The sequence below is a fragment of the Pantoea sp. Ft-CA_14 genome, from assembly GCF_024520875.1.
GTDB classification, from domain to species: Bacteria; Pseudomonadota; Gammaproteobacteria; order Enterobacterales; family Enterobacteriaceae; genus Pantoea; species Pantoea agglomerans.
Map to the genome: position 1 here is coordinate 230,687 of NZ_JALNPM010000003.1, position 57,671 is coordinate 288,357.

48 protein-coding genes and 1 tRNA gene (2 of these 49 running past the window's edge) are annotated in these 57,671 nt (G+C 56.2%); 7 read left to right on the forward strand and 42 right to left on the reverse strand.

Features of this window, described 5'->3' with window-relative positions; genetic code table 11:
• The 4 genes from NR195_RS06945 to NR195_RS06960 form a co-directional block, all read right to left on the reverse strand.
• Window positions 1-660: the start of a glycoside hydrolase family 32 protein gene (locus NR195_RS06945; protein ID WP_187491509.1), read on the reverse strand. Its footprint begins 834 nt before the window's first position; the window shows 660 of its 1,494 coding nt (coding positions 1-660); its start codon is at window positions 658-660; the stop codon falls past the left edge of the window.
• A gap of 14 nt (window positions 661-674) precedes the next feature.
• The gene (locus NR195_RS06950) at window positions 675-1,958 is read right to left on the reverse strand and encodes an OmpG porin family protein (protein ID WP_256844329.1); all 1,284 of its coding nucleotides are present in this window, start codon (window positions 1,956-1,958) and stop codon (window positions 675-677) included.
• A gap of 91 nt (window positions 1,959-2,049) precedes the next feature.
• Window positions 2,050-3,486 carry a glycoside hydrolase family 32 protein gene (locus tag NR195_RS06955; RefSeq protein ID WP_256844330.1) on the reverse strand — a complete coding sequence of 479 codons (1,437 nt, stop codon included), beginning with the start codon at window positions 3,484-3,486 and terminating at the stop codon, window positions 2,050-2,052.
• A 19-nt stretch (window positions 3,487-3,505) separates the two neighbouring features.
• Window positions 3,506-4,744 (reverse strand): MFS transporter, encoded by a 1,239-nt coding sequence (locus NR195_RS06960; RefSeq protein WP_372340752.1) that lies wholly within the window; start codon window positions 4,742-4,744, stop codon window positions 3,506-3,508.
• A gap of 240 nt (window positions 4,745-4,984) precedes the next feature.
• Between NR195_RS06960 and NR195_RS06965 the strand changes: the two genes are divergently transcribed.
• Window positions 4,985-5,980, forward strand: a complete 996-nt coding sequence (locus NR195_RS06965; protein ID WP_256844332.1) for a LacI family DNA-binding transcriptional regulator — start codon at window positions 4,985-4,987, stop codon at window positions 5,978-5,980.
• A gap of 548 nt (window positions 5,981-6,528) precedes the next feature.
• Window positions 6,529-8,169 (forward strand): methyl-accepting chemotaxis protein, encoded by a 1,641-nt coding sequence (locus tag NR195_RS06970; RefSeq protein WP_062757913.1) that lies wholly within the window; start codon window positions 6,529-6,531, stop codon window positions 8,167-8,169.
• Between the two features lie 184 nt (window positions 8,170-8,353).
• Here NR195_RS06970 and NR195_RS06975 read toward each other — a convergent pair whose 3' ends face one another.
• The gene (locus tag NR195_RS06975; protein WP_033758264.1) at window positions 8,354-9,445 is read right to left on the reverse strand and encodes a mechanosensitive ion channel family protein; all 1,092 of its coding nucleotides are present in this window, start codon (window positions 9,443-9,445) and stop codon (window positions 8,354-8,356) included.
• Window positions 9,446-9,861: 416 nt separating this feature from the next.
• Here NR195_RS06975 and NR195_RS06980 point away from each other — a divergent pair, with 416 nt between their 5' ends.
• Window positions 9,862-12,048, forward strand: a complete 2,187-nt coding sequence (locus tag NR195_RS06980) for a bifunctional diguanylate cyclase/phosphodiesterase (protein WP_256844333.1) — start codon at window positions 9,862-9,864, stop codon at window positions 12,046-12,048.
• Window positions 12,049-12,155: 107 nt separating this feature from the next.
• Here the strand turns inward: NR195_RS06980 and NR195_RS06985 are convergent, their stop codons facing one another.
• From NR195_RS06985 to NR195_RS06995, 3 genes are read right to left on the reverse strand one after another with little or no spacing between them, the layout of a single operon-like run.
• The gene (locus tag NR195_RS06985; protein ID WP_256844334.1) at window positions 12,156-12,842 is read right to left on the reverse strand and encodes a cysteine hydrolase family protein; all 687 of its coding nucleotides are present in this window, start codon (window positions 12,840-12,842) and stop codon (window positions 12,156-12,158) included.
• Window positions 12,823-14,139 carry a cytosine permease gene (locus NR195_RS06990; protein WP_256844335.1) on the reverse strand — a complete coding sequence of 439 codons (1,317 nt, stop codon included), beginning with the start codon at window positions 14,137-14,139 and terminating at the stop codon, window positions 12,823-12,825. The genes NR195_RS06985 and NR195_RS06990 overlap by 20 nt, the downstream gene beginning before the upstream one ends.
• Entirely contained in the window at window positions 14,136-15,572 is a 1,437-nt protein-coding gene (locus NR195_RS06995; protein ID WP_256844336.1) for an amidase, read from the reverse strand. The genes NR195_RS06990 and NR195_RS06995 overlap by 4 nt, the downstream gene beginning before the upstream one ends.
• Window positions 15,573-15,939: 367 nt before the next feature.
• On the opposite strand from NR195_RS06995, the gene NR195_RS07000 reads away from it, so the two are divergent.
• Window positions 15,940-16,509 (forward strand): hypothetical protein, encoded by a 570-nt coding sequence (locus tag NR195_RS07000; protein WP_256844337.1) that lies wholly within the window; start codon window positions 15,940-15,942, stop codon window positions 16,507-16,509.
• The gene (locus NR195_RS07005; protein ID WP_029519618.1) at window positions 16,493-16,720 is read left to right on the forward strand and encodes a hypothetical protein; all 228 of its coding nucleotides are present in this window, start codon (window positions 16,493-16,495) and stop codon (window positions 16,718-16,720) included. The genes NR195_RS07000 and NR195_RS07005 overlap by 17 nt, the downstream gene beginning before the upstream one ends.
• Window positions 16,721-16,807: 87 nt before the next feature.
• On the opposite strand, the gene NR195_RS07010 is transcribed toward NR195_RS07005, so the two are convergent.
• From NR195_RS07010 to NR195_RS07140, 27 genes are all read right to left on the reverse strand, one after another.
• Window positions 16,808-17,650 (reverse strand): oxidoreductase, encoded by an 843-nt coding sequence (locus NR195_RS07010; protein ID WP_256844338.1) that lies wholly within the window; start codon window positions 17,648-17,650, stop codon window positions 16,808-16,810.
• 98 nt (window positions 17,651-17,748) lie between these two features.
• Window positions 17,749-19,530: a thiamine pyrophosphate-requiring protein gene (locus NR195_RS07015; protein ID WP_033767679.1), complete on the reverse strand. Its 1,782-nt coding sequence runs from the start codon at window positions 19,528-19,530 to the stop codon at window positions 17,749-17,751.
• Between the two features lie 62 nt (window positions 19,531-19,592).
• On the reverse strand, window positions 19,593-21,551 hold the full coding sequence (locus NR195_RS07020; protein WP_163640110.1) for a hydantoinase B/oxoprolinase family protein: 1,959 nt from the start codon (window positions 21,549-21,551) through the stop codon (window positions 19,593-19,595).
• A gap of 1 nt (window position 21,552) precedes the next feature.
• Entirely contained in the window at window positions 21,553-23,598 is a 2,046-nt protein-coding gene (locus tag NR195_RS07025; protein ID WP_022624956.1) for a hydantoinase/oxoprolinase family protein, read from the reverse strand.
• Between the two features lie 18 nt (window positions 23,599-23,616).
• Window positions 23,617-24,063, reverse strand: coding sequence for a GNAT family N-acetyltransferase (locus NR195_RS07030; RefSeq protein WP_060680517.1), 447 nt, complete (start codon window positions 24,061-24,063; stop codon window positions 23,617-23,619).
• A 271-nt stretch (window positions 24,064-24,334) separates the two neighbouring features.
• Window positions 24,335-24,847, reverse strand: coding sequence for an Lrp/AsnC family transcriptional regulator (locus NR195_RS07035; RefSeq protein ID WP_010247853.1), 513 nt, complete (start codon window positions 24,845-24,847; stop codon window positions 24,335-24,337).
• 290 nt (window positions 24,848-25,137) lie between these two features.
• Entirely contained in the window at window positions 25,138-26,454 is a 1,317-nt protein-coding gene (gene gabT, locus NR195_RS07040; RefSeq protein ID WP_010670905.1) for a 4-aminobutyrate--2-oxoglutarate transaminase, read from the reverse strand.
• A 113-nt stretch (window positions 26,455-26,567) separates the two neighbouring features.
• The gene (locus NR195_RS07045) at window positions 26,568-27,701 is read right to left on the reverse strand and encodes a M20 aminoacylase family protein (protein WP_256844339.1); all 1,134 of its coding nucleotides are present in this window, start codon (window positions 27,699-27,701) and stop codon (window positions 26,568-26,570) included.
• A 1-nt stretch (window position 27,702) separates the two neighbouring features.
• Window positions 27,703-28,629: a glyoxylate/hydroxypyruvate reductase A gene (locus tag NR195_RS07050; protein ID WP_256844340.1), complete on the reverse strand. Its 927-nt coding sequence runs from the start codon at window positions 28,627-28,629 to the stop codon at window positions 27,703-27,705.
• A complete protein-coding gene (locus NR195_RS07055; RefSeq protein ID WP_256844341.1) occupies window positions 28,629-29,471 on the reverse strand; it encodes a GNAT family N-acetyltransferase in 843 nt (280 codons plus the stop codon). The genes NR195_RS07050 and NR195_RS07055 overlap by 1 nt, the downstream gene beginning before the upstream one ends.
• Before the next feature lie 11 nt (window positions 29,472-29,482).
• A complete protein-coding gene (locus NR195_RS07060; RefSeq protein WP_022624962.1) occupies window positions 29,483-30,814 on the reverse strand; it encodes an FAD-binding oxidoreductase in 1,332 nt (443 codons plus the stop codon).
• A 135-nt stretch (window positions 30,815-30,949) separates the two neighbouring features.
• Window positions 30,950-32,614 (reverse strand): ABC transporter ATP-binding protein, encoded by a 1,665-nt coding sequence (locus NR195_RS07065; protein WP_033788375.1) that lies wholly within the window; start codon window positions 32,612-32,614, stop codon window positions 30,950-30,952.
• The gene (locus tag NR195_RS07070; protein ID WP_010247873.1) at window positions 32,611-33,462 is read right to left on the reverse strand and encodes an ABC transporter permease; all 852 of its coding nucleotides are present in this window, start codon (window positions 33,460-33,462) and stop codon (window positions 32,611-32,613) included. The genes NR195_RS07065 and NR195_RS07070 overlap by 4 nt, the downstream gene beginning before the upstream one ends.
• Window positions 33,459-34,415, reverse strand: a complete 957-nt coding sequence (locus NR195_RS07075; RefSeq protein WP_010247875.1) for an ABC transporter permease — start codon at window positions 34,413-34,415, stop codon at window positions 33,459-33,461. The genes NR195_RS07070 and NR195_RS07075 overlap by 4 nt, the downstream gene beginning before the upstream one ends.
• A 27-nt stretch (window positions 34,416-34,442) precedes the next feature.
• Window positions 34,443-36,050 (reverse strand): ABC transporter substrate-binding protein, encoded by a 1,608-nt coding sequence (locus tag NR195_RS07080; protein ID WP_010247876.1) that lies wholly within the window; start codon window positions 36,048-36,050, stop codon window positions 34,443-34,445.
• Window positions 36,051-36,132: 82 nt separating this feature from the next.
• Window positions 36,133-37,410 (reverse strand): FAD-binding oxidoreductase, encoded by a 1,278-nt coding sequence (locus NR195_RS07085; protein WP_256844342.1) that lies wholly within the window; start codon window positions 37,408-37,410, stop codon window positions 36,133-36,135.
• A gap of 10 nt (window positions 37,411-37,420) precedes the next feature.
• The gene (locus tag NR195_RS07090) at window positions 37,421-38,089 is read right to left on the reverse strand and encodes a haloacid dehalogenase type II (RefSeq protein ID WP_031591248.1); all 669 of its coding nucleotides are present in this window, start codon (window positions 38,087-38,089) and stop codon (window positions 37,421-37,423) included.
• A 28-nt stretch (window positions 38,090-38,117) separates the two neighbouring features.
• On the reverse strand, window positions 38,118-39,587 hold the full coding sequence (locus NR195_RS07095; protein ID WP_256844343.1) for an aldehyde dehydrogenase: 1,470 nt from the start codon (window positions 39,585-39,587) through the stop codon (window positions 38,118-38,120).
• 444 nt (window positions 39,588-40,031) lie between these two features.
• Window positions 40,032-41,489 (reverse strand): NAD-dependent succinate-semialdehyde dehydrogenase, encoded by a 1,458-nt coding sequence (locus tag NR195_RS07100; protein WP_256844344.1) that lies wholly within the window; start codon window positions 41,487-41,489, stop codon window positions 40,032-40,034.
• 160 nt (window positions 41,490-41,649) lie between these two features.
• A complete protein-coding gene (cbl, locus tag NR195_RS07105) occupies window positions 41,650-42,609 on the reverse strand; it encodes an HTH-type transcriptional regulator Cbl (RefSeq protein WP_010247887.1) in 960 nt (319 codons plus the stop codon).
• A 185-nt stretch (window positions 42,610-42,794) separates the two neighbouring features.
• A complete protein-coding gene (locus NR195_RS07110; RefSeq protein WP_010670915.1) occupies window positions 42,795-43,247 on the reverse strand; it encodes a hypothetical protein in 453 nt (150 codons plus the stop codon).
• Window positions 43,244-43,600, reverse strand: a complete 357-nt coding sequence (locus NR195_RS07115; RefSeq protein WP_010247892.1) for a tlde1 domain-containing protein — start codon at window positions 43,598-43,600, stop codon at window positions 43,244-43,246. The genes NR195_RS07110 and NR195_RS07115 overlap by 4 nt, the downstream gene beginning before the upstream one ends.
• A 12-nt stretch (window positions 43,601-43,612) precedes the next feature.
• Window positions 43,613-44,104, reverse strand: coding sequence for a type VI secretion system tube protein TssD (gene tssD / locus NR195_RS07120; protein WP_010670916.1), 492 nt, complete (start codon window positions 44,102-44,104; stop codon window positions 43,613-43,615).
• Window positions 44,105-44,796: 692 nt separating this feature from the next.
• Window positions 44,797-45,714, reverse strand: a complete 918-nt coding sequence (gene nac / locus NR195_RS07125; protein ID WP_010247899.1) for a nitrogen assimilation transcriptional regulator NAC — start codon at window positions 45,712-45,714, stop codon at window positions 44,797-44,799.
• Between the two features lie 454 nt (window positions 45,715-46,168).
• Window positions 46,169-47,194, reverse strand: coding sequence for an ABC transporter permease (locus NR195_RS07130; protein ID WP_170933484.1), 1,026 nt, complete (start codon window positions 47,192-47,194; stop codon window positions 46,169-46,171).
• Between the two features lie 23 nt (window positions 47,195-47,217).
• Window positions 47,218-48,702 (reverse strand): sugar ABC transporter ATP-binding protein, encoded by a 1,485-nt coding sequence (locus NR195_RS07135; protein ID WP_187511790.1) that lies wholly within the window; start codon window positions 48,700-48,702, stop codon window positions 47,218-47,220.
• Window positions 48,703-48,734: 32 nt separating this feature from the next.
• Entirely contained in the window at window positions 48,735-49,658 is a 924-nt protein-coding gene (locus NR195_RS07140; RefSeq protein ID WP_010247907.1) for a sugar ABC transporter substrate-binding protein, read from the reverse strand.
• A gap of 505 nt (window positions 49,659-50,163) precedes the next feature.
• Between NR195_RS07140 and NR195_RS07145 the strand changes: the two genes are divergently transcribed.
• A tRNA-Asn gene (locus tag NR195_RS07145) sits at window positions 50,164-50,239 on the forward strand.
• 90 nt (window positions 50,240-50,329) lie between these two features.
• On the opposite strand, the gene NR195_RS07150 is transcribed toward NR195_RS07145, so the two are convergent.
• The 3 genes from NR195_RS07150 to NR195_RS07160 form a co-directional block, all read right to left on the reverse strand.
• A complete protein-coding gene (locus tag NR195_RS07150; protein ID WP_010247918.1) occupies window positions 50,330-50,632 on the reverse strand; it encodes a helix-turn-helix domain-containing protein in 303 nt (100 codons plus the stop codon).
• Window positions 50,633-50,636: 4 nt separating this feature from the next.
• The gene (locus tag NR195_RS07155; protein ID WP_010670918.1) at window positions 50,637-50,990 is read right to left on the reverse strand and encodes a type II toxin-antitoxin system RelE/ParE family toxin; all 354 of its coding nucleotides are present in this window, start codon (window positions 50,988-50,990) and stop codon (window positions 50,637-50,639) included.
• 298 nt (window positions 50,991-51,288) lie between these two features.
• Window positions 51,289-52,377 (reverse strand): YncE family protein, encoded by a 1,089-nt coding sequence (locus NR195_RS07160; protein WP_029519393.1) that lies wholly within the window; start codon window positions 52,375-52,377, stop codon window positions 51,289-51,291.
• Between the two features lie 395 nt (window positions 52,378-52,772).
• Here NR195_RS07160 and fhuE point away from each other — a divergent pair, with 395 nt between their 5' ends.
• Entirely contained in the window at window positions 52,773-54,935 is a 2,163-nt protein-coding gene (gene fhuE, locus NR195_RS07165; RefSeq protein ID WP_187511789.1) for a ferric-rhodotorulic acid/ferric-coprogen receptor FhuE, read from the forward strand.
• A gap of 76 nt (window positions 54,936-55,011) precedes the next feature.
• On the opposite strand, the gene NR195_RS07170 is transcribed toward fhuE, so the two are convergent.
• The 4 genes from NR195_RS07170 to NR195_RS07185 form a co-directional block, all read right to left on the reverse strand.
• Window positions 55,012-55,413 carry a cell envelope integrity TolA C-terminal domain-containing protein gene (locus tag NR195_RS07170; RefSeq protein WP_010247930.1) on the reverse strand — a complete coding sequence of 134 codons (402 nt, stop codon included), beginning with the start codon at window positions 55,411-55,413 and terminating at the stop codon, window positions 55,012-55,014.
• Window positions 55,414-55,511: 98 nt separating this feature from the next.
• Window positions 55,512-55,793 (reverse strand): hypothetical protein, encoded by a 282-nt coding sequence (locus NR195_RS07175; protein WP_163640088.1) that lies wholly within the window; start codon window positions 55,791-55,793, stop codon window positions 55,512-55,514.
• A gap of 185 nt (window positions 55,794-55,978) precedes the next feature.
• A complete protein-coding gene (locus NR195_RS07180; protein ID WP_033772154.1) occupies window positions 55,979-57,292 on the reverse strand; it encodes an LLM class flavin-dependent oxidoreductase in 1,314 nt (437 codons plus the stop codon).
• Between the two features lie 47 nt (window positions 57,293-57,339).
• On the reverse strand, window positions 57,340-57,671 hold the 3' portion of the coding sequence (locus NR195_RS07185) for an iron-containing alcohol dehydrogenase family protein (RefSeq protein ID WP_256844345.1). Its footprint extends 739 nt past the window's final position; only the last 332 of its 1,071 coding nucleotides appear in the window; its start codon lies off the right edge, out of view — the gene reads right to left on this strand; the stop codon is at window positions 57,340-57,342.

A 57,671-nucleotide genomic window follows, 5' to 3' on the forward strand; every position in this document is an offset into this window, starting at 1 on the left:
GTTATCAAAAAATACGCCGCGATCTTCCCAGTGCTTTAAATCCGTTGAACTGTACCGGGCAATAACCCCACGACCTTTACTGCGTGTGGTAATTAACATCCAGTATTCTTTCTTTTCCTCGACCCAAACGGCATGCGGATCCCGGAAGTCATTACCCCGATAGTTGCCGCCAGGTAAAATGGTGTCCTGCGGGTGTTTCACCCAGTGAAGGCGATCCTTACTGGTCGCATGCATAATCGACTCAACAGGGAAGACATTTTCATTGTGTGCGGTGTACCAGGCATGCCAGGTATCGCCGACTTTAATAATCGAACCGGTTCCTAATAGCAGTTCAGGATTGTCAACGTCGTTAATGTAGGGGATCACTTCCGAATGGTTCTGATAATCATACAAGTTCGCACTCGACAAGAGATGAATGGCATGTACCCCCAGATCGCTGCCGCCGCGGACATCATTAAGATAATAGATATCAAATTTGCCATCGTTAAAAACGGGCATGGGGTCGCCCACGAAAGACCCTTCAACCCGCGGAAAAAAGCCATTAATATGGGTGATACTTTTATTCTGTAATGTCTCTTTCGAAGGCTGCGACCAGGCAGGGTTATTGCCGAGCGAAAGCGCAAGCAGAGCGACAGATGCCGCTAATATTAATTTTTTCATGCTACACCTGAATGTCAGAAGTTATAATTCACGCCAATCACAATAAATGGATTCCATGAGTGACCGGTCGATGTCCAGAGTCCGGTTTCTTTCGTAAATTGTGCTTTAAACTCACCGTATAATCGCACTTCACCAAATACCGGGTAACTCAGCGTGCCGCCGATAAATTTATATCGGCCGTCATAGAAAACTTCACTGGCATTGCTGGCGTTATCTATTTTGTCCTGTCCAAATCCAACATAGAGGGAGGTTAATAACGGATACCAGTTTCGCCAGAGCCCGGCCGTCACTTTCCATTCTTGTTCAACAATGTCGCCCCAGCTTTGACGCTCCTGGCGGTTATGGTAATAATAGGGCCGTAAATAGAGTCCAAGATCCGGATTCACGCGGTATTGAATGGCTGGCTCAATTTCGAAAATGTACTGCTCAAGATCGCCATTCCCCGGTTCGTTACCCTGAGGCTGATATTCGCCATAAGCGTACCCGGCCAGGCTCCATTTGTTGGTCAGTCGAAGGTCCTGCCAGACTTTGAATCGGTTTTTCCAGCGCTTTGTTGCCGTTTCAGAGCCGACCATGGCCTCCGTACCGATATTACCTCTCCAGGTTTCGAAAATATGCCCCACAAAGAATTCATTGATGGTATTGGTGCCTTTGTAGTCCTGATTACTGAATTGTCCTTGATAACTGTCTTCTCTGGCATTCCAGAAACCGAAATACCAGTTAGGTAATTCATCGTGCCTTAAAAAAGCCTGAATGGTGGCAAGCTTAAATTTGCCGCTGTTTTTCTTATTATTGCTCCAGCGAACATCGTCAATTTCTATCTGAGATCCGATATTTCCATGCAGGCCACCTACTTCCATATTACGGCCGATACTGTTCCAGTGAACCGGCGGATCCTCCTTTCTTAAACGCAACAGACTGACATCTTCCGGGTTAGCCACATGAACTTTTTTGACATCACCTGGTTTATTCTCCGGTGACGTGGATAAAGGTGCTGGCATTGACGATGTCGCAATTTCAGCTTCTTTATCTTTCTCCACTGAAGATGAAGGTGCCTTAAGGGGCAATTGATCACGGCTTTTATTGGCAGGTGATATATGCGTTCCTTGCGATTCAGATTCATCCTCAAAATAGCTTTGATAGTTTCCTGTATAGTTTACGGGCTGTTCTGTAGACTCTTCAGCAATGGCAGGAAATGCCACCAGTGCCACCGTTAACACCAGCGTCTGTTTCCCTGGAGCGAATATGCTTTTATCTCTCGTTTTAATGCAGTATTGCGGCGTTAATAAATCATCCATTTTGCAATCTCATTATTCCAGACAAGAACATGCCAGCCAGAGACTGGCACAAATAAAAACTGACAACGTTAGAAATTATCGAAACTGAGAATTATTTATCCAGAGACCAATACCCGGCATCGAGTAATGAAGCCACACCCTGATTCGCAAACAGTGAAATATCGCGCTGGCCCGGCTGCGGATAAATTCGGCTGCTTAAGCAAGCGTCACCATCGTTAACAAAAACTTCCACTGATGAGCGGTCAATAAAAATTCGCAGTGACAGAACGCTTTCTATTGGCAGCGGAACGCTGCGAGTCCCTTCCAGTGAATATTCCGGATAGCGACGCTCCAATACCAGACGCCTGGCCTGGTCATCGACGTAAATTCTCAGTCCGTCGCCCAGTGCAATACCAAATTGTTCAGCTGTCGATGCGCTCAGATCCCATCCCAGCTGTACTTCGACTGCTTCGGCATCTGCCGCGACAAGGACTTTCTGATTATTCAGACAGCGGACGGGCGTGGGATAATAGCTGCCACGCAGCGCAGTAACTTCGTCAGCAGGTTTCATCCTCACACGCTCATCGTCGGCAAGGCTTAACTCGCGCGGAAGCGAGAGCATTCCGGCCCAGCCATCCTGCTGTTCGGGCATGGGTGATTCCCACATATCCAGCCATCCGATGACAATGCGTCGGCCATCCGGGGTCAAGAAACTTTGCGGTGCATAAAAGTCGTGACCGTGGTCCAGCTCAGTAAATTGTGCGTTGTGGGTGAACGGTTGACCTGGCTGCCAATCCCCAAGTAAATAGCCACTCTGGAACAGGTTGCGGTTGTGATACCCTTCCGCCGCCATGCCCTGTGGCGAGAGCATCAGAACACGCTTCCCTCCCAGGGTGAAGAAATCCGGGCATTCCCACATAAAGCCCATCCCTTCATCAGCCTCGGCGAAAATTCCTTCGTCATGCCATTCGTGGAGATCGGTGGAACGGTACAGACGCACCTGGCCGGTATTCTCCACGCGGGAACCGACAACCATGTACCAGAACTCTCCTTCTCGCCACACCTTCGGATCGCGAAAATGATGCAGTCCGGGCGGTGTATCAATCACCATGCCATGCCGTTCGAAACGGATGCCGTCACGACTGGTCGCCAGGCACTGCACCTGGTAGAGGTTATCGTCGGTGTCCGCCTGGCCGTGAAATTTATGTCCGGTATAAATCAGCGTCAGCGTATCGCCGTCCACCACGGCAGAGCCGGAGAAACAGCCGTCTTTGTCCGCCGGGCCCTCCGGCGCTAACGCGACGGGCAGATGTTCCCAATGCACCAGATCTTTGCTTCGGGCGTGCCCCCAGTGCATCGGACCCCATTTCGTGGAATAGGGATGGTGTTGATAAAAGGCGTGATACCAGCCGTCAAACCATACCAGGCCATTAGGATCATTCATCCAGCCTGCGCGAGGGGCGAGGTGATAGCGCGGATACCAGCGCGGATTAATCCCGGATTGTGCTTTTTCAAGCACCTGTTCAGCCTGCTCTAATAAGGATGTCATCGTCTTAACTCTCAGTACATTACACAGCGTTTTGCTGCAGAAAAGATGGCTCAGATGAGGATTTAGTTGAGCGCAAAAGGAAAATGGAAATAAACGTGGTGCTGAACACCATGATGCCCATGATCAGATAGGATTGTGCGAAGCCAAATCTCTCATAGCTAAAACCTGCCAGCGGGGACAATACGGTGCCAATGACGGAGCTGGTGCAGGCAAATCCCACCAGATAAATGGTGGAGGAGAGACGTTTGTCGAAATTCAGACTGTTGTATTTAAATATGGCGACTAACAATATTGGCAGTTCGACCGCGTGAAGCAGTTTAGTAATGGAGATAAGCAAGGGGCCTTCCACCAGCCCGGAAGCGATCATGCGCAGCGCCATCACCATTCCTGCGAATACCAGACCATTCTTAGCGCCAATGCGATTAACCAGCCACGGCGCACAAAACATACCCGCGGCTTCAAGAAAGACCTGGAAAGAGTTTAAATAGCCAAACATCTCGTTCCCTTCTCGTAATGTCGGGAACTGCGACGAGAAATAGACCGGGAATTGCTGATCGTATACCCCGTAAATGCAGGTTCCGACCACGAACAATATCAGTGCCCAGAAGCGCGGCAGAGTAAGCAGACGCAGGGCGTCTTCCAGAGAAACTTTTTTAGCGCCAATTTCGAGTTTCTCCATGCTTGCCGGCGCGGCCACCTTTAAGCGGGCCAGCAGACAGAAGAAGATTAACCCTGAGCAAGAGGCCACCAGGAAGTTAAGGTCAGGGTTGATATTGAACAGTAGCCCGGCAAAGAATGTGGCGACCGCCCAGCCCAGAGACCCCCACATGCGTGCTCGCCCAAACTCAAAGGTACTCTGACGCGACACTCGCTCGGTGTAAGACTCCAGAATGCCAATACCGCCATTAAACGTCAGCCCGATAAATAAGCCACCGAATACGCTACCCAGCAGAATATTAATGCTAAGCAAATAGCTAAAAAGCAGATAAGCAGGACCGGAGAGGATCAGTAATGAGGTGATAAACCATAACAAATGTTTACGCAGACCCAGTCGGTCCTGAATAAAGCCATAACACACCTGCGCAAAGAGCGCGGATACGGATAAAACGGAAAAGATAATGCCGGTTTCCGATGCTTTTAGCCCCACTTCCTGATGCAGCCAGATCGAGAGAAGTGAACTTGATGAGGACCAGGTCACAAAGAAAAAGAACAGCAGAGCGCTAAGCAACATGTAACTTCGGGTAGGCCTTTTTTTCATCAACGTAATCTCGCAAAAAGAATATACCAAGATGGTAACGTTAACATTTTTGACCTACACTTGATTTTGATGTGATATAAGATGTTAATCACAAAAGTTAACGTTAACATTCATGCGATGAGATCACGCTCAAATATTTTAGTGTGGCTTGCAAAACTCTGGGTTCGGTGCCTGGAATCAGACATTCGCATTTATTCACAACACTTTACCGGGTCGAATGCAGTCAGATAATGGAAAACTATGGCGTCTTTAAAAGATGTGGCCAAACTGGCCAATGTTTCGCTCATGACGGTTTCACGAGCGCTGAATGAGCCTAAACGCGTGAAGCCTGAAACTCTGTCCCGGGTGCAGGAGGCAATCTTACAGTTAAATTATGTGCCGGATCTCTCCGCCCGACAGGTTCGTCGTGTCGGCTCCCGGAACAATACGATTGGCGTGCTGGCGCTGGATACCGTCACCACCCCTTTTTCAGTAGAAATTACGCTGTCTATCGAAGAAACCGCACGCGCGTATGGCTGGAACAGCTTCGTGGTGAATATGTTTACCGATGATAATACTGACGATATTGTCGATCTGCTACTCGCCCACCGACCTGGGGGGATCATTTTTACTACCATGGGGCTGCGTGAAGTGGATATCCCTCCCCGATTACTGGAGCATCCTTGTGTACTGGCCAACTGCGAGAACAAGGGAGAACCGGTTGCCAGCTATATACCTGACGATGAAAAAGGACAGTATACGGCTGTACAGGCGCTGTTAGCAGCGGGGTACCGCCGCCCTCTCTGCCTGCATTTACCTGTCAACCATCTGGCGACACTTCGCCGCAGTCGGGGGCTTGACCGCGCCTGCCGTGAAGCCGGTATTAATCCTGATACGCTTGAGCACTGTTATATGCAATATGGCGATGAGCACTACCGTGATGTTCCTGAGATGCTGCTGGCGCATATTGATCAGGGGAAACCGCGATTTGATTCAGTCATCTGTGGTAACGACCGTATTGCATTTATGGTATATCAGACCCTGTTGACGCAGGGAATTCGAATCCCACAGGATATTGCCGTTCTTGGCTACGATAATCTTGTAGGGATCGGAAATTTATTTTTACCCCCGCTCTCCACGGTCCAGCTACCACATTATGAGTTGGGTCGCTTAAGCACACTGCACATTATCAATGGTGACAATCACCGGGATAAAGTGCTGGTTGAGAGTCCATGGCTCATGCGCGAATCATTTTGAGAAAGTAATTCCGCAATTTTTAACACTATTACTCACCATACTTGCATTTTAATGGGAGCCTAACAGTCTCACTCTGCTTCCTGTTATCACTTAGTTATGTTGACAGGTCCGCTCCTGGCATGCAGTGGACATGTTTGCCAGGAAAGGTCTGCTCTGAGCGAAAAACGGACGTAATCCCTGAACAGTTGATCATGTCCCGAAGGCTTTTTCAAAAACTGAAAAAGAGTAGAAGTCGCAGATAATTGAATCAAAAAGCATCCCGGCTGGCAAAATTCTGATGCCCTTTTGATGGTATTCCATCATTCCCTCTCAAATTAACATTGTAATTTTCCACTATTTTTTAAGTTAATCTGAATATTCAAAACCTTAAAAAATAAATAAACCATCTGATTCAACATCATAATTTAAATTGTCATTTTATTTTTACTGAAGCCTGCCTTCTTAAATTTATGCGCGATTTTTGCACTGCCGTTGGTTAATAACCGTGAGTAATCTCTGGCTGCTCCAGGCCGATAATCGTAAGACATCTTACCTGGAGCTTTACTGCCATGCTGAAAAATACACGTCTCACCACGATCCTGACGTTATCCGGACTGTTCCTGTTTTTTGTCTTTCTTGCTTCTTCATTGCTGAGTGTGATCTATCTGAATCGCAGCGCGGAGTCTCTCAAAAATCTCAACCATGAAGTCTCTGCCACCCTTGGCGTCGCTGACACGACTAACTGGATACGTGCCGCTCGCACCACACTGCTGGCCGCTGTCCCTTATGCTGACGGCAGCAATCCAGAAGCGTTTAATGCCGCGCTGGCCCAGGCCAGATTTTACTATGATGGCGGCTTGCGCTTTATGCAGGCCTATCAGGCTGCACCAAAAATGGCCGGTGAAGCGGAACTGTCACGGGAGCTGGCCGCACGCTACAACGATTACACTCAGCAAGGCGTTGGTGCCCTTTTCACCGCGCTGCAGAAAAGGGATGTACCCGCTTTTCTGATGCTTGCTGGTACAAAAGTCGTGGCACTTGATGAGGCTTACCGCGTTCCGCTGGACAAGGTTATTGCCATACATAAACAGTCAGCCGTAAACATCACCCAGCAGGCCGATACCGATACGCACATTGCTTATGTTGCTGCGGGTGTGTCGATCATACTCTTTATCCTGGCCTCAGTCATTGTGGCGGCGGTGCTGAAAAATGTGCTGATCAAGCCCCTGCGTCGTGCTGGCGAAGTAACGGCAGCCATTGGTGCCGGCGATCTGACATCGGAGTTCCACAATCTCCGCAACGATGAAATGGGCAAGCTACTGCAGGGGCTTGAAAATATGCAGCTTGGCCTGAAAACGATGGTCAGTGAAATCGTCAATGGCGTAAGCGAAGTGGCTCGCGTTACCACGCAGATAAGCGACGGCAACCACAGTCTTTCCAGCCGCACGGAGCAACAGGCGGCAGCGCTCGAAGAGACCGCGGCGAGCATGGAGGAGCTCTCGTCTACTGTTTCACTCAACGCCGGTAATGCCTCAGTCGCCAGCGACGCGGCCTCTGCGGCTTCCGGAACCGCTTCGGAATGCGGCGCGGCAATGCGGGAAGTGGTGCGCACGATGGCAGACATCAAAACCAGCGCAATGGCCATCAGTGAAATTACCTCCGTAATAAACAGCATTGCCTTTCAGACAAACATTCTGGCACTGAACGCAGCGGTAGAAGCAGCACGTGCAGGCGACCAGGGTCGCGGTTTTGCTGTGGTTGCTAACGAAGTTCGCACGCTTGCACAACGCAGCACACAGTCTGCGCGGGAAATTGAAAAGCTGATTGCTGAATCCAATCTGAACGTCGGTCTGGGTGAGCAGAAAGTGGCTCAGGTTTCGCTGACAACAGAAAAAATTATCAGCGATGTGACCGGCGTGACCTCGCTGCTGGGAGAGATTGCGGCGGCGTCTTCTGAACAGAGTAAGGGAATAAATCAGATCGGCACGGCTGTAACCGAAATGGACAGTGTGACTCAACAGAACGCCACGCTGGTTCAGGCTTCTGCTGCTGCTACGGGTGTACTGGAGGAACAGGTTAAATCGTTAAGTGCGATTACCAGCCGGTTCAGGTTGCAGACTGGTGCGGTCGTGACAGACATACGCTCCCCGGCCATACCGTCTGTTCAGGTGAAAGAAAAAGTTTCAAGCGATCCGTGGGTGAGCTTTTAACTGAGTCAGGCTGATGTCTGCAGCTTCTTCTGCAGACATCGGGCCTACCAGAAGATGGCCAAAACAATTATGTCCGCTTCAGACACCAGGCGGACAAACACACCATCGCCTGCCCTGAAAGAACAACGGAGCAACAGCCATCAGGATGCACCCACCCACGCAGACTGCCGCTCCCAGCTTGCCCCTATTCTGCCGTCCCTATTCCCACCTTCTCACGCCCGGTATCCGTCAGTGATGCTCTCACCTGCGGCAGGCTTTCCGGGTAATTCTGCTGAATAAACTCAATCATCTTCTCACGCACGTAACAGCGTAAATCAAAGGCGATCGGCGAGTTCTGCGCGGTCATCAGCATCCTGATGGTCATGGTTTTCTCGGTGGTGTCGGTCACCTGCAGCACAGAGGTTTCCTGATCCCAAAGCTTGGTTTCGCTCAGCACTTTTTCAAAATGCTTGCGCAGCGGCTCCAGCGGCATGGAGTAATCCACGTAAAGAAACACCGAGCCTAAGATCTGGGCGTTATTACGCGTCCAGTTCTGGAACGGATTTTCGGTAAAGTAGGTGATCGGCAACACCAGCCGACGCAAATCCCAGATGCGCACCACCACATAGGTCAGGTTGATCTCTTCAATCCAGCCCCACTCTTTTTCCACCACTACCGCATCATCAATTTTAATAGGCTGGGTAAAGGCGATCTGAATACCGGCGAACAGATTGACCAGCGACTTTTGCAGCGCAAAACCAATAATGATACCGGCGACACCGGCACCCGCCAGGATGGTGGTGCCGAATTTCCGGACGCCAGGGAAGCTGAGCAGAATCAGCGAAACACAGAACAGAACCAGGATAACAATAACTACTTTTTTGACATAGATAATCTGCGTGCGAATTTTGCGCGCACGAAGGTTATTGGAAATATTAATGTCATAGCGGATATAAAGCATATCCTGCGCCACATTGGTCAGCCGGATTAAGACCGAGCAAAATGACATAATAATAAAGACATTGATGATATTGGTGATTAAAGAGAGAGATTCCGGTTGGAAATCGATGTAATTAACGCCGACATTAATCATTAATAACGGAATAAAAAAGAACATCGAGCCGCTAAGATGCTTCTCAAGGGATTTAAACAGTTTTCTGTCACGAATCTGCCAGTAGCGGATGAACCGGAGCAGGATAAGGCGGGCCAGAAATCCCAGCACAAAAGAGAGCGAGACGAGTAATACAACAGGCACCCATGACGGGAAACCAGATAACTCACCGAATAACAATGGCATTATTTTCCCTTATAGTAAGCTGACAACCTCAGGCTGTCAGATAAGTGACAAACTCAGTAACCGTTGTCTTCACGGCTATCCGTTCGTAACACAATCAGCGCACATGAGTATGAACCATAGCGGCGAAGTTAACAGGAAATGCACGGTGATGCGTCCAGAGAGGCTGTCGCGCGCCAGCCTTATGGCTACTGATACAGAGGCCGAATGTTGGCCCTCATGTCACCGTCCAGCCAGCTAACCCCATTAAAATATCTGATACAACACGGCCACTTTTTCACTCCCCATTATTTAGGCTGCCCTGGCCATCCGGCAACAAAAACGTTGCCAGAATCACTAAGCGTAACGCTTTGCGTGGACGTTTTTGTGCCATCTGCTAATTTTTAAGCTGTTCCCCTGCTGCTGAGAAAAACAACAATATGATTAACACCCTTAAACTTTCCTCTGATTTTCGTCGCAGTTTCCTGCGTGAAGTCCTGGTGCCGCTGGTCGCTATCTTACTGCTGACGTTTGTAGGTGCAGGCGCTGCGCTCTTTGTTGGTACCTCACTCACCAATACGGAGGCCCGCCATCAGCAGCAACGGATGATTGAAGCCTCTTTTTCACAGAGTCTGAATGAGCATCTGCGCCAGCTGCACAGCCTGTCGCGCTGGGGACCCTTTGAGCAGCATCTGGCAGAGGGCAACAGCAGCAGGTGGCTGGATGAGAACATTGGGCTGTGGCTGTATGAGATGTTCGGCCATCAGCTGATTCTGGTGCTGGACCAGCAAAATCAGATCGTCAGAGTCTGGCGCGAAGGCCAGCCGGTCTCTGCCCCTGAAGATGACCCGCTGATTGGTGAGGTGCTGCAAAGCCCGCTGGTCAACGATCCGGCACGCCACGATAACGCCGATTATGCCCGTGTGACAAACCGTGCCGCCGCGCTGGCTGTAGGTAACATCCAGCGGGAGAGCAATGCCCTGCCGCGTTTCCGGCTGGTGAGCCTGAAATTTCTTGATGACGGCTATCTGACGGGCCTGGCGGAACGCAATCAGCTGCAGGGGCTGCACTTCTCCGACGGCACGCCACAGCCGGGAATCGGTGCGCGCTATCTGCTGATCGCGCAGGCGGGTGAGGCGGTTGGCTATCTGAACTGGATCCCCTCCCGTCCCGGTGCGCAGATGCTGCGCACCATCGGGCCATCTACCGGGCTGGCGGTACTGGCGATATCCCTGCTGTGCCTTTATATGGTGCGGCGACTCTGGAACTCGTCGGTGAACCTCTCGCAATCCATGCTCAGGCTCGGCGCGTCGGAGGCTCAGGCACAGCACCTGGCGTTTCATGATGTGCTGACCGGCCTGCCGAACCGCGCACTGGTCGAAGACCGCTTAACCCAGGCGCTGGCTCTGGCAACGCGCCACGATCAGCGGGTGGCGCTGCTGCTCATCGACCTCGACCGCTTTAAAACCATCAACGACACTCACGGTCATCATGCCGGAGATGAACTGATCATCGCGGTCGCACAGCGCCTGAGCCGTATCGTGCGGGCCAGCGATACGGTAGGACGCATCGGCGGTGATGAATTTATCGTGGTGATGCCAGATGTCGATAATATCGGCCAGGTGCATAGCCTGGCGCAGCGCATTATCGATGAACTGAGTGAGCCTTTTACGCTGTTTGGCAGCGATGTCTGGAGTGGCGCCAGTATCGGACTGGCGCTGGCACCCAAAGATGGGGTTGATCGGCTGGAACTGATGCGCAAAGCGGATATTGCGCTGTATGAGGCCAAAAGCGGCGGGCGCGGCACGTATCGTCAGTTTGAACGGGCGATGGATGAGTCGGTGCGGACCCGACAGACCATCGCTGCCGACCTGCGTACGGCGCTGCATACCCATCAGGGGCTGGAGGTGTGGTATCAGCCGCTGATGGATATTGGCGGTCAGCAGATGGTGGGCATCGAAGCGCTGCTGCGCTGGCACCATCCAGCCCGCGGCCTGATTGCGCCCGGTGAATTTATCGCGATTGCCGAAGAGACCGGCCTGATTATTCCGCTGGGCGAATGGGTGCTGGCTGAAGCCTGCGTCACTCAGCAACGTTTTCCCGAGCTGCTGGTGGCGGTCAACGTCTCGCCGGTGCAGTTCCGCTCTACCGGCTTTGTTGAGCGGGTGATGGCGATTGTCAGCCAGAACGGCGGCGATCCGAAGCGCCTGGAACTGGAGATCACCGAAGGGGTGTTAATCGAAGATGAACGCGAAGCACGCGCCATTATTGTGGAACTGCGTGACGCGGGCTTCCGGATTGCGCTGGATGACTTTGGCACCGGTTACTCCAGCCTGAACTATCTCAGCAACTTTCCGGTGGATAAAATCAAAATCGATCGCTCATTCACCCAGTCGCTGGGCGTGGCGGAAAATTCAGTGGCGATTGTTGAATCGGTGGTGAAGCTGGGTCATGCCATGGGTCTGATGGTGACAGCAGAAGGCGTCGAGACGCCAGGACAGATGTCTGCGCTGGCAGATGCAGGCTGTAATCAGTTGCAGGGCTATCTGTTCAGTCAGGCGGTGCCCGCCGATCAGCTCGCGGCGCTGATGAAAACGATTGCGCCAGACAATGCGCAGCATGAGTGATACTGATGTGGAAAGCCTGAGCGCAGCTCTGTGCTCAGGCTTTCCGGCTGCGTGATGCATCTGAGATCAGAAGATCAACATCACCCTTCACACGTTGTTGCGGGAAATTAAACCCCCAGGCTATCCAGCAGCGCGGCAGAATGGGCGACCGCGCCAAAGATGCCGCCCTGAATATGGATCATACTCAGCGCCGCCTCATGATGACGCAGCTCGGTCGCAGCACAGCAATCGGACAGCACCAGGCACTCAAAACCGCGATCGTTGGCTTCGCGCAGCGTGGTGTGGACGCAGACGTCGGTGGTAATACCGGTGAGGATCAGATTACGGATGCCGCGACTGCGCAATATCAGCTCCAGATCGGTGGCATAAAACGATCCCTTACCCGGCTTATCGATCACCACTTCACCCGGCAGCGGCGTCAGCTCCGGGATTATTTCCCAGCCCGGTTCACCGCGCACCAGAATACGGCCGCACGGTCCCTCATCCCCGATCCCGGCGTTCATTCGCCGCGAGCGCCAGCGTTTGTTGGCGGGCAAATCGCTGAGATCGGGCCGGTGCCCTTCGCGGGTATGAATAACCGGAAACTGCCGGGCGCGCATCGCCGCCAGCACCTGCTGCAACGGTGCGATGGGCGCGCGGGTCAGACTCACGTCATAGCCCATGCTGTCGACATAGCCGCCGACGCCGCAGAAGTCGGTCTGCATATCAATCACGATCAGCGCGGTGTCAGCCGGCGTAAAAGTGCCGTCAAACGGCCAGGCATAAGGGGTTGAATTAACGCTGTAGTCGGGCATTGCTGTTCTCCATTACCGGGCGCGGCATGCGCATTCTGCTGATCAGGCTGTAGCTGATGGCGGCGGTCACCAGACCAATAACCGCTTCACCAAATTGAGGGAAAGCGACGTGGGCGATCACCGCACACAAGCTGCCAATCGCCCAGGCGGCAAACGCATTACCACGAAAACGCTGCGCCGGACGCTGCTCGCTGATGCGCGCCATAAAAATTAAATCCACGATCATCACCGCACCAAACGGCGGCACCACAATGCCGAGCAGGCTGAGCCACTCCAGGAAGTAAGACCAGACGCCCGCCAGCGCCAGTACGCCGCCAATGGCACCCAGGATCAGCGTCCAGAGCCGCATTTTGCTGCTGAACAGATGACTGAAGCCCACCGCCCCGTTATAGAGGCAGTGTGTGCAGACCGATCCGAGATTGATAAAGACAAACAGGCAGGCCACTACCGACAAAAAGGCGCTGTGCCCCATCAGCATCGGCAGGAAGTTGCCGCCATTGGTCAGCGGATCAACTGCTGCGCCCACGGCCACAATCACCACACCGAACAGGTAAGAGATGACGTTAGCGACCGGGAAGGCAGAGAACGCGGCGATCACCGCCGAACGGCCATTCTTTGACCAGCGGGTAAAGTCAGCGGTCATGGTGCCGGAGTCAGCAAAACCGGCCACCACCATGGTGACGGCGGTGCCCATACTCATTGCACCGGCTGCGCTGGCGCTGCCCTTCCACTGCGTCACCACGGAGAAGTCGTGCTGTTTACTAATCAGCCACAGCGCCACCATTCCCAGCACCACAAACAGCGGCGCGGCGATCATCCCCAGCACCGACAGCGCCCGCACGCCCAGGAAGGTAATGCTGGTATAGAGGATCATGGCAAATGCCGTCACCGCCAGCGCATTCCAGCCAAAGGTCTGATTAATGACCGTGCCGGTAAGACCGGTCTGGAAGGCGTACCAGCCGATCACCACTGTCGAGAGAAAACCCGAGACCAGGATGTAGCCTTTGCTGCCAAAGGTGCGTCTGGCCTGCAGGGCGAAATTCATTCCGCTGTTACCGGCGTACCAGCTCAGCGCGCCGACATAGGCGAACAGCACCAGGTTTCCCAGCAGAATAGCGATCAGCGCAGGCCAGAACCCCAGATGCCAGGTGATGATGCCGCCAAACAGCGCATTGGTGAGGATCATCGGAAATCCAAACCAGACGGCCGAGACAGAGCGGGTAGAATGACGGTGCGACAGCGGTACCGGCTCATGTTCAAACTCCTGCTCCAGCGCAGGCGTGGTAGACGTTTTCATTGGGCGATTCCGGGTTGAAGGTGATTCCACGGCTGAATGCGCTCGAAAGCGGCACTGGCAGCCAGCACTAAGGCATCATCAAGATGACGTCCGACAATCTGCAGACCGACGGGCAAGCCGCTGGCAGTAAAACCGGCGGGCACGGACGCGGCGGGCTGACCGGTGAAGTTGAACGGGTAGCAGAACGAGAGCCAGTGATCGCTGCGGACCATGCGGCCATCAATGATCTCCGGTCCCTGCATCCCCAGCGGAAACGGCGGCACCGCCAGCGTCGGGGTAATCAGCAGGTCAAAGCGCTGCATAAAGCGCCACAGGCTGTTGCTGACCGCTTTGCGGGTTGTGACGGCATCGGTGAAGTTTTCCGCCCGCCAGTCGCGCTGTAGCATAGCGACCAGATGTGGCGACATCTCGCTGCCCTGCTCCGCCATCATCCGGCGCATGCCGGTGAGATCGCTCTCCATCGCCACCAGCGCGCCAAAGGCCGCCGACGGATCAGGGAAGCCGGGATCGGCCAGTTCCAGTTCAGCACCGATTTCAGCGGCAAAACGCTGCACCGCCGCGCTGACCACTGCCCGCACTTCCGGATCAACGGCCACATAGCCAAAATCTGCGCTGAAGGCGATGCGCAGTTTGCCTGGCAGATGGTGTGGTGCGCCCAGCCAGTCGACATCGCTGCAGGGAATCGAGTGGCGATCGCGCATATCCGGTCCTGCCATCAGCGACATCATCAGCGCGGCATCGCGCACGCTGCGCGTCATCGGACCGATGTGCTCCAGTGACTCCCAGCTCGACACGCCGGGGTAGCGCTCATCACGACAGCCGGGCCAGAGCGGCACCCGGCCCATCGACGCCTTGAAGCCGAAAATACCGCAGTGCGCCGCCGGAATGCGTACCGACCCGCCGCCGTCGCTGCCCAGTGCAATCGGGCAAAGCTGCGCCGCCACCGCCGCACCCGAACCGGCGCTGGACCCTCCTGGCGTCATGCTCAAATCCCAGGGATTCCGTGGCGACGGAAACAGCGGATTGTGCCCGACCCCGCTGTAGCCAAACTCCGGTGCGGTGGTTTTGCCAAGCAGAATGGCGTCGGCGGCCAGCAACCGTTCCACCGTGATGTCGTCATCTTCCGGCACGAAATCTTTGTACGCCGCCGAACCGGAGGTGGTTCTGACGTTTGCGGTGCAGATTAAATCCTTCACCGCCAGCGGTACGCCCGCCAGCGCGCCCAGTGTTTCTCCGCGTGCCCGTCGGGCATCCACGGCTCTGGCCTGTGCCATTGCCAGTTCAGGCGTCGGGGTACAAAAAGCCTGTATCGCCGGTTCCCGCTGTTCCATCCGTGCCAGCGCCGCCCCGGTCAGCTCATAAGCCGACACGTCCCCGCTGCGAATCAGAGCGGCCATCGTGGTGGCATCTTCGTCTAATAAGGAGTCAAACATGGGTTACCTCGCCAAAAGTGTACCTGTCAGCTAGTGCATGAAGCGTGCCAGTTAGCTGTGATTCATCAGGTCTGAAACGGGGATGCCAGATGGAATACGGGCTGGGATACAAGATCGAATTCTTATGATGCCAGGTGCAGGCGGCTGTTTATTTTTCCAGCACGATGATGGCGCAGGGCTGCGCGATAAGGGGGCGTAATAGCTGAATGGTTTGCGGGCTGCTTTACAAAACGATGTCGGTAATCAGCAACAGTGGCCGATATGCTGGAATGAATAACCACATTTTTACCAGGGATGTTTGACCGGTCTGAGCAGGCACTAAAAAATCACGGCTTAAAGATTCACATGCAGCCTGCAGAGATGATAAGTGCGCATTGAAGAAGATATTTATCTCGAAAACGACGAAATCAGACGAAAAAGATTCATTTATGATCGTCAGGTTTATCACAGCTACGTGTTTGTTGTCGGTAATGAGACTTACACCGTCATCGTTGGCGACCGGATAGATGAACAGACCTTTAACCGTATCGGATACCGGATGCCACCTGGTATCGCCTTTCCGGTTAACGGGCTGGCTGAAGTCTGTTTTGACGTGTTCGATGGTCTGGAGTGCCTGGGCGATTTCCGCCATATCAGCTTTGCAGGATTAGGCAGTGCTGTCGTTTTCAAAAGCGTACTCCTGGCGTTAATGGCACACCATGAAAGCTTCTTTATAGGCGGTTTTGTTTTCCAGGCTGCATCAGGAGAGATCGTTGACCGCAATCGCCCGACACCCCTTGAGGAGATCTACGATGCTTTGCTTGGGTTAAAAAATGAACTACGCTACAATCGCCGGACAGGGTTGCCAAAGAAAGCGCCGCAACCTTTAATCCCGGACTGTTTCCGGGCTTATAAAGTAGTGACTACAGGGAGAGCTTGCTATGTCGTTTTACAATAAACACGATGAAACAACCCCTTTGGCTCCGGTCGAAACCAGGTATAAGGAGTTAAGGGCACTATTGATTGCTGAATGGCTGGCCAGACCCGATCTGCCCGCCATTAAAGCCCAGTTAGCTCAGAGGAAAAAACGCTCGTCGTCTGCCCTGTTACGCCGCAAGTTGAAAGAGCTGAATGCGCGCGAAATGCAGAAAGCTAAGATCAGCGCTTAACGCTTAAAGGCCCGATAACGGGCCTTTCGTATTTTTATCAGCTTCTGGCTCACTCGCAGACGGCTTTTCGCCACCCGCAACTCACCTCTACTCCGGAAAATCTGTCTCCACTGACGTCTGTTTCCACGCTTCGATCTCAGCCAGCCGCTCTTTAAGCTTACTGGTCACGGCATCATGGCCCCAGGCGCCCATCACCAGATGGCGTGGCGGGTTGTCATGCTCAGTGATGGCGATCATTGCCGTGGCGGCTCGCGCCGGATCGCCCTTCTGAGTGCCGCTGTATTCGGCGGTGGCTTTCATCCGTGCGGCTGCAGTCTCTGCATAGTCTGGCAGCGTGCTCGGTGTCTGATGCAGTGAGCGTCCGGCCCAGTCGGTGCGGAACGGACCTGGCTCGACACAGGTGACGCGAATGCCCAGCGGCCCCGCTTCCAGCGCCAGCGAATCTGACCAGCCTTCCACCGCATGTTTGCTGGCAGAGTAGTAGCCTGAGCTGGCAAAACCAATTAAGCCTGCCACCGAGGTAATGTTGATGACGTGGCCGCTGCGCGCCTTTCTCATCGCGGGCAGCACGGCGCGGGTCAGGGCAAACAGGCCAAAGACATTGGCATCAAACTGCGCGCGGATTTCGCTTTCCACACCCTCTTCCACCGAGCTCTGATAGCCGTAACCGGCGTTGTTTACCAGCACATCAATGGTGCCGAACGTGTCGAGTGCCGCTTTGACGGCCTGGTCGATGCTCGCTTGCTGGGTCACATCCAGCGCTACTGCCAGCGCGTTGTCGTGTCCCTCAACCAGATCGGCAATGGAAGATGTATCACGTGCCGTCACGACGACCTTAAAACCACGCGCGATGGTCTGCTGCGCCAGTTCACGACCAAATCCGGTCGAACATCCCGATATTAACCAGACAGGGCTGGAGTGAGCAGTCATGGTAAGACTCCCGTTGATGATGATGAAGTGACTGGAGACCCGGACGCGAGTGCATCCGGGATTTAAGGTTAGCGAGGCGCGACCGCCCCACTTAGCCCTTAATGCTTTTTATTGAACAGCTGGCTGGCGGTGTCGCTGATGATCTGTGCCGCACCGCGATCGCCTTTCACCATTGACGCCATAAAGGCTTTCGCCTGTTTAAAGGTGATGTGCGGCGGTAACGGGGCAACTTCCGGATCGGTTTTCACCTCCAGCAATACCGGGCGATCGGCGCTGAGCGCACGCTGCCAGGCCGCCGCCAGATCGTCAGGATTATCGACAAAAATACCGACCATCCCCAGCGACTGCGCAAACTCGGCATACTTCACGTCCGGCAGTTGCTGCGAGGCGTCAAAGCGGGGATTGCCCTCCATGACCCGCTGCTCCCAGGTAACCTGATTGAGATCCTGGTTGTTGAACACGCAGACGATCAGGCGCGGATCGGCCCACTGCTGCCAGTATTTCTGGATGGTGATCAGCTCCGCCATATTGTTCATCTGCATGGCGCCGTCACCCACCAGCGCCACCACCGGTTTATCGGGATGGGCAAATTTTGCGGCAATCGCATAAGGCACCGCCGCGCCCATACAGGCCAGGCCGCCGGAGAGCGAGGCGCGTTGACCCTGCTTAACCCGATAGTCGCGGGCGAACCAGTTGGCACAGGAACCGGAGTCCGAGGTGACAATGGCGTTATCCGGCAGTTGTGGCGACATCTCCCACACCACCCGCTGCGGGTTGACCGGATTAGCGGGTGCCATGGCGCGCTCTTCCATCAGCGTCCACCAGTCGCGCACCTGAAGCGCGATATCTTCCTGCCAGCTGCGATCCTCTTTATGCTCCAGCAGCGGCAGCAGGGCGCGCAGGGTTTCAGCCGCATCGCCATGCAGATTCACTTCGCTGGGATAGCGCAGGCCGAGCATGGCGGGATCGATGTCGATCTGCACCGCACGCGCCTTGCCCTCTTCCGGCAGGAACTCCGTCCACGGGAAGCCGCTGCCGATCATCAGCAGGGTATCGCAGTTCTGCATTAAATCGGATGAGGGCTTCGTGCCCAGCAGGCCAATCGAACCGGTCACAAACGGCGCATCGTCCGGCAGCACATCTTTGCCCAGCAGCGCTTTTGCCACGCCCGCACCCAGCACATTGGCGACCTGTACCACCTCGACGGCGGCGTTACGTGCGCCTGCGCCAATCAGAATCGCCACTTTTTTGCCGGCGTTAAGCACCTCAGCGGCGCGTTGCAGATCCGCTTCATAAGGGATCACTTTAGGACGCTGATAGCCGCTGCCAGAATGGGTAAAACCGTGCAGATGCTGCGGCGGCTGCCACTCTTCATCCTGAATATCTTTAGGGATGATGATCACCGCCACGCCGTTTTGCGCTTTGGCGATGCGCACGCCCCGGTCGAGCAGATGGCGCACCTGGGTCGAAGTCGAGGCTTCCTGAACGAAGTTGGCAACGTCCGAGAAAATGCGATCCAGGTTCATCTCCTGCTGATAACTGGAGCCGCGCGCGGTCGCTTCCGCCTGTCCGGCAATCGCCAGCACCGGGGCATGATCCATTTTGGCGTCATAGAGTCCCGTCAGCAGATGGGTCGCGCCGGGCCCGCCGGTAGAGAGGCAGACGCCCAGCTCACCGGTGAATTTGGCGTGTCCGGCCGCCATAAAGGCCGCCATCTCTTCGTGGCGTACCTGAATAAATTCTATGCCGTCGCCTTTGGCGTTAGCACGCTGAATGGCGCCCAGCACCCCATTGATACCATCTCCCGGATAGCCATAGATGCGTGTGACGCCCCACTCTTTCAGGCGCTGGACAAAAAAATCACTGGTTTTCATGCTCATCGTCGCGTTTCCCCTTGTAGTCCATGCAGACTTAAAGCGTAGTAGACGATGGGCAATCGCCGTTAATTGTTCGCCATTGCCGGGTATCGCTGACGCAAATCACTGAATATTTGTGCCATATCCGCCGTTTCGCCTATCTCTGCCACCGCCCGGAATACCTGGGTTTTCAGGAAGTGACGCCAGCTCACCGGCGCGCTTGCCAGAAAGGCGGTCAGTAACTGATAACGCTGTGGCGTCCAGAGCGTTTCGAAGCGACTCCGTGCTTCGCCGTGCTCAAAATGGTGCGCAGCCTGCTGCGGCATCATGGTGTGCAGGTGCTCCGTTGCTGCCCGATCCACGTGGTGATCAACCACCACCACGCCATACTGCGTCCTGGCTGCCGCGACGCTGAGATAACCGCAGCGCACATCCTGCATCACCGCATCGGCATCGCGCTGTGCCGGCAGGCCATAACCGCCCGCGCCGGGTCCGCGCACTTCAACCACATCACCCGGCAGGCATTGGATCACATCAGTGTTGCCGTGATTGATGACCTCACCGTCGCGCCGGGTACGGAAGTAAGAGAGCGCCCCACTCTGGCCGCCGACGGCGCCCGCCGAGGCAAACACCGATCGGTTACGGTTGCGCGCGGTAATGGTGGTATTGGGCGAGAAAATCTCAAATGCCATTTCGGTGGCTAAACCGCCGCGATAGCGACCGGCTCCGGCGCTGTCCTGAGCCAGTCCGTAGCGATGAAAGCGGATCGGCACTTCTGCTTCGTTGATCTCAATCGGGGTGTTTTTCAGAAAGGCTGAAAGACCGCCGGAGCCGTCAGGCCCGTCGTGACGCGGCGTGCCACCCGCGCCGCCGCCCACCGGACCCAGCGAGGCGACCACGCTGCGATTCTGCGTCTGGGTACGGATGTTCATGATTGAGTTGCCGCCCGGTGAATTCGCGGGCAAACGCTCCGGCATCGCCAGCGAGAAGACGCCGATAGTGGCAATCTGCGACAGTGCACAGGTCAGGGAGCGCATCCCTACCGCTGCGGGCGCTTCACAGTTCATGACCGTGCCAGGCGGCAGGATTGCCCTAGTGGGTCGCAGCGTACCGGCGTTAAGCAGCAGTGAACGGTCCAGCGTAGAGAGCACATAGGTAACACCCACCAGCGCCAGCGGATGCCGCTCACGTCCGCCAGTCGGCATATTCAGCGACGAGGCCAGCTGCGGATCGCTGCCGGTGTAGTCCAGCTCCAGCTGATCGCCCTGCACCCGCAGAGTAATGGCGATACGGCAGGGATAACCGCCCTCGCCATCTTCATCGGCGTAGTCGGCATAGAAGTATTCCCCGTCGGGAATGGTTTTGATAATGCTGCGCGCCTGCGCTTCGGCGTAATCGAGAATGCCCTCAATGCCCTGCAAAAAATCGGCGATGCCAAAGCGGGCAATAATGTCGTGGATTTTACGCTCGCCGACGTTCACCGACGCCAGCTGGGCTTTGAAATCGCCCCAGTTCTGATCCGGCACCCGCACATTGAGCCGCATGATGCTGGCGACCTCTTCGTTGAGCTGACCCTGCCGCATGATCTTCAGCGGCGGGATGCGAATCCCCTCCTGCACGATATCGGTCAGCGAGCGCGACAGCGAGGCAGGCACCGCGCCGCCGACGTCGGTGTTATGAATGTGGCCCACCACGAAGCAGACAATTTCACCGTGGTGGAACACCGGTTTCCAGATATGGATATCGGGCGAGTGGGTCGCCACGTTGCCGGCGTAAGCGTCGTTGGTAATGCAGATGTCGCCGTCAGCGTACTCTTCAATCAGTGCCAGCACCGGCGCATAGTCGATGCCGCTGTACCAGGGCGCGCCGAAGCTGCGCGGCGAGGCAAACGCCAGGCCGCTGCGGCTGACAATCTGACAGGAGAAATCTTCCGTCTCTTTCACAAAGGTGGAGTGCGCCGTGCGCATCAGGGTAAAGGCCATCGCATCGGCAGCGGCGGCGCAGTAGTTCGCCAGGATCTGTAAGTTACGTCCATCAATCGCCATGTTATGCCTCGTTCGCCGTGATCAGCAGATTACCGAATGAATCGACCGTGACGCCCATGCCGGGCGGCACGCAGGTGGTGCAGTCATCCTGGGCGATGATGACCGGGCCACTGAGCTGATGTCCGGCACGCAGCACTGAACGCAGCACTAAATCAACCTGATGCCAGCCGCCGTCGATCCACGCCCTGGTCTGTTTCAGTACCGGCACCGGTTCCGTGGCCGGAGCCAGTGGGTTAATCACCGGTTTCGGCGTCGGTGATGCAATCACCAGCCGCAGGTTGATCAACTGCACCGGCGCCTGCGGGTCACAGTGACCAAACAGCTGCTGGTGCTGGCGATCAAAGGCGTCATGCAGCGCAGTGAAATCCGCCTGCGCCAGCCAGTTCGCCTCCAGCGGTACGTCGATCTCAAACGACTGACCGCGATAGCGCATATCCGCGCTGAACTGCAGGCTGTAAGGCATATCGCTGCCGTGCTCCTGGGCCAGCCAGCCACAGGCGCGCTGCTGTAATGCTTCGGCTTCACTGGCCAGGGTGTCGGCCAGGGCGGGTGTCAGATCGCCGTAGAGCGTGCGGATAAAGTCGTTACGAATGTCCGCCACCAGCCCGCCCAGCGCGGACAGCACGCCCGGCGTCGGCGGCACAATCACCCCTTTCATATTCAGTTCGCGGGCCAGAAAGCAGCCCATCATCGGACCCGCTCCGCCAAAGGCGAGGAACCAGAATTCACGCGGATCGAGACCAAAGCGCGACAGCAGCCCGCTGGTGTCGCTGTACATGCTGGAGATCGCCAGCTGGATGGCGGTTTCTGCCGTTTCCTGCACCGTGACGCCAAGCGCATCCGCCAGCGGCTGCCAGGCCGCACAGGCGGCGTCCACATCAACAGTGACGGCGTTATAACCCAGCGCGCCATGGCCCATCATGCCGCAGGCGGCGAACGCATCGGTGGCAGTGGGTTGCGTGCCGCCGCGCTGGAAGCAGACCGGGCCAGGCAGCGATCCGGCACTGTCCGGGCCCATCTGCAGCACGCCCTGACCATCGATCCACGCCAGCGAGCCGCCGCCCTGACCCACCGAAGTGACGGCGACAGAAGGAATAAAGATCGGGAAATCCCCGATGATTTCGCCGTTGCCCTGTGCCACTTTGCCGTCGATGATCACCGCCACGTCGGCGCTGGTGCCACCGATATCCAGGCTGAGGATTTTGTCAAAACCACAGGCGCTGGCGAGATAGCTGGCACCAATCACCCCGGATGCGGTGCCGGAGAGCACCATCTGCACGCATTCGCGTTTCGCCTGATCGACGCCCATCACCCCGCCGTTGGATTTGGTGATGCGCGGCGGCGGCCTGACGCCGAGCCGTTGCAGCGCCTGCTCAAAGGATTCCAGGTAGTGGATCACCATCGGCTGCACGTAGGCATTAATGGTGGCGGTAATGGTGCGTTCATATTCACGGATGATCGGCCAGATGTCAGCGGAACAGGAGGTCAGCAGCTCGGGTGCCACCTCGTCGATAATCGCCTTCACCGCCGCTTCATTGTGCCGGTTGCGATAGCTGTGCAGCAGCGACACCACAATGCCCTGACAGCCTGCCGCGCGTGCCTGAGCGATTGCGTCGAGCACGCTCTGGCGATCAGGCGCGTGCAGCACGTTGCCGTGCGCGTCACTGCGTTCACGGATGGCAAACACCCGATCGCGGGTGATTAGCGGAGCAGGACGCCGGGAGAAAAGATCGTGAATATGCGGGATTTTAAGCCGGGCCAGCTCCAGGACATCGCAGAAGCCCTCCGTGGCGAACAGCGCCAGCCGCACGCCGCGCCGCTGGATCACCGCATTAATGCCTACCGTGGTGCCGTGGGTGAAGTAGCCAATCTCAGCGGGGTCAATACCCTGATGCTGCTGAAACTGCGCCAGCCCGGTAACGATTTCGCTGCCTGGCTGATCCGGTCGTGACAGGACTTTCAGGGTGTGAATCTGGTTCGTTTGCTGATCGAGCACGGCGAAATCGGTAAAGGATCCGCCAATATCCACGCCAACGCGGTATCGCATATCGGGGTAACTCCAGTGTCAGGAAGGGGGAAATTCCATCAGCGCCTCGGGATGCTGCACCACACGCCAGCCGAGCCGCTGATAGACCTGATGGGCATCCTGGGTTGAGAGCATCCAGCGATGCACCGTTTGCAGCTCCGGGTGTTCACGGACGCAGGTTGCCAGCCAGCTGCCCAGCCCGTGACCGCGCCAGTTTTCATCAATCATTACGTCACACAGCCAGCCAAACCGGGTGTAGTCAGTAATCAGTCGGGCAAAGCCAATCTGGCTCTGCTGGTGATAGAGGCCAAACGGCAGCGAACCGGCAATCGCCCGCACGGTTTTGGCCAGCGGCTGGCCTTTTGCCCAGTAGGATTTCTCCGCCAGCTGGATGTGGATCCACGCCAGGTCGAGCCGCTGGCGGCTGGTGGAGACAGTGAACGCCTCGCGCTGCCACTGCTGGTCAGCAATCTGCAATGAGTCCATGACAACTCCTTGTATCGGTTGAAAACAGTGTAAAAGGGTTCGCCCAACGGTTGAGGCTGTAGCGCGCTACAGAACCGGCTGTTGCGACTGAATTTTGCGTCATGAAGAAATTTTATGCTGAGGGGTCATCTGGCACATTAACGGGAGAAGTGAAGCGGATGGGCGAAAAAAAGTGCGGCTGGGGTGAATCAGGAAAGAGTAAGCAGAAACAAGGCAGGTGACGGCCCTCTCTCCACCGGTAAACATGGCGAGGGCGACGCCTGGCCGCCCGCTACACGCCGAACTCCACCGAATTGTGCTTGCCGATCAGCGATCGCAACGGCACGCTGCTTTTCATGATCGGGGATTTGATCACGATATAGCTGAAGTACTTATCGATGCCGATCTGAGCGTCGAGCATCTTCTCAATCACTTCCTGGTAATGTTCAATGCTGCGGGTAATAAAGCGCAGCAAATAGTCATAGCCGCCGGTAATCAGATGGCACTCCATCAGCTCATCGACGTCGCGCATCGCACTTTCAAATTTCATAAAGTCTTCGCGGCGATGGCCTGACAGGGTGACTTCGGTAAAGACCGTCACCGAATCGGTAATGCGGGTGAGATTAATGTGCGCTTCATAACCGGTGATAAAACCGGCCTGTTCCAGACGTTTGACCCGTTGCAGACAGGGACTGGGCGAAAGGCCTACGGCGTCGGCGAGGTTAACGTTGCTGATACGGCCATCTTTCTGGAGTTGCACCAGGATGTTGATGTCGATGCGGTCGAGTTTCATTAAGCCGTTCATAGCACCCCCCTCATTGTCAGAGCCTGTCCCGCCAGGCGTCATTGTTGCAGGCAGTCTGGAGACGGACAGCGCGGAACAACCGGCGCGTACATGGCGTACGTGAGGATTGTAAGCACTGACCAGGTTCAGACTGACAAATGAAATAGCCTGATGGGATAGACGCTTAATTAAATGTGCAGAACCTCCCGAAGGTATATCACGCTTTACCGTAAACGCGCCAGCGCTTCGCAGTGGTTATACCAGCGGGAGATTTTCAAATTACTTTAACAATATCAATGAGGAATGGCACTTTACCCCAACCGGCCTGTGGCGCGCGCCAGCGCAATATCGAAGATATGCAGCGCCTCTTCCAGCTGTGAGTCGGTAGTGACCAGCGGCGCCAGGAAACGGATGGTGTTGCGATGCAGGCCGCATTTGATCAGCAGCAATCCTTCCTGGCAGGCGCTGTCGAGGATCTTCTGGGTTAAGGCCGCATCCGGGCGACCGGTTTCGAAATCGAGGATCTCCACCGCCTGCATAAAGCCCACGCCGCGGACGTCACCGATGCAGGCATATTTATCCGCCAGTTGCCGCAGTCGTGCATTGAGTTGCTCACCAAGCTGGCAGGAGCGCTGCAACAGGTTTTCCTGCTCAAACAGATCCAGTACCGCCAGCGCCGCCGCACAGGCCAGTGCGTTGCCGCCATAAGTACCGCCTAACCCGCCAGGCGTCGGTGCATCCATGATCTCTGCACGCCCCACCACGCCGGAAATCGGCAGACCGCCGCCCAGGCTTTTCGCCAGCGTGACTAAATCGGGTTTAATACCCAGTTGCTGGAAGGCGAACATCGTGCCGGTACGCCCGAAGCCGGACTGGATTTCATCACAAATCAGCAGAATACCGTGCTGGCTGGTGATGCGACGCAGCGCCTGCATAAATGCCGGGCCAGCGGGCAGGAAGCCGCCGTCACCCTGAACCGGCTCAATGATAATCGCCGCGACCCGCTCCGGCAGGATCTGCACCGCAAACAGCTGATCCAGCGCTTTCAGGCAGTCCGCTTCAGTAATACCGTGCAGCGGGTTCGGGAAGGGCAGACGGTAAATATCGCCGGGGAACGGGCCAAAATTCTGTTTGTAAGGCGCGGACATGCCGGTCAGAGTGATACCCAGCAGGGTGCGGCCATGAAACGCACCATCAAAAGCGATAATGCCAGAGCGCTGGGTGTGTGAGCGGGCAATCTTCACCGCATTTTCCACCGCTTCGGCGCCGCTGGTAAAGAAGACGCTTTTGTACGCCTCATCGCCGCCCACCAGTTTGTTCAGCCGCTGCGCCAGCTCGATGTAGCCCGGATAGGCCACCACCTGAAAACAGGCGTGAGACACCAGGCCGAGCTGGCGGGTCACCGCATTGACCACCGCCGGGTGATTGTGGCCGACATTCAGCACCCCGATGCCGCCGACAAAGTCGAGATAGCGATTGCCCTCCACGTCCCACACTTCACTGCCTCTGGCGCGTTCGATCACCAGCGGATGGGCGGTAACTACGCCGCGCGGCACATTCTGCTCGCGTGCATCCAGTAACAGGCTGTTATCGGAGTATGCTTGCTGCTCTGCCATGACATTCTGCATTTTAAACCCTCATCCACGTAACGTTCGGTTGGCTCAAGTATCGCAACCCGCTGGTTTGTCACGCTGCCGTAATTCCTCAGACAGCGGCATTTCCTGTCAAAATCCTGCGGCATTCAGCAGGGAAATTTCTCTGCCAGCGCCTGACGAATCAGCGTGACAAAAACGTTAACGCCATGCGGGATCAGCGCATCGTTGAAGTCGTATGCAGCATGATGCAGCGGCTTGCAGGGTGCCGATCCCAGCCACAGATAGGCACCGGGCCGCGCCTGCAGCATAAAAGCAAAATCTTCTGAGGTAAGTGCGGGCTGGGGCGCGGCCTCAGCCTTAATGCCCGCCTGCGTCAGCGCCTGCAGGCAAAACTGCGCTTCAGCATTACTGTTCAGGGTCGCCGGGTAGTAGCGCAGATAGCTGACCTCTGCGTGCAAACCGTGGGCGGCGGTGATGTGCTCCGCCATCTGACGCAGTCGTGCTTCAATCGTCGCCTGCGCTGCAGGGCTGAAAGTGCGCACCGTGCCGGTGATGTTCGCCTCCGCCGGGATCATGTTGTGCGAAAAGCCGCCCTGCATCCGGGTGACGGTGAGCAGCGCCGTTTCGCACGGATCCAGGGCGCGTGAGACCAGAGTATTCAGCTGCACCACCAGCTCGCTGGTCGCCAGCAGAGTATCGCGCGTCAGATGCGGCTGCGCGGCATGACCGCCTCCGCCCAGTACCCGGATATCAAAACGGTCAGCCGCTGCCATGATCGCGCCAGGGCGGGTCTGTACCTGGCCGAGCGGCAGTTCCGGCCAGTTGTGAATGGCGTAGACCGCCTCGCAGGGAAAGCGGCTGAACAGGCCATCGTCAATCATCGCCTTTGCGCCCGCCAGCCCCTCTTCGGCGGGCTGGAAGATAAAGCAGACGCTGCCATCAAAGCTGACGTCGCGCGCCAGTTTTTCTGCCGCTCCCAGCAGCATCACGGTGTGACCGTCGTGGCCGCAGGCGTGGCTCACCTGCTCCGCGCGGCTTTGCCAGTCGGTGCCGCTCTGATCCTGCATCGGCAGCGCATCCATATCAGCCCGCAGGCCAATCATGCGTTCACTGCTGCCCTTTTTCAGTATCCCGACCACGCCGGTTTTACCGATGCCGCGATGCACCTCAATGCCCAGCTGTTGCAGAAAGTTCGCCACGACGTCGCTGGTGCGCTGCTCCTGAAAGCCCAGTTCCGGGTGCGCATGCAGGTCGCGGCGCAGTGCCACCAGATGTTCCATCTTAATATCCTCGCGAACGGTCAATCTCACCGTGCAGCGGCTCGCCACGCTGATGACGCCGCAGGTTTTCCAGCAGTGCCGCAATGGCGCTCTCATTCTGCGTCTGGCTGGCGATGTGGGGTGTGAGCCAGATGGCGGGATGGTGCCAGAAGGGATGACCCGGCGGTAACGGCTCCGGGTCGGTCACATCGATCACGGCGGCACGGAGCTGCCCGCTCTCCAGCGCCTGCAGCAGATCGTCCTGATTCAGCTGGGGGCCGCGCCCGGCCTGCACCAGCGCCGCGCCCTGTGGTAGCTGATTAAACAGGGTTCGGTTAAGCAAACCCTGTGTGGTGTCAGTCAGCGGCAGCAGGCAGACCAGAATCTCGCTGTGCGCCAGAAACGCCCCGAGCTGATCGTCACCGTGCCAGCAGCGGACGCCGGGAATCTGGCGCGGTGTGCGGCTCCAGCCAGCGCAGTCAAAGCCCAGCGCCACCAGCTGTTGCAGTGCGGCCTGGCCCAGTTCGCCCAGCCCCATGACGCCTACCCGACGCTGCGCGGCAGGTAATACCGCGAGTGCCAGCCACTGCTGCTGGCGTTGCTGATGAAAATAGCGCGGCATGTCGCGATGCAGGCCGAGTACCGCGAAGGTGACATACTCCACCATACCCTGGGTCAGGCCTGGCTCGATCATCCTGATCACCGGCAGGTCGGGCGGCAGCGCGCCAAGGTCAAACTGATCGGCCCCGGCACCCACGGAGAACAGCAGTTTCAGCCGGGGGAAGAGCGCGGTGATGTCAGCTGGTGGCTGCCAGGCGACCAGCGCTTCAACCTGCACTGGATCGCCGGTCTCAGGCCAGATATGCAGCTGAATGTCAGGCGCATGCGCTGCCAGCCAGCGCTGCCAGATGCGGCCACGTTCCGGCTCCGATTTATAGACGATATGCATCAGGCCATCGCCTGCGTCATCAGTCCAAACGCCTGCATACCCTGCGGTGTCCAGGGCGTGCCGCGCACCATAGTCGCAGGCGCATCGACCTGAGGGATGCCCAGGCTCTGTAGCCAGGCGGCCATCGGCAGCGCGGCATCGGTGTCGATGCGCAGGAATTCCCCCTGCAGCGACTGCATCAGCGTGGCGACCAGCGCTTGCGCGACTGAAAAATCTGCCGCGATCACCGGGCCAATCGCCCAGCCGTGACCAAAGCGACGCAGGCTGGCGAAGCCCTGAATTTGCTGATAATCATCCTGCAACAGCACCGTCTGGCAGTCGCGCAGCAGGTGGTCGAACAGTGCCGGACGATGCATGCCGTGCGCCTGCTGATCCAGCGTCACCAGTGTGGCGTGATCGGCCAGTGTTGCCGGACGCAGCTGCAGTCCCGCCGGGATCACGACGTCTGGAAGGGTGGTCACTGCGCGGGTCTGGTGCTGGCGAATCTCACCGCAACTGACAAACCCGAGTTTTTCATACAAACCTTTGCCCATCTCGGTGGCGTGCAGACGCACGTTACAGTCGGGTAATTTTTCCAGCTGCGCCAGCATCAGCTGTTTGCCCAGGCCACGCCCCTGCTGCTGGTTATCGACGATCACCAGCCCCAGCGTGGCGGCGCGCTCGCCCCAGCGCCAGAGCACCGCGCTCGCAATCAGCTTGCCCTGCTCTTCAATCACCGTGCCCTCGCCCAGCTGCAGCGCCAGCTGCCAGTCTTCACGTCGATGGGGCCATTTCAGTGCCTGCGTTAAGGTGAAACAGGGGTCGATATCGTCCGGCGTCATTGCGCGTATTTTCAGGCTCATTGCAGGTCTCCTTACATCATGCCTGGCGTTTCAAGTCCGCTGCCGTCAACCAGACGGCTGTAGCGATAAGGGGTGGGATCAACGACTGGCGTGGCTTCGGTCGCCAGATCGGCTGCCAGTCGTCCGGCACCCGGTCCGATACCGAAGCCATGGGCGCTGTAGCCCGCCGAGAGCACCAGCCCCGGCAGTTTCGCCACGGTGGAGATCACCGGAATCGCGTCCGGGGTGCTGTCAATCATGCCGCCCCACGACTGCGCCAACCGCAGGTTCGCCAGCGCCGGGTATTCACGCCGCATCGCCGCCAGTCCCTCTTCCACGATCGTTGCATCGGCTGCCGGATCGAGAATGCGCATGCGCTCAAACGGCGACTCGCGGTCAAATGCCCAGCCACCCATCGCTTCAGGGCCATTGAAGAACGGCGAAAGGCCAAGATTCAGGGTGAGATTCTTGCGGCGGCTTTTAAACGTCGGGTAGAACTGGCGGGCATAGCGCAGCCCCTGCGCGCCCGGCTCCAGCCGACCACGACCCGAGACGGATACGGTGTAGCTGCCGTCCATCTGTGGCCGACAGGCAAAGCCAGGTGTGTAGAGTGGCATTGCAATCGCCTGCTCAATGGGCTGCGTGCGGAAGGCGGTGCCAATCACGTTGCCCAGCGGCAGATCGATACCGTGACGACGGCAGAACATGGAGGTCCAGGCCCCGGCGGCACAGATCACCCGGCTGGTTTTGATCAGGCCGCGCTCGGTCCAGACGCCGCTGACCCGTCCGGCGGCGATATCCAGCCCGCGCACCGCGCACTGCTGAAACAGCAGCGCCCCTTTTTTCAGCGCGCCCGCCACCAGCCCGGGCGCAGCCAGACGGGGCTCTGCGTGACCGTCGGTAGGTGCTGAGAGACCGCCCCGCCAGTTTGTGGTGCTGCCGGGCGTCATCGCTTTGGCCTGCTCCGCCGTGAGGATCGAACTGCGCACGCCATAGTCTTTTGCCATCTGGATCCACTTATCCCAGGCCGCAATGTCCGACTCTTCCTGCGTGGCGTAAACCAGCCCGCTGCGGCGGAAACCCAGCTCTTCGCCGGTTTCATCGTTAAGCTCACCCCAGCGTTGCAGCGCATAAATAATCAGCGGCAATTCACGTTCATCACGGTTCTGCTGGCGACACCAGCCCCAGTTACGGCTCGACTGCTCCGCCCCTACCAGGCCTTTTTCGATTAGCACGACCTTCAGTCCCTGCTTCGCCAGCTCCCAGGTGGCGGCGGCTCCGGCGATACCGGCGCCAATCACCACTACATCGGCGGAATCGGGAAAATTCGCACTGTCCTGTACATAACGAATCGGTGCAGGCATAACAAGACTACCTCTGTTGTCAGTATCTGGTCTGGCACAGGGCGATATCACCGCTGTGCCTTGACCCGTGCCGCCCGCGCATTACATCAGTGCTGTGCAGGCGGATTAATCAGGGTGCCCGTTGCTTCAGGCAACTCACTCTGCTTTTAAAATCTCTTCATGCTCATCCAGCCAGCCCTGACGCAGCTCCGGCACCGCGCGTTTCAGCCGCTCGAAATACAATTCGCTGGTCGGCTTGTCGTAGTCGCTGCGCGCCAGCTGGGTGACGATGCGACCGCTCTTCATCACCACGATTTCATCACACACCGCGCGTACCGCATGCATGTCGTGGCTGATGAAGATCACCGAGAGTCCCAGTTCGCGCCGCAGTTCGCTGATTAAGTCGAGGACGGCGGCGGCAACCACTGTATCCAGCGCCGAGGTCACTTCATCACACAGAATCAGATCCGGCTCAGCCGCCAGTGCGCGCGCCAGATTGACGCGCTGCTTCTGCCCCCCGGAGAGCGCCCAGGGACGCCGCCACAGCACGCTGCGCGGGAGCTGCACCAGATCCAGCAGCTGATAAAGCCGCTGCTGTCGGGCCGCACCGCTCAGACCGTGAAACAGCGTCAACGGACGCGACAGGATGCGTTCAACGCTGTGGGCCGGGTTCAGCGCGGTGTCTGCCATCTGGAATACATATTGAATGCGGCGCAGCTCGTTGTCAGGCCGTTTTTGCATATCGCCCGAGATGTAGTGGCCGTTGAACAGAATATGGCCGTGGCTTGGAGCGTTGAGTCCGGCAATAGCGTGCGCCAGGGTGGTTTTGCCTGAGCCTGACTCACCAATGATGCCAATCGCCTGCCCTTTCCACAGCCTGAGATTGATATCTTCCAGAATGCGTATTTTCGGGTAGCCATCGCTGCCACGCGGACCATAACCTGCGCTGAGGTCGCGCACCTCAAGCAGCGGCTGAATATCGGCGGCAACCGGGCACCAGTTGCTGGGCCGCTCTTTCTGCCGCGCCGCCTCCATCAGTAAGCGGGTGTACTCCGCCTGCGGTGCGCCGATCAGATGCGCGGTGCTGCCATACTCCGCCATTTTGCCGCGCAGTAGCACCAGTATCCGGTCTGCCATCTGCGCCACCACGGCTAAATCGTGACTGACGTAAATCGCCGTGACGCCGCGCTGCACCACCACGCGGCGAAACGCCTTCAGCACTTCCACCTGCGTGGTCACATCCAGCGCGGTAGTAGGTTCATCAAGGATTACCACGTCAGGATCGCCAATCAGCGCCATCGCCGTCATCAGACGCTGCAACTGACCGCCCGACACCTGGTGCGGGAAGCGGTCACCAATGGTCTCGGGGTTGGGCAGCGCCAGTTCGCGGAACAGCTCAATCGCTTTGGCTTTTGCCGCTTTGCGGGTCAGGGTGCCGTGGATAACCACCGGCTCAATCACCTGGTCGAGGATCTTCATGCCCGGATTAAACGACGCTGCCGCGCTCTGGGCGATATAGGCGACTTTGTTGCCACGGAAAGCGCGCAACTGCCCCGGCGTCAGGCTGTTAACGTCGGTGCCGGCAACGTGAATGTTGCCGTCGGCGATGCGGCAGCCGCTGCGGGCGTAACCCATCAGCGCCATCGCGATAGTGGTTTTACCTGAGCCGGATTCGCCAATCAGCGCCAGCACTTCGCCCTTCTGCACGGTAAAGTGAATGTCGGAAACCAGGTCGATCTCTTCGCCGCGATCGGTCTGCGCAGTGACGCGCAGTTTATCCACCGAAATCACCGGCATGGCGGTATGTGGTGTCACGTTCATGCTCCCTCCTTCGCCAGCGTCATCGGACGCATCGCCTGCAGGCTGTCAATAAACAGGTTGGCGCCAATGGTCAGGCTGGCAATCGCCAGCGCGGGCATCAGCACCGCAGGCGAGCCGTCAAACAGCCCCTGCATATTTTCACGCACCAGCGTGCCCCAGTCGGCGTATGGCGGCTGAACACCCAGACCGAGGAAGCTCAGGCCGCTCAGCAGCAGCACGATGTAGACAAAGCGCAGACCAAAATCAGTCAGCATCGGGTGCACCATGTTGGGCAGGATATCGTGAATGGCGATATACCAGCGGCTTTCGCCCCGCAGCCGTGACGCCCGGACGTAATCCATGCTGCGCAGCGAGCTGGCCATGGCAAACGCGATACGAAATGCGCCCGGCCAGTAGGTGAAGACCGCCGTGAGGATCAGCATCGGCAGTGAGGAGCCAAATACCGCAACTATCATCAGCGACAGCACTTTGCCCGGCAGTACCAGCAGCGCGTCGTTGACGCGGCCCAGTACCTCCTCCAGCCAGCGCCCCGCCACCGCTGCCAGCAGCGCCAGCAGCGTGCCGATCAGGCTGGCCAGCAGCGCCGCACTTAGCGCCAGACCGATAGAGAACTTCGCGCCGTAGAGAATGCGGCTCAGCATGTCGCGCCCAAGGTAGTCGGTGCCCAGCAGGTTATCAGACGTCAGGCCGCCCATCAGCGGGCCGCCGCCGATGTCATCAATGCTGTGCGGGGCCAGCGGGGTGCCGAATACTGCCATCAGCAGCCAGAACAGCGACATTATCAGACCCAGCCGTCCCGACCAGGAGAGCGACTGTAAGAAACGCCAGGGCAACGAGAGAATATTCATGCGCTTCTCCATTTCGGGTTAAAGGCGATAGTCAGAATGTCTGCCGCCAGCAGCAGGACCAGATAGCAGGCGGCGAACAGCATCACGCAGAGCTGCACCACCGGCAGGTCGCGGTTACTGACCGCATCCACCAGCTGGCTGGCGAGACCGGGATAGCTGAAGATGGTTTCGATGATGATCACCCCGCCAAACAGATAGGAGAGGCTGAGTGAAATGGCATTGGCGATGGGGCCGACCGCGTTAGGCAGTGCGTGACGCAGCACCGCTCTCAGCGGTGAAACCCCTTTCAGCAGCGCCATCTCCAGATAAGGACTGTCGAGCTGGTTGATAATGGCTGCCCGCGTCATACGTGCCATCTGCGCCACCAGCACGCAGCAGAGTGTCAGCACCGGCAGCGCATAGGCTTTGAGGTAACTCAGCAGGTCGCTATCCGGGCTGCCGAACGACATCGCCGAGACCCAGTGCAGCTTGACGGCAAAAATCAGCACCGCCACCGTCGCCACCAGAAACTCCGGCACGGCAACCGTCGCCATGGTGCCGATGACCAGCGCCCGATCGAGTCGGGAACCGCGATTCATCGCCGCAATAATGCCGATAATCAGCGCCAGCGGCACGCAGATCAGCGTGGTGATACCCGCCAGTTCAAAGGTGGCGGGAATGCGCTGCGCCACCAGTTGCGAGACCGGCAAATGGCTGGCAAACGAGGTGCCAAAGTCGCCCTGCACCATGCCTGTCAGCCAGTGGAAGTAGCGCATCAGCAAAGGCTGATCGAGACCCAGCTGCTGCCGTAACGCCGCCACCGTTTCCGGCGTGGCGTTCTGGCCGAGGATCATCTGCGCTGCGTCGCCCGGCAGCAGGCTGGTGATGAAAAACACCACCGCCGAGACGATAAGCAAAGTCAGGATGCCGGCGCCAATTCGCCGGGCAATCAGGAACAGCATGTATCGGTTCATCGGCGTACTCCTTCCTCAAATAACGTATCAGGCGCTCAGCCACGCAAACTCATGGAAGCGATAGCCCATCATCATGCCCGACGGCCAGGCCTCCACCCCTTTGACCTTTTTGTTATAACCATCCGTGGAGCTGATAAAGGTCGGGATAAGGGTGCCGCAGTGGTCATAAATCAGCGTCTGCATATCGCCATACATCTGCTTGCGTTTCGCCTGATCGCGCTCACCGCGTGCCGCGACCACCAGCTGATCAAACTGAGGATTTTTCCAGCCCGATTCGTTATTCGGTGCGGTAGAGAGATAAAACTGTGAGAAGAGCATGTCGAGCGTCGGACGCGGGTTTATCGAGCCATATCCCACCGGATCTTTCATCCAGTGCGAAGACCAGTAACCGTCATACGGCACACGTCGCACTTTGATGTTCAGCCCTGCCCCGCGCGCCATCTGCTGGATCATCTGACCGCCTTCATTTGCCCCTTCGATATTCGGCGTGGTGATGATCTCCACCGTGGAGCCGGCCATGCCCGCTTTTTTGATGTGGAACTTCGCTTTTTCAATGTCCAGCGCACGCGGTTTGAGATCGGCGTTATAGAGCGGATGCCACGGCGGCACCGGGGTGTCATTACTGACGTCGCCGTAACCCTGCAGCACCGTTTTCACCAGCATTTCACGTGGTTGCAGATATTTCATCGCCAGCACGAAATCTTCGTTGTTACCCGGCTTTACATCGGTGCGGATAATCAGGTTGGTGTACATGCCCGATTTACTCTCCAGCACGCCAAATTCGCTGCTGGCTTTGATGCGCTTGCAGTCGGCAGCAGTCAGCGTGGAGACCATCTGCAGATCGCCCGACATCAGGGCATTAACGCGCGCTGCGCCGTCGGTGACGCCAATCAGCTCTACCTCATCCAGATGTGGCAGACCAGGCTTGTAGTAGTTGGGATTTTTGGTGCCGATGGTGCGCACACCCGGCATAAAGGCTTTGCAGACAAACGGACCAGTGCCGATGCCTTTGCTGAAATCTTTGGTGCCGTCCGGCACGATCAGAAACGGCGGTGTCGCCAGCATATAAGGGACGTCGAAGTTAGCGCTGCTCAGCTCCAGCTGCACCTCGTTATCATTGACCGCGCTGAAGGTTTTGAACTGATCGGCCAGCTTAAAGGCGATAGAGGCGATGGCCGGATCTTTGTGACGGCTGAGCGAGTAAATGACATCTTTGGCAGTCAGCGGTTTGCCATCATGGAAAGTGACTCCCTTACGCAGTTTGATATGCCAGGTAATGCCGTCGCTGGATTCCAGCGATTCGGCCAGCGCCGGTTGCGCCATCAGGTTTTTATCCAGTTCGGTCAGGCCGCTGTAGAACATGAACTGGCGGGTGTAATCCGCACTGTTGTTACTTTTGGCCGGATCAAGTGTATCGGTGGCCGAGGCATTCGACATCGCTGCCCGCAGTTTACCGCCCCTGACCGGCTTATCGTCCGCCAGTGCCGCCCCTGAAAAAGTGATCAGGCCGCTGCTCATCACCGCACCGGCTGAGAGCATTTTCATCAGACTGCGACGTGAAAGTGAGCCTTCGGTGATCATGCGCGTCAGTGCCGGATTTACCGCATCAGCGTCGTTATTATCAAATTTACTCATCTCTGTACCCTCAATAGTCAGGCGAACCGGGGATCATGTTCTGGCGGTGCTGATAACCTGGCGGTCAGCACCCGACGGGACGTTATGAAAGGCGATCCTTTGCTTTGTAATAGAGTCCTGCGAGCGGTAAAAACCATGGCTTGCCGTGATAGCCGGGCAACGCGGGCCATGTGTCGCGCTGCCAGGGATTTTCAGTGCGCTTTTCAGCCAGCAGACTGGCCATGACGCGTCCCATCCACACCGACATCTGGGTACCGTGACCGCTGTAGCCCAGTGAATAGAAGAGGCCATCCTGTTCACCCGCGTGCGGCAGACGGTCGGCGGTCATGTCGACCATACCGCCCCAGCAGTAATCCACCTGCGACTGGCCGAGCTGTGGCAGCATCTGCGTCATCGCCCGGCGCAGGATCTCGCCGCTACGCGAGTCCGACGTCGGGTTGCTGACGGCAAACCGCGCCCGCCCGCCAAACACCAAACGGCGATCGGCCGAGGTACGGAAGTAGTTGCCGATATTCAGTGAGGTGACGTAGGTGCGATCGTTTGGCAGCACCTGCCGCAGCAGCGCCGGGTCGAGCGCCTCCGTCACCACGATAAAGCTGCCGACCGGCACAATGCGGCGCTGAAACCAGGGAAAAGGGCCGACGTTGGAGCAGCCGGTCGCCATCAGCACTTTATCTGCCAGAATGGTGCCCTGCGCGGTCTCTACCCGATGCTGATAACCCTTCAGGCGTTCTAGCTTCGTCACGGCGTGGTGCGGAAAAATCTTCGCGCCGCTGCGGGCGGCGGCCTCAGCCAGCCCGACGCCGAACTTACCCATGTGCATCTGACCGCCACGTTTCTGCAGCAGGCCGCCGTGGAAGTCATCGCTGGCGATCTCGTCACGCACTGCGGTTTTGTCGAGCAGTTCGATCTCCGGGTCAACGGTGCGCCGCATCAGCTCATACGCTTCCTGCAGCCCGGCCACATGCGACGCTTTGCTGGCGAGCTTGAGTTTGCCGCACAGCCGGAAGTCGCAGTCGATCGCTTCATCCTGGATCAGTTGCTGGACATAGCTCACCGCCTCATCAAACGCCCGGTAGAAGCGGCTGGCCTGCTCCAGACCCTGGCTCGCCACCAGCGAGGCGAAGTTCTGCGCCACACCGGTGTTGCAGTGGCCGCCGTTGCGCGCCGAGGCCTGACTCATCACGTCGCCACTCTCCAGCAGCACCACGCTGATGCCGCTGCGCGCCAGGTTCAGGGCCGCCGAGATGCCGGTGAAGCCACCGCCAATCACCACCACGTCCGCCTGTGCGGGCAGCGGTTCGCATGCGGCACCGGTAAAGGCCGGAGCGGTGGCCTGCCAGAACGATTCCAGTTTCATGGGGTGTTCCTCAGAGTCCGACGACGCCAGGCAGGCCGCCGATATCATTGATTTCGGTGTACTGGTAATACGGATTCGCCGGTTCATGACCGCGATTGACCCAGACTTTGTTTTTGATGCCGAGATCGTGGGCAGTCATCAGGTCATAGCGGAAGCTGGAGGAGACGTGCAGGATCTCCTCCGGGCCGCAGCCGAGCTTATCCAGCATGTACTCGAAGCCCTTCATCTGTGGTTTGTAGGCTCCCGTCTCTTCTGCCGTGATAGCCATATAGATTGGTGCGCCCAGACGCGGTTCGTGATGCGGGATCAGGTCTTTCATCGAGTTGGTCAGCAGCACCAGCGGAAACTCCTTAGCCACCTTTGCCAGCCCGGCGGGCACGTCGGGATGCGGACCCCAGCTGGCGCAGTCGGTGTAGATAAAGTCGCTGTCGGCTTTGTCCCAGCGGACGCCCCACTTTTTGCAGGTGCGCTGCAGGGCATTACTCACCACGTCGTAATAGGGTTTCCACGCGCCGAGCACCTCATCCAGCCGGTAGCTGGAAAAGTCGGTGGTAAAGGCGAGCATTGCGTCAGGGTCGACGCGGTCGCTGAAACAGCGCTGCGCGGCACCCGCCATATCGAAGCGAATCAGCGTGCCGTAACAGTCAAACGTGATGAATTTCGGTTTAAACAGTGCCATGTAACACCCTCGTCATTGTCAGTTGCGCTTAGAAATCGATGAGTACACTCTTCTGGCGCTGGCAGGCCTGAAACGCCTGGCGGCCTAAATCTTTACCAATGCCGGAGCCGAGAAAGCCACCGGTCGGAATGATGAAGTCGCCGGAACGCCCATAGCGGTTGATCCAGACGGTGCCCGCGTCGATGGCGCGCATTGCCCGCAGCGCGCGCGGCAGACTCAGGGTGTGAACACCGGCGCAGAGGCCATAGGTGTCATGGGCGGCCATCGCCAGTCCCTGCTCTTCATCATCAAACGTCTGCACCGTCAGCACCGGACCAAAAATCTCCTGCTGGACCGCCGGGTTATCCTGCGCCACGTGACTCAGCAGCGTGGGCTGCCAGAACCAGCCGTCGTCGGTGTCGGCAAAACGCTCACCGCCCACCAGTACTTCTGCGCCCAGCGCTTTTGCCGCTTCAATAACCGAGCAGATTTTGTTGCCCTGTCGTTCATCGATCAGCGGTGCGTAGCGGCTGCCCTCCTGCCAGGTGACGCCTGGTTTAACCTCCCGGCAGAGCTGAGCCAGCCGCTCAACCAGCGGATCGGCAATGTTGCGCTGCACAATAAGACGGGTGCCCGCCACACAGGCCTGACCGCCGTTGGCGGTGAAGCCGCGCAGAATCCGCTGGGCCAGCACCTCAAGGTCACCCGCGTCATCAAACACCAGTTGCGGACTTTTGCCGCCCAGCTCCAGCGTCACCGGCTTCATGCCGTTTTGCGCGGCATCGCTCATGATGCGCGCGCCGGTCAGGGTCGAGCCGGTAAACGAGACTTTGCGCACCAGCGGATGTTTTACCAGCGCGCTGCCGGTCACCGCGCCACTGCCTTGTACAATGTTCAGCACGCCCGCCGGTAAGCCCGCCTGAATGGCCAGTTCGGCCATGCGCACGGTAGAAAACGGGGTCAGTTCAGAGGGTTTAAGCACCACCGCATTGCCCGCCGCCAGCGCCGGTCCGCATTTCCACGACGCCATCGACAGCGGGAAATTCCACGGGGTAATCGCGGCGATAACGCCATAAGGTTCGGCAATCAGCATGCCCAGGCTGCTGTCGCGGGTGGGAAAGAGATCCCCGCTGTATTTGTCAGCGCATTCGGCATAGAAGCGAATCGCTTCGGCGGTAAAAGGAATTTCGTGCAGCACCACGTCATTGATCGGCCGGGTGGAGCCCAGCGCTTCCAGCTGTGCCAGCAGCGCGTCCTGCTCAATCAGATCGGCCCAGCGGCGCAGTACCCGTCCGCGTTCGCGCGGCGGACAACCGGACCAGCCGCTGCTTTTCAGCGCCTGATGCGCCACAGTCACGGCACGATCAACATCCTGCAGCGTAGCGTCCTGCAGCGTGGCATAAACCCTGCCATCCGAGGGACGTTTAACCTCAAAGGATGCGCCCTGGCTCTGACAGTGCTGGCCGCCAATATAATGGCCAGCTGGAAGAGAAACTTTTTCCGGGTCGAAACTTAACATGGAAGAATTCCTTATTTGTTACACCCATCAGTTGCTGGTTTATTAGCGTTTAAAACTGCCGGTTTCTGCGCTGTTAATAAGCTAATGCAGAAAGTATGCCAGCCGGGCAAAAAATAAAAATGCGTTTAAAACAGTGCAAAAAAATTTTCTGCCGTATTGGCGGGGGATTTTTTGCGGAATTGCCGAACAATTAAACAGATGATTTACTTCACAAAATTTATGCGCCCTGCTGGTGCAACCTGCACGGAAATTGCACCAAAGCGGATATTTCGGGTCAGGCGGCTCAATCCGGTTCACATGACCCGCCGATTTAACGACCCGCTTCACATCCCTGATAAATTCTTTAATTTTTCAGAACAATTATTTGACGCCGGTAAGTTTTTACGGAGCCTCAGTCAAAAAAAGGCCAGCCGGATTATCCGGCTGGCCTTTTTTCATTTTTAGTTACAGACTGCCAATGTGAAATGTTTTCTGTTCCAGATATTCATCAATTCCGTAGCGGGAACCTTCCCGGCCAATACCGGAGAGTTTCATGCCGCCAAACGGCGCGACCTCCAGGGAAATAGCGCCGGTATTAAAGCCGACCATGCCAAACTCCAGCGCCTCCGCTACCCGCCATGCGCGCCGGATGTTCTCGGTAAAGAAATAGGCACCCAGGCCGTAGGGCGTGTCATTTGCCATCGCGATCGCCTCCTCTTCATCATCGAAGATAAACAGCGGCGCGACCGGACCAAACGTCTCTTCATGGGCGATGCGCATGGTGGCGGTGACCTCACCGAGCACCGTGGGCTGCACAAAGGTCCCGTTGCCCTGGCTGATGCCGCCGATCAGCAGCGTTGCACCCTGACTGAGCGCATCATCAATATGACCGTTCACTTTCTCCACCGCGCGGCTGTTGATCAAAGGGCCAATAGTGCTGTCGGGCGCAAAACCATCGCCCACTTTCAGGGTGGCGACCGCCTCCAGCAACCGGGCGGTGAAACGCGGATAGATACTTCGCTGCACCAGGATGCGGTTAGCGCAGACGCAGGTTTGTCCTGCGTTGCGGAACTTGCTGAGCATGACCCCCGCGACGGCAATCTCAATATCGGCATCATCAAACACGATCAGCGGCGCGTTGCCACCCAGCTCCAGACTCAGGCGCTTGATGCTGTCGGCGCTCTGTTGCATCAGCAACTGTCCGATGCGGGTTGAACCGGTAAAGGAGATTTTACGTACCGTGCGGCTTTCAGTCAGCGTCGCGCCAATCTCCGTGGGCAGGCCGGTCAGCACCTGCAGCACGCCGGACGGGAAGCCGGCGCGCTCTGCCAGCACCGCCAGTGCCAGCGCCGACAGCGGCGTCAACTCAGAAGGTTTAACAATAATCGGGCATCCGGCGGCCAGCGCGGGCGCCACTTTGCGGGTGATCATCGCAATCGGGAAGTTCCACGGCGTGATTGCGGCGGCAACGCCTACCGGCTGTTTCAGCACCAGGATGCGCCGGTCCTCGCTGGGCGCGGGAATGGTGTCGCCATAGATTCGGCGTGCCTCTTCCGCGAACCATTTCACGAAGCTGGCTCCATAGAGCACTTCGCCTCTGGCTTCCGCCAGCGGTTTGCCCTGCTCGGCGGTCATGATAATCGCCAGGTCGTCAGCGTGTTCAATAATCAGTTGATGCCACTTTTCCAGCAGCGCGGCACGGCTGGCATTGGTGGTTTTGCCCCAGCTGATGCGCACTGTTTCCGCATAAGCTATCGCCTGCCCGGTTTCTGCCCGACCCAGTGCCGGAATCGTCGCCAGGGTTTCGCCCGTGGCGGGATCGGTAACCGGCAGCGTGGCGCCCTGATGCGCATCCTGCCAGCGTCCATTAAACAGCGCCTGCTGGCGCAGCAGATCGCTATCGTTAAGTTGTAGTCGCGACATATCATCCCCTTGTGGTCAGCTGATTCCACTTTATCGCGCCGGGTCAGCGCAGGATGTTGTTGTGCGGGGTGAGAAAGGTCGATAGGGGAGATTTTCGCAATGATTTGAAATTTTATGCCGTGCGGAAACAGGCGCGCATCCGGGTGGATGCGCCGTGTGCTTAAATCTGGAAGTCGATAACCGGTTCGTCGTCATTGCTGTAAGAGAGCGCCTGACGCTTGATCTCTTCCAGCGACAGGTTGGCGTTGCAGAGTTCCAGGAACTGCCAGACGTAGTTGCGTTGCAGCTGGCCGCGCTTGAGGCCGAGCCATACTGTGCTGGCATCGAACAGATGGGTGGCATCGAGGCGTACCAGCTCTTCACTCTCTTCAGTTTCACACGCCTGATCGGCCAGTATCCCCACGCCTAAACCGAGTTTGACGTAGGTTTTCACCACATCGGAGTCCTGAGCGCTGAGCACGATATCTGGTTTTAAACCGGCCGTCTGAAACGCACGGTCAACCCGCGAACGTCCGGTGATACCCTGCCGGTAGGTGATCAGCGGATAGCGGCTGAGGGTGCTCAGTGAAACCGGCTGATTCTGCACCAGTTCATGCCCTTTCGGCACCAGTAAGGCGTGATGCCAGCTGAACCAGGGGAACGCCGCCAGGCTGCTGTTGTTGACCAGTAATTCACTGGCGATGCCAATGTCCGCCTCACCCGCCAGCAGCATGGTGACAATTTCCTGCGGCGAACCCTGATTGAGTTCAAGCCGGACGTTGGGATAGAGCTGACGAAACGCTTTGATGACTTTCGGCAGGCTGTAGCGCGCCTGAGTATGGGTAGTGGCTATGGTCAGGATGCCACTGGTTTCATTGGTAAAGACATCGGCCAGACGTCGCACTTTGCCCGCTTCATCCAGGATACGCTCAGCGATGGTCAGCAGCGCTTTGCCCGGCTCGGTCATCCCCAGCAGGCGCTTGCCGCGACGGATAAAGATCTCAACCCCGAGTTCATCTTCCAGGTCACGAATGTGCCGACTTACTCCCGACTGGGAGGTAAACAGCGTGTTAGCGACTTCCGTTAAGTTAAACTCACAGCGGGCCGCCTCGCGGATGATTTTAAGCTGCTGGAAATTCACGGTATTTACCTCCCTTTACATAATCTGATTATCTGATGGTAAGAACTATTATTGATAACCGGAAATACTAAAAAATTCGGATTTATGACTTTAGGGAATAACGGGGTGGGTTTTGGCGGTGCAGAGAGGTTTGAGATGGGCGGCCGGACTTCAGAATTTGACTGAAACCCGGCCTGGGGGAGAGGCTATTTTACAGAAGGCGATAGATTACGCATTCTGGCGCTCTCTGCTTTCATCTCTTCATAGCTTGCTTCCAGGATCCACAGACAGGTCGCACCCTGGTCAGTTGCCAGTAGCGCCAGACGGGTTTGTTGATAAAAATCCTCTATAAAGGCTGTAGGTTGCTCAGCCGGAACGCTGCAGACAATGTCTGTACCTGCCATATGGGGCCAGGATCTGGCGTCAATAACCCGGAGCGTCTCCAGCACGCCCGGGGTATTCTTTGCTAACGCCGAGGCAAGGGCATCCTCCATCCGGGTTGCCTGCTGAACATCAGCCGTAGCTGCCAGTTGGGGCACTTTTGCAAGCCAGGCTTGCTCTCCTGACGCGATGCCCTTCAGCGAATTTTCCCAGTCGGATGTATTCGCTCCAGCCCAGACCGCGAAGGGCAGAAGGCCAATCAATATCAGATATTTCATCGGACCACCTCCAGCGTCCCGCCTTCACGCAGCACGCGTCGCCGGGTTGCAAGTGACATAATGATGCAGCCTTCTGAGGCGAAGCCCGCTGGCTTATTGACCCTTTCGCCATGAATGCGAAATGCCGAACGGCCAAAAGACTCTCCGGAAGTCTGCACCAGAATAATGGTCAGGGGTCCTTTTGATGTGGAGTGCCCTGCAATTCTGTACGTTCCCTGAGGAAGGGGCCCCATCCCTCTTACATGCTGGCGATCGGGATTATTTTTGTTAGTCAGACTACCTGAGTAGCCGGCCTCAATAAATTCACTGTTGTGGTATAAGTGACCCGTGCTTTGCTCATATGTCCATGTCATCGTTATATTCCTTTATGCTGTCACTCGATCATTCCAGCTGTCCGAGTGGACGATATTTCCGTCTGCATATCGCCAGGTAATTTTTTCGTAAATCAGCTCTACAGTTTCCAGATGATCCCGCGCCTCACCATAGCGGGATTTAACGTCATACATCATCGGGCCCACACAGATAACGGTTACGCCTTCCATCAAAGTATTGAAATATTCCACCTCCTGCCCCGCGTCATTTATCCGGTAAAATCTTATTTCCGCTGAGCAAAGCTTTTGACCTGAGGTCACAGCCCTGTAAAGGCAGGGACTGGACTTATCGATCTCTTTATCAAAACTGTAAGAAGCGTGTTCGCGGACAGCGGTTGTTTTACCCGTCACGTTGTCTGTGGAGAGCATGACGCCGTGATTCAGGCCGAGGACTTCAATAGCGCCTTCACGACCTGCCACGTCGACTGATCCGACAATAATGTTGTTACCGTCATCTTTAAGCCAGAGATAAGCTGGAATAGCCATCGTTTTAAACTCCATTTTAAAAAGAGAAAGCCAGCCTGTTTTCTGCTGACAGGCCCACTGCTTTCACAGCCTGATTAAACTATCTTCCGGCAAACATCAGATCAATTTTCATACAGCGTGAAATCAACCTGATTGAAGTTTTATTGTTTCAGATATAGAGATCGCGGAATAACCCGGTATCAGAGAAAAAAAACGTGCCCAAAAGCTATTCAGAATAATTTAAAAGTCGCATCAGCAATTCTTCACGCCAACATGGATTTATCATTCGTGCTATGAAGTTCACATTGTGTCGAAATGGAAAGATAGAACCTCTTCCTGTCCAGCCAGTAAACAGCTCTGTGCAGCAAATAAATACAGAAATTACAGACGAAGGTTTACCAGAGGCGTCCGGAGCGCTGAGGAACAACCGCAGGCAAGGATGAGCCGACAGGACGTCGGCGAAAGGACGGTACGAGCCAGGGATGGCGAGTCCGGACGGTCCGTCGGCCGCAGGGCGTGACGAAGGTACCCCGCACAGCGGGGCGCGCAGGCAGCCGGACGCCGGGATTGTTAAGGGGCGGGCGTCCGCCCCTTGACGCGTCCGCCTGCTCGGGCAACCTGAAACTCCCGAACGCCTGGCGGGCGTAACCCGCTCAGTGCAAGCCCGCTGCAAAGCGAAACCGGCTGGTTGCCAGCCCGCTGCAAGCGACCTCTTAACTCACTAACATTAACTCCCGCTCCTCACTCAGCGGCTTATTCAGCAGCGACAGCAGAATGTTCTTCACTGCCTGTGCTGAAGGTGACAGCGGCAACCGGGCGGAGACGTTCAGTGACAGCGGCAGACTCAATGACGGGCTGTTAATGCGTGACATCCAGGCATCGGTGGATCCCACCAGCGAACGGGCGGCGGACTCAGGTAATACGGTCACGCCCATGCCGCTGGAAATGGCTGCGGTCAGGGTTGAAATCGATTCGATCTCACCGATGATGCGTGCACTCAGCCGACGCAGCGAAAAGGCCTCATCGACCCGCTTGCGCACTGCGCTATAATCACGCGGTAAGAACAGACTCATCTGCGCCACATCGGCCAGATCGACGCTGGCTCCCGGGTAATCGGTGGCGCCTACCAGAAAGAGATCCTCTTTCATCAGCGGCATGCTGGTGATCCCGGCAGTGGGCGCGCGATCGTACAACACCGCCATATCCAGCTGACCGTTCATCACTTTCTCATTCAGCACGCTGCCGCTATTTTCGTGCAGATAAACCAGCACTTCCGGAAATTGATCGCGAACGGTCTGTAACAGCGGCATGGTCAGCGATGAAGCCGCCGTCCCTGGGGCCAGCCCAATCGATACCTGTCCACTCAGCACCTGACCGGCGTTAATTACCGCAGTCTGGGCCTGCTCACACTGGCGCAGAATGGTGCGCGCATGACCATAGAGAATCTTACCCGCCTCAGTTGGCGTAACGCCGCGCTTGGTACGAATCAGCAACTGCTGATCAAGTTCATTTTCCAGCGTCGCGACCTGCTGACTGAGTGCAGGCTGGGCGATGTGCAACACTTCTGCTGCCTGCGTCAGACTGCCGATATCGACGATTTTCACAAAGTACTTCAGTCGTCTTAAATTCATCTTGCCTCCGTCACTCACCCCGAATAGCGAAATGGGTCTGATCCCATCGCCCTGATAACAGAGATTTTGCAAGATGCAGGCCAGGTTTAAAAAATTCAGGTTATCAAGCAGCCAGATTTTTCCTAACGGCCCGGAAAATAAGCGTTTCTGATTACCTCTTATGGGTTAATAAGGATCAGGAATGGCTGAGAAGAGAGAGTAAAGCCGTCAGGCGCACTGTGACAGTGCAGACGCTGCGAGTCAGACGTGCAGAAAAGTGATGACAGGTTGTACAGTTTGAGTGCAGTGGAAACGCATTGCACCTGATGAAGGCTTGCAGGGCCTGAACAGAGGAGTAAAAAACAGGGAGTGAATGTAACCGCTATCAGCAGGATTTCTTATCGCTGACGAATGCCGGATGATAAAAAGCAACCGTTGCCCTCTCCCGCATCCGGAAGAAGGCAACGCCTGCTGATTAACGTTTTTTGCGGTTACGGTGCATGTCGATAGAGACCGCAGCCACAATAATCATCCCTTTGATGATGTCCTGAATGTACGCATCGACACCAACGAAGGTGAATCCGCTTTTAATCAGGCCAAGGATCACTGCGCCAATCAATGTACCGGTGATACGGCCTACGCCCCCCATCAGGCTGCTGCCACCGATAACGGCTGCGGCAATCGCATCCAGCTCGTACGACATCCCCATGCTCGACTGACCGCTGCTGACGCGCGCCGCCAGTACTACACCCGCCAGGCCAGAGAGAGCGCCTGCAATGGTGTAGACGATAATCAGATACTTATTAACGTTGATACCGGAGACTTTCGCCGAGGTCATGTTGCCGCCGATGGCGTAAACATATTTACCGTAGCGGGTATGCTTCAGGGCGATATGGAACAGCAGCGCCACCACCAGGAAAATCACTACCGGCATGGCACCCTGTCCGATTGAGGTGAAGCCATCGGAAAGGAAGCTGATCGGATTGCCCTGGGTGTAATACTGCGCCAGACCACGCGCCGACACCATCATGCCCAGCGTGGCAATGAAGGGCGGAATACCGGTGCGGGTAATCAGCACACCATTGACCACGCCCGCCAGCAAACCGACGCCGATACCGGCCGCGATAGGGATCACCGCAGGCATATTCACCAGCGACGGATACATTGGCGACAGGCTGTCAGAGGTCTGCGCCAGGCTCGCGGCCACCACTGCCGCCAGGGCGATAACGGATCCGGAGGAGAGATCGATACCGGTGGTGATGATGACCTGGGTCACGCCGACGGCGATAATCCCGATAATCGCCACCTGCAATACAATCAGGATCAGACGGTTGGTGTTGAGCAGGAAAGACTGGTCACGCACGTACCAGCCGAACATTTCAAAAATTAACGCAATCCCCACCATCACCACGAAAATGCCGGTATCTTTCGGCAATTTATGACGCAGGCTGGCAAAAAAAGAGGGTTGCTGCGGGGCTGCCGGGGTGGCAGTAGCTTTCATATTGCTCATAGTGGTCTCGCGCCTCACTCGGATGCCAACGACAGAATGGTTTCCTGATCGGCTTCTTCTTTATCGAGGATGCCGGTTATACGCCCGCCGTGCATGACCATTACCCGGTCGCTCATGCCAAGAATTTCCGGCAGTTCAGAGGAGACCATGATGATAGCCACGCCACGGTTGGCAAGTTCACTGATTAAGCGGTAAATCTCCGCTTTCGCGCCGACGTCAATGCCGCGCGTCGGTTCGTCCAGAATCAGAATCTTCGGTTGCGCCAGCAGCCAGCGGGCAATCAGGACTTTCTGCTGATTACCGCCGCTGAGGTTATTGATGATTTGATCCATGGTCGGCGTTTTGATGTTGAGACGACGGATTTGATCCATGCAGTCCTGCGCCATCTTCACATGGCTGACAAACCCGCTTTTACCGCTGTACTCCGGCATATTAACGATGCTCATGTTCTCCATTACCGATAGCACCAAAAACAGGCCGGACTTTTTACGGTCTTCGGTGAGGAACGCCATGCCCTTTTCAATCGCGGTTGAGGGTGAGTCGATCGTCACCGGCACGCCATCAATCAGGATCTCGCCGCTGTCGAAGCTCTCCATGCCGAACAGGCTCTCCATCACCTCGCTGCGACCCGCACCCACCAGTCCGGCGACGCCGAGGATCTCCCCCCGGCGCACACTGAAACTGACGTCGGTGAAACGATCTTTGCAGGTGAGATTGCGCACCGTCAGCACCTCTTCACCAATTGCGCTGTTGAATTTCGGGAACAGCTGGGTCAGTTCGCGTCCCACCATCTGGGTAATCAGCGACTGGCGGGTATATTTCGACGTCTGATCGCTGGCGATCCAACTGCCGTCACGGAAGATACTGACTTCGTCGGTGATGGTGAAAATTTCATCCATCTTATGGCTGATGTAGATGATCGCTTTGCCCTGCTCCCGCAGGTCACGAATGATGGTAAACAGATGCGCCACTTCGGTTTCTGTCAGCGCGGAGGTGGGCTCATCCATGATCACGATGTCTGAATCCCATGAAACTGCTTTGGCAATCTCAACCATCTGCTGCGACGCGATGCTCAGCTCACCCACCATCCGATCGGCTTTCAGGCGGATATTCAGGCGGTTCAGCAATTCCTGCGTCTTCTGATTAAGTCGGGCGTGATCGACAAAGCCAAATCTCATCGGCTCGCGACCCAGCCAGATATTCTCGGCGACGGTCATGTAAGGCACCAGGTTGAGTTCCTGGTGGATCATTGAAATGCCGGAACGCAACGCGTCCATGGTGTCCTGAAACTGCACCGGCTCCCCTTTAATTTTGATGGTGCCCTGATCGGGACGATACATCCCGATCAGGCACTTCATTAAAGTGGATTTGCCCGCGCCATTTTCGCCCATCAAGGCATGTACCGTTCCCGGACGCACCCGCAACGAGACGTTGTCGAGGGCTTTAACGCCGGGGAAGAACTTGCTGATGCCTTCGGCTTCAAGCGCAAAAGCGTTCATACATCACCTCCGTACAGCTGGGTCAGGAACGACTATTTCAGGTTACGCTTGGTAAACTGTTCCATGTTTTCTTTAGTAATCAACTGGTAGGGGATATTGATGACTTTCTGAACTTTCTCGCCATTCACCAGTTTGATTGCCGTCTGCACCGCACCTTCACCCTGGCCCTGCGCATCCTGGAATACCGTGGCGACCATCTTGCCCTGCTTCAGCATCTGCAGCGCATCGGGTGTGCCATCGACGCCAGCGATCAGGATTTTGTCCGGATTTTTACCCAGTGCCTGCAGCGCACCGATCGCCATTTCATCGTTGTTAGAAGCGATGGCATTGATCTCATCACCGGCAGTCATCCAGTTACTGACTACGTCTACCGCATCGTTACGGGTAAATTTGGCGGTCTGTTTCTGAACAATTTTGATGCCAGGGAATTTAGCCGCAACCTCTTCCACACCTTTGGTACGGTCACGGGTCGCTTCATTCGCCAAATCACCCATCAGGATGGCAACGTTGCCTTTGCCGTTCATCGCTTTAGCCAGCGCTTCCATCTGTAAGCGTCCAGCCAGTTCCGAATCGGACCCGACATAGGCCATTTTGCCGGTCAGCTCAGCCTGTGGACGGCGGTTGACAAAGATCAGCGGGATACCCGCTTTGCTCGCCTGGTCCATAATCGGTTTCACCGCATTGGTATCGACCGGGTTGACGATCAGCGCATCAACCCCCTGACCGATAAAGTTCTGAACCTGCTGCAGCTGCTGTGAAACGTCGCCTTTTGCATCCTCAACCTGCCCTTTAACGCCATCTTTCTGCATCTCTTTCTGCATTGAGGTACGCAGAATGGTGAGGAAGTTGTCATCAAACAGCGCCATGGAGACGCCAACTGAGATATCTTTTGCCATAACCGCGGCAGGTAACATGCAGGCTAACAGTGAGGCGACAATCGTTTTTTTAATGTTCATAGGGACCCTTCTTATTTGTTAACTTGCTCAGCGGCTGTGACCGCGAATGAAAAATATCTTTTACATTCACCCAGCCTGTCTGGCGTCTGTTTCGGGAAATTTGAGGTAAGACTTCAGGTTCTGACTATTTTTGTGATCGACCACTCCTTTTCACAATCACTTGATCTGCAAACAGTTAACTTCAAAATAGCGTTTCACTTTCAGACGATAATGACGACCGTGATGATAAGCAGTTTATTTATTCCATATAATCACGTTTTGAAATTTTTATCATAAAAGCACTGAAACGGTTGTTTTAACATCGGCAAACAACAAAACTTTGACATGCCTCTAACATCTGCGGAGAAATGCCCGCAAAGTGAGATCCTGTTGGCAGTTTGAAAATCCAGAAGAATCGGGTAAAAATCGCCAATCCGCTGCTTTTACGAGCATCTGAACGCAATTCGGTAAACAGGGCTTTGACAAGCGGGATCTGCGCCGCTAATATTCGCCCCGTTCAAGCGATTCCTCTGTAGTTCAGTCGGTAGAACGGCGGACTGTTAATCCGTATGTCACTGGTTCGAGTCCAGTCAGAGGAGCCAGAATCAGAAAAGCCCGCTCAGGGAAACCTGAGCGGGCTTTTTGCTTTTATGTTTTCGGTCACGGCGGCATGACATCCCCGCCTGAATGGCTTACACCTCAAACCCGTAGTGCGAGCCGTCCGGCAGTTCCACCACCAGCCGCAGCTTACCCCCTGCCGCATCGATATAGCGCTTGAGCGTGGAGAGCTTCAGATCGCGGCCCGGCTTCTCCATACCCGCCACGGTAGGCTGTGTAATGCCCAGCGCCTTTGCCATTTCGACCTGTGTTTTCTGCACTTTCTCGCGCAGCTCGGCAAGGTGAATGTTGAGCAGGATATCCGTCGCCATCGCCTGTGCGTCGGCAACGACTTCCGGTTTTTCATCCGCAATAAGCTGTTCAAGCGTTCTGCCCATCTGGTTACTCCTCATCTTTAAAACTATTCAGCCAGTGTGTGAATTCCCGATCGGCAACCGGAAGCATCTCCTGATAAAAACGCTTTTCATTGCCCACCTTATTTCCGGCACAAAGCACAATCGCCGTTCGGTTTGGGTCAAAAGCAAAGAAAGCCCTTATCGGATCGCCGCGACTCTGAATACGCAGCTCTTTCATGTTGATATAAACAGAGCCTTTTAGCGTATCCGCGTATGGCCTGGACAACCCCGGCCCCTTTTCGCGCAACACCATTAATGCTGCCAGTACGCAGGCGCGATCGCTCTCATTAAGCAAGGTAAACCAGCGATCAAACCTCTCCGTCGTTTTAATCATCCACACGGGATCTCCTTATTAATATAGGTCAAATACTATATAGGTGTAAAGCGATAATCGAGTGTGATGCAGGGGGATTTCAGATGCCTGTGCTTTTAGTGCAAAGTGAGAGAAGCGTTCAGCCGGGTCAGTGATGAATCCACACAACCTTCATCGTTTTGCGAGCTGTACCGGATTGGTTATGGGGTGAGATGATGTGAGGCGTTGTTATCAATAAGAAAGCCCGCTCAGGCTTCCCTGAGCGGGCTTTCACTTTGTTCGCATCGCTTCCCTGCCAGTGCAGAGTGACGCTTTTAGCGCGTGATTACGGCAGCGCGATACGGGCAATCTCGTCAGTGCCTTTGGTGGAGGAATCTTTGTTGAATTCCGCCTTAAGCGTGACATAGAGCGTGTTGTTGTCCGGGCCAATCAGCAGGCTGTTTGGGTTCTTGTCAAACGACCAGCTGTTTTTCACCGCGTAGGTGGTGGCATCCAGTTGCAGCACTTTCTTCGATTCGCGCTGGCTGATGTAAAGCTCATTGCGTTTAGCGTTGAACTTGATGCCCATCGCATCACCTTCGATACGCTTGATCACTTTGCCGGTGCGCTCATCAAAGATCAGCGTGGTTTTGCCTTTGGAGTCGTCAGTAACAAACAGGCGACCGGTAGCAGGATCTTCCGCCATGTTCAGGAACAGATACTCTTTGCCATCGCCTGCGGTCCAGCGCTTCTCGATTTTATGGCTGCGTGGATTGATCACCAGAATTTCACCCGAGCCGTTAGCCGCATAAATGCGCTCAGTCAGCGGGGAATAGATGATACCGGTGACCCATTTCCCGGCGTTTTTAATCTCGGTTTTCAGCTTAAAGGTTCGGGTATCTACGACGGAGATATAGCCCGGTTCGGCTACGCGACCGACATAAAGCTCGTTGCCGTGCCACAGGACTTCACGCGCACCCGCCGGATAGCCCTCTTTACTGATCTTGCCCGGGAACACCAGACGCTGCAGCACTTTGCCACTCTGGGCGTCCACTTTGGAGATCGCGCCATCCAGTGAGTTGGTGGTGTAGAACACCTGACCGTTTTCATCGATAGCGGTACCGAAGTTTTTCATGTCGGTATGCGTTTCGCCTTTGGTCGTCAGCGTGGCCGGATCGAGACGATAGATCATGCCGCCGTTCACATCCTTAAACGCCTGCGCGCTGGCGACAAACAACGCTTTTGACGCAGGGGAGTAAGCCATTTCGTACAGACCATCACCCAGAGCGCGTTGTGTCACTGCGGTATTAACCGGTTTTGGGGCTTCAGCGGCAGGCGCATCGGCTTTTTTAGCTGGTGCCTGACACGCTGTCAGGCTAAAGGCAGCGGCAACTGCCATGGCAACAGCGGCTTTGCGCGGGCTTAACGATTTCATGCTGAACTCCGTCAGGAAATAAAGAATGAGAATCATACGCATTAACAGCCAGTAATCAAATGACGACGCTACTATCCAGACCTGTCCGGTCATTTTACCCGCGTTAAACCGCTTAACTGCCCCGTGAAATTCCACCTGAATGCCCTTTTTCTGCTTTCAAATCTGATAAACACCAGCAACTAAAAGGCTTTAAATTTTCCTATCACATTGAATTATAAATAATTAACATAAAGTTACACTTTCGGTTGAATCCTTTGAAGAATATATAAAGCAAATGATTATCATTGGCGTTCTCATAACTGGCTGAGCGTCTTTCTCCAGAAGTTGAGTGGATAAAAAATAACAACCAAAGACACAACGGTTTAACTCAATACCAATTTTTAATGGAAAATTTTATGGCTCGTAGTGGCAGGGAATCAGGTTTCAGAAACAGCTTTAGCGTCTCATTACTGACACTGGGGATACACGCCCTCTTCCACCCCGCCCTGGCGGCGGAGGAGACATCGCAGGATATGGTGGTCAGCGCCACGACTGACGAAACCAGTGACAGCGGTAAGCAGAATTACGCGGTGCAGACCACCCGCGCGGGCACCAAATTAATGCTGACACCGCGAGATGTGCCTCAGTCACTCAGCGTGGTGACGCAGCAGCGAATGCAGGATCAGGATCTGCAATCGGTTAATGATGTGCTGACCAACGCCACCGGTATCTCCACCAATCTTATCGACAGTGAACGCTCCGAGTACTATTCACGCGGCTTCAAAGTCAGCAACTTCACTTTCGATGGCATTCCGACCTCGGTTAACGATACATGGAATTACGGCGACGCGGCGTCCGACACGGCAATCTATGACCGTATTGAAATCGTGCGCGGTGCGACCGGCCTGATGACCGGAGCGGGCAGCCCTTCGGCCTCGATCAATATGGTACGTAAACATGCTGACAGCAAAACCGCGACCGGCACGCTGAGTGCCAGTTATGGCAGCTGGAACAAGCAGCGCTACGTGGCGGATCTCTCTGCCCCGCTTAACAGCGATGGCAGCCTGCGCAGCCGTGTGGTGACGGGTTATACCGATCAGGAGAGCTGGCTGGATCGCTATCAAAAAACCAAAAAATTCATCTATGGCGTGATTGATGCAGACCTTACCGACAAGACGACGCTGTCACTGGGCTACGACTATGAAGATGACAACACCGGCAATCCAACCTGGGGTGGCCTGCCGATGTTTTACAGTAACAACGCCACGACACATTACGACCGCAGCCTGAATTCATCAGCTAACTGGGCGCGTTACAACACTAACTCGCGCAAAGTCTTTGCGGATATCGACCATAACTTCGATAACGGCTGGAATATTCATATCAACGGCACGCATGCTGAGAATACCTTCAGCGATAAGCTGCTCTATGTGATGGGCAATCCCGATCAGGAGAGCGGTGAAGGCACTACCGGTTACGGCAGTATGGATCGCGGCAAGCGTAAAATGGATTCAATCGATGGCTTTGCCAGCGGCCCGTTTGAACTGCTGGGTCGTCAGCACCTGTTGATGGCCGGAGCAAGCTACAGCCGCCAGCATAATGCCGCTTACAGTCAGGATGGATTCAGCGATGCGGAGGCGGGTGAAATCACTGCCGCCGATATGGGGATTTTCAATAATAGCTGGACCGGTAACTTAGCGGAGCCGGAGTGGCAGGGCTGGTATCTCAACGCTGATGACACTGTTCGTCAGAAATCGGTCTATAGCGCTGCACGTCTGTCGCTGGCCGATCCGCTGTCGCTGATTATTGGCGCTCGCTATACCCAGTGGAGCACCCATGGCAGCAGCGGAGAGATGACTAAAAATAACACCACGCCTTATGCAGGGCTGGTGTATGACATTAATGACACCTGGTCCGCCTATGGCAGCTACACCGCCATTTTCCTGCCGCAGACTTATCGCGATACTCACGGCAGTTACCTCTCACCGGTGACAGGTAAAAGTTACGAGACCGGTCTGAAATCCGCCTGGAACGATGGCCTGCTGACCGCCAGCGTAGCAATTTTCCGCATCGAGCAGGATAACGTTGGACAGGCAATTGATGGTGTTTATCTGAGCGGCAATGAGCAGGCCTATGACGCCGCCAAAGGTGCAGTGAGTAAGGGTGCCGAGTTCGAGCTGAATGGCGCGCTGACCGATAATCTGCAGCTGACCTTTGGCGCAACCCGCTATGTGGCACGCGATAAAAGTGGCCGGTTCAACAGCTATCAGCCGCAAACCTCATTCAAGCTTTTCACCCGTTATCAGTTAGCCGCGATCCCCGAGCTCACCGTTGGTGGCGGAATTAACTGGCAGAACCGGGTGTTTAAAGATGTGACCAATGCCAGCGGCGACAGCGTGCGGGTATATCAGGGCAGCTACCCGCTGGCCTCGTTGTTTGCCCGCTATCAGGTGAATAAGCAGGTTGCCGTACAGGCCAACGTCGATAATCTCTTTGACCGTGAATATTACAGCTATATGAACAGCTACGTTTACGGTGAGCCACGTAACGTGAATGTCAGCGTGTCTTATCAGTTCTGATAATGGTGAGCTGAGAGGCCAGACAGCCCGCGATTGCGGGCTGTTTAGTGTGCTGATTTAACAGGCATGATGCGTGTCAGGGCTGTCCTTCCATATTCCAGCGCGCTGATCCCATCACATCGAAAACATGCTGGTCGGTGAAAGCCGGAAATCTGGCGCGTTTTGCCGCCACTTTGAGCGCGTTGCAATAATCTTTATCGCCCCCTTTGATAATAAAATTATCCAGGGTGCCATCAATTTTGAAATCCAGATGGGCATTACAGCGTTTCCCCTTCCAGGCGTGCGGCTCTGATAGTGCAGCATCCAGCGCTTTTTTTATGCCAGATGCCTGCTGACCATAGATATCGTTGTCCCCGACTTTTCCTGAACGGTTATAGCTGCAGGTTTCGAGTGCGCTTTTTTTAATGCATTCGTGTGGAGTGAGAGGCGCACAACCGGCTAACAGGGCACAGCAGAAAATGGGAATGATCTTTTTCATGGATAAGTCCTTTTAGGTGAAAAGGGAACGGCGTCCTGCTCCCTGGTTATTCTGATATCAGGCTAAGCTAAACCCCTGCAAAGTGAATCAACACAGGTTTATTTTCCCGTTTTTTTTCGCCAGAAGAGAGAGAAAGCAATCGCTGTTAATACGCCAATCAGGGGCATCGTGGCCGCGCCCGCCAGAAAGTTGTGCTGGTCGATGCGTTTGTCCCTGCGGATATTCGCGAAGCGTGCGAGTGCCTGTTTTTCATCTGAGGCACGAACTTCCTCGAACTGTTTTTTATAACCCTGCTCTGTCAGATCGAAAGCTCGTGTTACGTCCGATCTTTCAAGTGCAACAGTGTATTTGCCTTTGGTATAGAACCTGTATTCTGACATTCAGCGATCTCACATCCCGGAGGATAGATTTGCACTATATCGGGTATGAATGGGTTTGCAGAACGCTTTTGGAAAATAGTGCGGCACAATACAGGCTCCAGCCTCCCTGCTGAGTTAACCGCATCTCCTTTTCCAGCAAACTGCATGCAGTATTGCGGTAATATTTCCCGTGATGACCGTGGCTGTTAACTCTCTTCGGTTATCACTTCAAGCCCCAGATTCTCCCGCAGCGTGGCAAACTCATACTCATCGCGAAACAGTCCGCGACGGCGCAGTTCCGGGATCACCAGCTCCACAAACAGATCCAGCTGTTCCGGCATAATGGCTGGCATGATGTTAAAGCCGTCCGCGCCGCCCTGCTCCAGCCACTGCTGGAAGTCGTCGGCGATATCTTCAGCGGTACCGACAATCACGCGGTGTCCGCGTGAACCGGCGGCGACGGCGGCCAGCTCACGCAGCGTCAGATTCTCGCGCTTTGCCATATCGGTCATCAGCTTAACGCGGCTCTGATTACCTTCGCCCAGCGGAACCTCCGGTACCGGGCCATCCAGTGGATATTGGCTGAGATCCATACTGAACCGCAGTGAAAGCTGACGAAGCCCGTTCTCGATATCCACCAGCGTATTCAGCTTTTTCCAAAGCGCCTTCGCCTCCTCACGCGTGCGGCCAATAATCGGCATGACACCGGGCATAATCACGACATGATCCGGGTTACGCCCGGCGGCAATGACCTGCTCCTTTTGAGTGCGATAGAACGCTTGCGCTTCCTCCAGACTGGCGGAGGCGGTAAAGATCACTTCCGCTGTCTCAGCTGCCAGCTTCTGACCATCAGCAGAAGAACCTGCTTCGATAATCACCGGACGTCCCTGTGGCGAACGCGTGATGTTCAGGGGGCCTTGTACCTGAAAATGCTCGCCCTGATGGTTGATCGGTTTGATCTTCTCATCAACAAAATAGTCCCCGGTCGCTTTGTCGGGCTGTACTGCCCCCGCTTCCCAGCCCCGCCACAATTTGTCTGCCACCTCAAGGAACTCCCGCGCACGGGCATAGCGGGAAGCGTGGTCGGGCATATCGCTGCGGCTGAAGTTACGTGCAACGTCAGTGGAAAACGAGGTCACGACGTTCCACGCGGCCCGGCCACGGCTGATGTGATCCAGTGACGAGAAACTGCGCGCCAGCGTAAAGGGATCGCTGAAGGTGGTAGAGGCGGTTGCGGCCAGGCCAATACGTCTGGTGTTGACCGCCAGCGCCGCCAGCATCGTCAGCGGTTCAAGGCGTGCCATGGTCGACGGCAGACGATACATGCTGGTTGCCAGTGCATCACCCACAAAAAACAGGTCGAACTTACCCGCTTCGGCTTTTTTAGCCAGCGTGATCAGCCAGTCGATATCAGTGGGATCGCCCAGCTGTTCCGTCAGACGCCAGCCGCTCACGTGCTGACCCACCGGTTGAACAAACAGGCCGAGCCGCAGGCGACGTGATGGAGTGAAATGATTCATGAACGATTCCTGGTCTGTAAGGTGTAAAGGCGCGCCGCAGCGCGCGCTTAAAAAAGGGTGTCCGTCGCCAGCAGCGCCTGCTCCAGCGCGCGGGCGGAGACGCTAAACGGCAGCCGTTCTGCGCAGGCCTGGGGGAATTTAACCTGCTGCGCGATGTTGCGTAGCGCGCTATGGCGATCGCCGCGTAACACCGGCAGCTTCAGCGGCATATCGTAGTGACGCAGCAGCGCAAGGAGTTCCGCATCCGCGACGCCGTCATGTTCTATCAGTGACTGCACCAGCAGGCTGAAGCCGACTTTCTCACCGTGCAGCCAGTGATGCAGCTCCGGCAGGTGCGTCAGTCGATTGTGAATGGCGTGCGCAAAGCCCGGCGTCGGCA

What these genes read in the sequence shown, in the direction of transcription:
- NR195_RS06950 (WP_256844329.1), bottom strand. Translation starts at nt 1,958, where the DNA reads ATGGATGATTTATTAACGCCGCAATACTGCATTAAAACGAGAGATAAA.
- NR195_RS06955 (WP_256844330.1), bottom strand. Translation starts at nt 3,486, where the DNA reads ATGACATCCTTATTAGAGCAGGCTGAACAGGTGCTTGAAAAAGCACAA.
- NR195_RS06960 (WP_372340752.1), bottom strand. Translation starts at nt 4,744, where the DNA reads ATGAAAAAAAGGCCTACCCGAAGTTACATGTTGCTTAGCGCTCTGCTG.
- NR195_RS06965 (WP_256844332.1), top strand. Translation starts at nt 4,985, where the DNA reads ATGGCGTCTTTAAAAGATGTGGCCAAACTGGCCAATGTTTCGCTCATG.
- NR195_RS06970 (WP_062757913.1), top strand. Translation starts at nt 6,529, where the DNA reads ATGCTGAAAAATACACGTCTCACCACGATCCTGACGTTATCCGGACTG.
- NR195_RS06975 (WP_033758264.1), bottom strand. Translation starts at nt 9,445, where the DNA reads ATGCCATTGTTATTCGGTGAGTTATCTGGTTTCCCGTCATGGGTGCCT.
- NR195_RS06980 (WP_256844333.1), top strand. Translation starts at nt 9,862, where the DNA reads ATGATTAACACCCTTAAACTTTCCTCTGATTTTCGTCGCAGTTTCCTG.
- NR195_RS06985 (WP_256844334.1), bottom strand. Translation starts at nt 12,842, where the DNA reads ATGCCCGACTACAGCGTTAATTCAACCCCTTATGCCTGGCCGTTTGAC.
- NR195_RS06990 (WP_256844335.1), bottom strand. Translation starts at nt 14,139, where the DNA reads ATGAAAACGTCTACCACGCCTGCGCTGGAGCAGGAGTTTGAACATGAG.
- NR195_RS06995 (WP_256844336.1), bottom strand. Translation starts at nt 15,572, where the DNA reads ATGTTTGACTCCTTATTAGACGAAGATGCCACCACGATGGCCGCTCTG.
- NR195_RS07005 (WP_029519618.1), top strand. Translation starts at nt 16,493, where the DNA reads ATGTCGTTTTACAATAAACACGATGAAACAACCCCTTTGGCTCCGGTC.
- NR195_RS07010 (WP_256844338.1), bottom strand. Translation starts at nt 17,650, where the DNA reads ATGACTGCTCACTCCAGCCCTGTCTGGTTAATATCGGGATGTTCGACC.
- NR195_RS07015 (WP_033767679.1), bottom strand. Translation starts at nt 19,530, where the DNA reads ATGAGCATGAAAACCAGTGATTTTTTTGTCCAGCGCCTGAAAGAGTGG.
- NR195_RS07020 (WP_163640110.1), bottom strand. Translation starts at nt 21,551, where the DNA reads ATGGCGATTGATGGACGTAACTTACAGATCCTGGCGAACTACTGCGCC.
- NR195_RS07025 (WP_022624956.1), bottom strand. Translation starts at nt 23,598, where the DNA reads ATGCGATACCGCGTTGGCGTGGATATTGGCGGATCCTTTACCGATTTC.
- NR195_RS07030 (WP_060680517.1), bottom strand. Translation starts at nt 24,063, where the DNA reads ATGGACTCATTGCAGATTGCTGACCAGCAGTGGCAGCGCGAGGCGTTC.
- NR195_RS07035 (WP_010247853.1), bottom strand. Translation starts at nt 24,847, where the DNA reads ATGAACGGCTTAATGAAACTCGACCGCATCGACATCAACATCCTGGTG.
- gabT (WP_010670905.1), bottom strand. Translation starts at nt 26,454, where the DNA reads ATGCAGAATGTCATGGCAGAGCAGCAAGCATACTCCGATAACAGCCTG.
- NR195_RS07045 (WP_256844339.1), bottom strand. Translation starts at nt 27,701, where the DNA reads ATGGAACATCTGGTGGCACTGCGCCGCGACCTGCATGCGCACCCGGAA.
- NR195_RS07050 (WP_256844340.1), bottom strand. Translation starts at nt 28,629, where the DNA reads ATGCATATCGTCTATAAATCGGAGCCGGAACGTGGCCGCATCTGGCAG.
- NR195_RS07055 (WP_256844341.1), bottom strand. Translation starts at nt 29,471, where the DNA reads ATGAGCCTGAAAATACGCGCAATGACGCCGGACGATATCGACCCCTGT.
- NR195_RS07060 (WP_022624962.1), bottom strand. Translation starts at nt 30,814, where the DNA reads ATGCCTGCACCGATTCGTTATGTACAGGACAGTGCGAATTTTCCCGAT.
- NR195_RS07065 (WP_033788375.1), bottom strand. Translation starts at nt 32,614, where the DNA reads ATGAACGTGACACCACATACCGCCATGCCGGTGATTTCGGTGGATAAA.
- NR195_RS07070 (WP_010247873.1), bottom strand. Translation starts at nt 33,462, where the DNA reads ATGAATATTCTCTCGTTGCCCTGGCGTTTCTTACAGTCGCTCTCCTGG.
- NR195_RS07075 (WP_010247875.1), bottom strand. Translation starts at nt 34,415, where the DNA reads ATGAACCGATACATGCTGTTCCTGATTGCCCGGCGAATTGGCGCCGGC.
- NR195_RS07080 (WP_010247876.1), bottom strand. Translation starts at nt 36,050, where the DNA reads ATGAGTAAATTTGATAATAACGACGCTGATGCGGTAAATCCGGCACTG.
- NR195_RS07085 (WP_256844342.1), bottom strand. Translation starts at nt 37,410, where the DNA reads ATGAAACTGGAATCGTTCTGGCAGGCCACCGCTCCGGCCTTTACCGGT.
- NR195_RS07090 (WP_031591248.1), bottom strand. Translation starts at nt 38,089, where the DNA reads ATGGCACTGTTTAAACCGAAATTCATCACGTTTGACTGTTACGGCACG.
- NR195_RS07095 (WP_256844343.1), bottom strand. Translation starts at nt 39,587, where the DNA reads ATGTTAAGTTTCGACCCGGAAAAAGTTTCTCTTCCAGCTGGCCATTAT.
- NR195_RS07100 (WP_256844344.1), bottom strand. Translation starts at nt 41,489, where the DNA reads ATGTCGCGACTACAACTTAACGATAGCGATCTGCTGCGCCAGCAGGCG.
- NR195_RS07110 (WP_010670915.1), bottom strand. Translation starts at nt 43,247, where the DNA reads ATGAAATATCTGATATTGATTGGCCTTCTGCCCTTCGCGGTCTGGGCT.
- NR195_RS07115 (WP_010247892.1), bottom strand. Translation starts at nt 43,600, where the DNA reads ATGACATGGACATATGAGCAAAGCACGGGTCACTTATACCACAACAGT.
- tssD (WP_010670916.1), bottom strand. Translation starts at nt 44,104, where the DNA reads ATGGCTATTCCAGCTTATCTCTGGCTTAAAGATGACGGTAACAACATT.
- nac (WP_010247899.1), bottom strand. Translation starts at nt 45,714, where the DNA reads ATGAATTTAAGACGACTGAAGTACTTTGTGAAAATCGTCGATATCGGC.
- NR195_RS07130 (WP_170933484.1), bottom strand. Translation starts at nt 47,194, where the DNA reads ATGAAAGCTACTGCCACCCCGGCAGCCCCGCAGCAACCCTCTTTTTTT.
- NR195_RS07135 (WP_187511790.1), bottom strand. Translation starts at nt 48,702, where the DNA reads ATGAACGCTTTTGCGCTTGAAGCCGAAGGCATCAGCAAGTTCTTCCCC.
- NR195_RS07140 (WP_010247907.1), bottom strand. Translation starts at nt 49,658, where the DNA reads ATGAACATTAAAAAAACGATTGTCGCCTCACTGTTAGCCTGCATGTTA.
- NR195_RS07150 (WP_010247918.1), bottom strand. Translation starts at nt 50,632, where the DNA reads ATGGGCAGAACGCTTGAACAGCTTATTGCGGATGAAAAACCGGAAGTC.
- NR195_RS07160 (WP_029519393.1), bottom strand. Translation starts at nt 52,377, where the DNA reads ATGAAATCGTTAAGCCCGCGCAAAGCCGCTGTTGCCATGGCAGTTGCC.
- fhuE (WP_187511789.1), top strand. Translation starts at nt 52,773, where the DNA reads ATGGCTCGTAGTGGCAGGGAATCAGGTTTCAGAAACAGCTTTAGCGTC.
- NR195_RS07170 (WP_010247930.1), bottom strand. Translation starts at nt 55,413, where the DNA reads ATGAAAAAGATCATTCCCATTTTCTGCTGTGCCCTGTTAGCCGGTTGT.
- NR195_RS07175 (WP_163640088.1), bottom strand. Translation starts at nt 55,793, where the DNA reads ATGTCAGAATACAGGTTCTATACCAAAGGCAAATACACTGTTGCACTT.
- NR195_RS07180 (WP_033772154.1), bottom strand. Translation starts at nt 57,292, where the DNA reads ATGAATCATTTCACTCCATCACGTCGCCTGCGGCTCGGCCTGTTTGTT.